This window comes from Bacillus sp. ABP14 (assembly GCF_001831375.1).
GTDB lineage: Bacteria > Bacillota > Bacilli > Bacillales > Bacillaceae_G > Bacillus_A > Bacillus_A paranthracis.
On the sequence record NZ_CP017016.1, the window covers coordinates 851,471 to 909,141 of the forward strand.

43 protein-coding genes and 1 riboswitch (2 of these 44 running past the window's edge) are annotated in these 57,671 nt (G+C 36.0%); of the genes, 25 read left to right on the forward strand and 18 right to left on the reverse strand.

Annotation, left to right across the window (positions count from 1 at the left end):
• From BGI23_RS04450 to BGI23_RS04465, 4 genes are all read right to left on the reverse strand, one after another.
• Positions 1-261 carry the 5' portion of a type 1 glutamine amidotransferase domain-containing protein gene (locus BGI23_RS04450; RefSeq protein WP_000037518.1) on the reverse strand. It extends 255 nt beyond the left edge of the window, so 261 of the gene's 516 nt are visible here — the first part of the coding sequence; it begins with the start codon at positions 259-261; its stop codon lies beyond the left edge, outside the window.
• Positions 262-284: 23 nt separating this feature from the next.
• A complete protein-coding gene (locus BGI23_RS04455; RefSeq protein WP_070805317.1) occupies positions 285-2,282 on the reverse strand; it encodes a catalase in 1,998 nt (665 codons plus the stop codon).
• Between the two features lie 191 nt (positions 2,283-2,473).
• Positions 2,474-3,673 carry an ABC transporter permease gene (locus BGI23_RS04460; RefSeq protein WP_070805318.1) on the reverse strand — a complete coding sequence of 400 codons (1,200 nt, stop codon included), beginning with the start codon at positions 3,671-3,673 and terminating at the stop codon, positions 2,474-2,476.
• A gap of 60 nt (positions 3,674-3,733) precedes the next feature.
• Positions 3,734-5,158 (reverse strand): amino acid permease, encoded by a 1,425-nt coding sequence (locus BGI23_RS04465; protein ID WP_070805319.1) that lies wholly within the window; start codon positions 5,156-5,158, stop codon positions 3,734-3,736.
• Between the two features lie 147 nt (positions 5,159-5,305).
• A riboswitch (Lysine riboswitch) is annotated at positions 5,306-5,489 on the reverse strand.
• Between the two features lie 200 nt (positions 5,490-5,689).
• Between BGI23_RS04465 and racE the strand changes: the two genes are divergently transcribed.
• Both racE and BGI23_RS04475 read left to right on the forward strand, forming a co-directional pair.
• A complete protein-coding gene (racE, locus tag BGI23_RS04470; protein WP_070805320.1) occupies positions 5,690-6,520 on the forward strand; it encodes a glutamate racemase in 831 nt (276 codons plus the stop codon).
• Positions 6,521-6,632: 112 nt separating this feature from the next.
• A complete protein-coding gene (locus tag BGI23_RS04475) occupies positions 6,633-7,718 on the forward strand; it encodes a DUF3626 domain-containing protein (RefSeq protein ID WP_070805321.1) in 1,086 nt (361 codons plus the stop codon).
• Between the two features lie 79 nt (positions 7,719-7,797).
• Here BGI23_RS04475 and gapN read toward each other — a convergent pair whose 3' ends face one another.
• A complete protein-coding gene (gene gapN / locus BGI23_RS04480) occupies positions 7,798-9,237 on the reverse strand; it encodes an NADP-dependent glyceraldehyde-3-phosphate dehydrogenase (protein WP_000213631.1) in 1,440 nt (479 codons plus the stop codon).
• Between the two features lie 589 nt (positions 9,238-9,826).
• On the opposite strand from gapN, the gene BGI23_RS04490 reads away from it, so the two are divergent.
• The 5 genes from BGI23_RS04490 (at position 9,827) to BGI23_RS04510 (ending at position 16,102) form a co-directional block, all read left to right on the forward strand.
• On the forward strand, positions 9,827-11,587 hold the full coding sequence (locus BGI23_RS04490; RefSeq protein WP_070805322.1) for an ABC transporter ATP-binding protein: 1,761 nt from the start codon (positions 9,827-9,829) through the stop codon (positions 11,585-11,587).
• On the forward strand, positions 11,584-13,584 hold the full coding sequence (locus tag BGI23_RS04495; RefSeq protein ID WP_070805323.1) for an ABC transporter ATP-binding protein: 2,001 nt from the start codon (positions 11,584-11,586) through the stop codon (positions 13,582-13,584). The genes BGI23_RS04490 and BGI23_RS04495 overlap by 4 nt, the downstream gene beginning before the upstream one ends.
• Before the next feature lie 272 nt (positions 13,585-13,856).
• Entirely contained in the window at positions 13,857-14,654 is a 798-nt protein-coding gene (locus BGI23_RS04500) for an amino acid ABC transporter substrate-binding protein (protein WP_000732860.1), read from the forward strand.
• Complete coding sequence (locus tag BGI23_RS04505) at positions 14,641-15,339, forward strand: amino acid ABC transporter permease (RefSeq protein WP_000281503.1); 699 nt, start codon at positions 14,641-14,643, stop codon at positions 15,337-15,339. Before BGI23_RS04500 ends, BGI23_RS04505 begins: the two co-directional genes overlap by 14 nt.
• A gap of 28 nt (positions 15,340-15,367) precedes the next feature.
• On the forward strand, positions 15,368-16,102 hold the full coding sequence (locus BGI23_RS04510; protein ID WP_000623609.1) for an amino acid ABC transporter ATP-binding protein: 735 nt from the start codon (positions 15,368-15,370) through the stop codon (positions 16,100-16,102).
• A 203-nt stretch (positions 16,103-16,305) separates the two neighbouring features.
• Here the strand turns inward: BGI23_RS04510 and sasP are convergent, their stop codons facing one another.
• Positions 16,306-16,509: a small acid-soluble spore protein, SasP family gene (gene sasP / locus BGI23_RS04515; RefSeq protein ID WP_000013338.1), complete on the reverse strand. Its 204-nt coding sequence runs from the start codon at positions 16,507-16,509 to the stop codon at positions 16,306-16,308.
• 356 nt (positions 16,510-16,865) lie between these two features.
• On the opposite strand from sasP, the gene BGI23_RS04520 reads away from it, so the two are divergent.
• Positions 16,866-17,111 carry a hypothetical protein gene (locus tag BGI23_RS04520; RefSeq protein WP_000510468.1) on the forward strand — a complete coding sequence of 82 codons (246 nt, stop codon included), beginning with the start codon at positions 16,866-16,868 and terminating at the stop codon, positions 17,109-17,111.
• A 16-nt stretch (positions 17,112-17,127) separates the two neighbouring features.
• Here BGI23_RS04520 and BGI23_RS04525 read toward each other — a convergent pair whose 3' ends face one another.
• Positions 17,128-18,588: a YheC/YheD family endospore coat-associated protein gene (locus BGI23_RS04525; protein WP_070805324.1), complete on the reverse strand. Its 1,461-nt coding sequence runs from the start codon at positions 18,586-18,588 to the stop codon at positions 17,128-17,130.
• A 20-nt stretch (positions 18,589-18,608) separates the two neighbouring features.
• A complete protein-coding gene (locus BGI23_RS04530) occupies positions 18,609-19,661 on the reverse strand; it encodes a YheC/YheD family protein (RefSeq protein ID WP_070805325.1) in 1,053 nt (350 codons plus the stop codon).
• Between the two features lie 134 nt (positions 19,662-19,795).
• Here BGI23_RS04530 and BGI23_RS04535 point away from each other — a divergent pair, with 134 nt between their 5' ends.
• Complete coding sequence (locus tag BGI23_RS04535; protein WP_157441021.1) at positions 19,796-20,932, forward strand: DUF445 domain-containing protein; 1,137 nt, start codon at positions 19,796-19,798, stop codon at positions 20,930-20,932.
• Positions 20,933-21,074: 142 nt separating this feature from the next.
• Complete coding sequence (locus BGI23_RS04540; RefSeq protein ID WP_000164606.1) at positions 21,075-21,431, forward strand: YlbF/YmcA family competence regulator; 357 nt, start codon at positions 21,075-21,077, stop codon at positions 21,429-21,431.
• 41 nt (positions 21,432-21,472) lie between these two features.
• Here BGI23_RS04540 and BGI23_RS04545 read toward each other — a convergent pair whose 3' ends face one another.
• Both BGI23_RS04545 and BGI23_RS04550 read right to left on the reverse strand, forming a co-directional pair.
• Positions 21,473-22,069: an NDxxF motif lipoprotein gene (locus tag BGI23_RS04545; protein ID WP_070805327.1), complete on the reverse strand. Its 597-nt coding sequence runs from the start codon at positions 22,067-22,069 to the stop codon at positions 21,473-21,475.
• Between the two features lie 21 nt (positions 22,070-22,090).
• Positions 22,091-22,651 (reverse strand): DUF1700 domain-containing protein, encoded by a 561-nt coding sequence (locus BGI23_RS04550; protein ID WP_070805328.1) that lies wholly within the window; start codon positions 22,649-22,651, stop codon positions 22,091-22,093.
• A gap of 401 nt (positions 22,652-23,052) precedes the next feature.
• Between BGI23_RS04550 and alsS the strand changes: the two genes are divergently transcribed.
• Complete coding sequence (gene alsS, locus BGI23_RS04555; protein ID WP_070805329.1) at positions 23,053-24,741, forward strand: acetolactate synthase AlsS; 1,689 nt, start codon at positions 23,053-23,055, stop codon at positions 24,739-24,741.
• Positions 24,742-24,757: 16 nt separating this feature from the next.
• The gene (gene alsD / locus BGI23_RS04560) at positions 24,758-25,516 is read left to right on the forward strand and encodes an alpha-acetolactate decarboxylase (RefSeq protein WP_070805330.1); all 759 of its coding nucleotides are present in this window, start codon (positions 24,758-24,760) and stop codon (positions 25,514-25,516) included.
• Positions 25,517-25,730: 214 nt separating this feature from the next.
• Here the strand turns inward: alsD and BGI23_RS04565 are convergent, their stop codons facing one another.
• The gene (locus BGI23_RS04565) at positions 25,731-26,348 is read right to left on the reverse strand and encodes a DNA-3-methyladenine glycosylase (protein WP_070805331.1); all 618 of its coding nucleotides are present in this window, start codon (positions 26,346-26,348) and stop codon (positions 25,731-25,733) included.
• 134 nt (positions 26,349-26,482) lie between these two features.
• On the opposite strand from BGI23_RS04565, the gene BGI23_RS04570 reads away from it, so the two are divergent.
• The 3 genes from BGI23_RS04570 (at position 26,483) to BGI23_RS29035 (ending at position 30,654) form a co-directional block, all read left to right on the forward strand.
• A complete protein-coding gene (locus tag BGI23_RS04570) occupies positions 26,483-27,355 on the forward strand; it encodes a Cof-type HAD-IIB family hydrolase (protein ID WP_070805332.1) in 873 nt (290 codons plus the stop codon).
• Positions 27,356-27,739: 384 nt separating this feature from the next.
• Positions 27,740-30,472, forward strand: coding sequence for an MSCRAMM family protein (locus BGI23_RS04575; RefSeq protein ID WP_472926138.1), 2,733 nt, complete (start codon positions 27,740-27,742; stop codon positions 30,470-30,472).
• Positions 30,473-30,489: 17 nt separating this feature from the next.
• Positions 30,490-30,654: an LPXTG cell wall anchor domain-containing protein gene (locus BGI23_RS29035; protein ID WP_472926139.1), complete on the forward strand. Its 165-nt coding sequence runs from the start codon at positions 30,490-30,492 to the stop codon at positions 30,652-30,654.
• Positions 30,655-30,711: 57 nt separating this feature from the next.
• Here BGI23_RS29035 and BGI23_RS28090 read toward each other — a convergent pair whose 3' ends face one another.
• Positions 30,712-32,451, reverse strand: coding sequence for an S-layer homology domain-containing protein (locus BGI23_RS28090; RefSeq protein WP_070805333.1), 1,740 nt, complete (start codon positions 32,449-32,451; stop codon positions 30,712-30,714).
• Between the two features lie 257 nt (positions 32,452-32,708).
• Between BGI23_RS28090 and BGI23_RS04585 the strand changes: the two genes are divergently transcribed.
• Complete coding sequence (locus BGI23_RS04585) at positions 32,709-34,199, forward strand: coproporphyrinogen III oxidase (RefSeq protein WP_070805334.1); 1,491 nt, start codon at positions 32,709-32,711, stop codon at positions 34,197-34,199.
• Between the two features lie 314 nt (positions 34,200-34,513).
• Entirely contained in the window at positions 34,514-36,070 is a 1,557-nt protein-coding gene (locus BGI23_RS04590) for a fatty acid--CoA ligase (protein WP_070805335.1), read from the forward strand.
• Between the two features lie 27 nt (positions 36,071-36,097).
• Here BGI23_RS04590 and BGI23_RS04595 read toward each other — a convergent pair whose 3' ends face one another.
• On the reverse strand, positions 36,098-36,562 hold the full coding sequence (locus BGI23_RS04595; RefSeq protein WP_000955016.1) for a hypothetical protein: 465 nt from the start codon (positions 36,560-36,562) through the stop codon (positions 36,098-36,100).
• Between the two features lie 187 nt (positions 36,563-36,749).
• Between BGI23_RS04595 and BGI23_RS04600 the strand changes: the two genes are divergently transcribed.
• Entirely contained in the window at positions 36,750-38,228 is a 1,479-nt protein-coding gene (locus BGI23_RS04600) for a SulP family inorganic anion transporter (RefSeq protein WP_070805336.1), read from the forward strand.
• Positions 38,229-38,423: 195 nt separating this feature from the next.
• Positions 38,424-38,795 carry a hypothetical protein gene (locus BGI23_RS04605; protein ID WP_000278023.1) on the forward strand — a complete coding sequence of 124 codons (372 nt, stop codon included), beginning with the start codon at positions 38,424-38,426 and terminating at the stop codon, positions 38,793-38,795.
• A 102-nt stretch (positions 38,796-38,897) separates the two neighbouring features.
• Here the strand turns inward: BGI23_RS04605 and BGI23_RS04610 are convergent, their stop codons facing one another.
• Together BGI23_RS04610 and secA2 are read right to left on the reverse strand one after the other, a co-directional pair.
• Positions 38,898-39,779, reverse strand: coding sequence for an accessory Sec system S-layer assembly protein (locus tag BGI23_RS04610; RefSeq protein ID WP_070805337.1), 882 nt, complete (start codon positions 39,777-39,779; stop codon positions 38,898-38,900).
• 14 nt (positions 39,780-39,793) lie between these two features.
• On the reverse strand, positions 39,794-42,160 hold the full coding sequence (gene secA2, locus BGI23_RS04615) for an accessory Sec system translocase SecA2 (protein WP_070805338.1): 2,367 nt from the start codon (positions 42,158-42,160) through the stop codon (positions 39,794-39,796).
• 282 nt (positions 42,161-42,442) lie between these two features.
• Between secA2 and BGI23_RS04620 the strand changes: the two genes are divergently transcribed.
• The 4 genes from BGI23_RS04620 (at position 42,443) to BGI23_RS04635 (ending at position 51,617) form a co-directional block, all read left to right on the forward strand.
• A complete protein-coding gene (locus BGI23_RS04620) occupies positions 42,443-43,963 on the forward strand; it encodes a putative polysaccharide biosynthesis protein (RefSeq protein WP_070805339.1) in 1,521 nt (506 codons plus the stop codon).
• A gap of 129 nt (positions 43,964-44,092) precedes the next feature.
• The gene (gene csaB, locus BGI23_RS04625; protein ID WP_001241608.1) at positions 44,093-45,196 is read left to right on the forward strand and encodes a polysaccharide pyruvyl transferase CsaB; all 1,104 of its coding nucleotides are present in this window, start codon (positions 44,093-44,095) and stop codon (positions 45,194-45,196) included.
• A gap of 676 nt (positions 45,197-45,872) precedes the next feature.
• A complete protein-coding gene (gene sap / locus BGI23_RS04630; protein ID WP_070805340.1) occupies positions 45,873-48,317 on the forward strand; it encodes an S-layer protein Sap in 2,445 nt (814 codons plus the stop codon).
• Between the two features lie 720 nt (positions 48,318-49,037).
• Entirely contained in the window at positions 49,038-51,617 is a 2,580-nt protein-coding gene (locus BGI23_RS04635; protein WP_001140724.1) for an S-layer homology domain-containing protein, read from the forward strand.
• 96 nt (positions 51,618-51,713) lie between these two features.
• On the opposite strand, the gene patB1 is transcribed toward BGI23_RS04635, so the two are convergent.
• Both patB1 and BGI23_RS04645 read right to left on the reverse strand, forming a co-directional pair.
• Entirely contained in the window at positions 51,714-52,904 is a 1,191-nt protein-coding gene (gene patB1 / locus BGI23_RS04640) for a secondary cell wall polysaccharide O-acetyltransferase PatB1 (RefSeq protein WP_070805341.1), read from the reverse strand.
• A 24-nt stretch (positions 52,905-52,928) separates the two neighbouring features.
• Positions 52,929-54,344 carry an MBOAT family O-acyltransferase gene (locus tag BGI23_RS04645; protein WP_000232141.1) on the reverse strand — a complete coding sequence of 472 codons (1,416 nt, stop codon included), beginning with the start codon at positions 54,342-54,344 and terminating at the stop codon, positions 52,929-52,931.
• Positions 54,345-54,568: 224 nt separating this feature from the next.
• Between BGI23_RS04645 and BGI23_RS04650 the strand changes: the two genes are divergently transcribed.
• Complete coding sequence (locus BGI23_RS04650; protein ID WP_000898519.1) at positions 54,569-56,026, forward strand: MBOAT family O-acyltransferase; 1,458 nt, start codon at positions 54,569-54,571, stop codon at positions 56,024-56,026.
• A 9-nt stretch (positions 56,027-56,035) separates the two neighbouring features.
• Positions 56,036-57,067, forward strand: coding sequence for a hypothetical protein (locus tag BGI23_RS04655; protein WP_070805342.1), 1,032 nt, complete (start codon positions 56,036-56,038; stop codon positions 57,065-57,067).
• A gap of 141 nt (positions 57,068-57,208) precedes the next feature.
• On the opposite strand, the gene BGI23_RS04660 is transcribed toward BGI23_RS04655, so the two are convergent.
• Positions 57,209-57,671, reverse strand: partial view of an O-antigen ligase family protein gene (locus BGI23_RS04660; RefSeq protein WP_000256711.1) — the end only. It continues 932 nt past the right edge of the window; 463 of the gene's 1,395 nt are visible here — the last part of the coding sequence; its start codon lies beyond the right edge, outside the window — the gene reads right to left on this strand; it ends in the stop codon at positions 57,209-57,211.

Consider the following 57,671-nt stretch of genomic DNA (forward strand, 5'->3'; position numbering starts at 1 on the left):
AACGAAACGCTCATCTGCACGAAGTATATCTGGGGAAAATCCACCCGGTATGAAGAGCGCATCAAAGTTTTCTGGAGAAACATCATCGATACCTTTATCAATTACAACTTCACTTTTTCCTTGCTTACCGTGTACCGTTTTCCCTTTTTCTGCTTCAATAGTTGTTAATTCATATCCCTTTTGTTTAAAAGCTTCTGCTGGCTCTGTGTATTCTGTGTCCTCGAAATAATCCGTTATTAAAATAGCAATTTTTTTACTCATTCTAATCCGCTCCTTATATTATATTATCGGTTCCAGAATCGTCCTTGGGCAATGCCTTCTATAAATGACTCAATTGAAGTGTTTGTTAAGTTGTAAATTCCTGCTCCATCTAATTTGATTTTACTATTGTCTAAAGCATGAGGATCGCTAAGGACATAGGCTATCGGTTTAAAGTGTTTAAAAGTAGTTTCTGCAAATTCTAAAACAGGGGGTTGAATGACAGACTCACTACTAAACACTAATACTGCATCAAAAAGTGAAGAGTCTGTTGTTGTATAAGTATCCGTTACTTTAATGGAATCATTGAACTGATGAATTTTATTATCTATGATGCTATAGTTCATTCGGTGTTGTACAAAAGCTTGAATCCATTCGGACAGAAGGGAGACGCTTGGGTCACCATTCAATAGAATTGCCACATTTTTGGAATTAGCTTTAAAAATAGTGTTGGACATACTTAGTGCAGGTGATTTTGCATCCGAATTTATTTCGTGATTTTCTTTAAGCAAAGGGGCTCCAATCATGTTAGCGACTTCCTTTGCTAATTGACGATCGACGTGGTTTAAAAGAGCAATTACATTTGCCTTCACCATGTCTGATTTGCACTTCCCAACTTCAAAGCAAAATGCATCTTTTATGTGCTGCTTTTCAATAGGGTTCATACTATTGTAGAAAAGTTTAGCTTGCGAATAAAAGTTAAGAAAGCTTTTACTGCGCCCCCTAATTTTATGTCCATCAATCTTTTCTTGATAATGCTCATATCCGCCCTGTTCAGCTTGCACGGTTGCTGGTTGATTGTTATTTAAGCCATTAGGGTGATAGCTTGTTTGACCGCGATGAATCTGCATTTGATGCATGCCATCACGTTGATTATTATGAAAAGGACATACGGGCTGGTTAATAGGAATTTGGTGAAAATTAGGGCCTCCTAAACGAGATAATTGTGTATCTGTATAGGAGAACAATCTTCCTTGCAGAAGAGGATCATTTGAAAAATCAATACCTGGTACGACATGGCCAGGGTGGAAAGCTACCTGCTCCGTTTCTGCAAAGAAGTTATCAACATTTTTATTGAGTGTCATTTTACCAACTAGTTTTACAGGAACTTCTTCTTCCGGCCATAATTTCGTTGGATCTAAAATATCAAAATCAAATGCATGCTCATCTTCTTCTGGAATTAGCTGCAATCCAAGCTCCCATTCTGGATAATCCCCTTTTTCAATTGCTTCATATAAATCTTGACGATGGAAATCAGGGTTTTTCCCAGCAATTCTTTGAGCTTCATCCCATACTAATGAATGAACTCCGAGGGTAGGTTTCCAGTGAAATTTTACGAAGTGGGCTTTTCCTTCTTTATTAATAAGTCGAAATGTATGAACCCCAAAACCTTCCATCATTCGTAAACTACGCGGAATAGCCCGGTCGCTCATCTGCCACATAACCATATGAGTAGACTCGGGATTGTGCGCAACAAAATCCCAAAATGTATCATGAGCGCTAGCTCCCTGAGGAATATCATTATGTGGTTCTGGTTTAACTGCATGGACAAAATCAGGGAATTTTATAGCATCTTGGATAAAGAATACTGGCATATTATTACCTACTAAATCATAGTTACCTTCATCTGTATAAAATTTTGTGGCAAATCCGCGCACATCTCTTACTGTGTCATTGGATCCTTTAGAGCCTTGAACGGTCGAGAACCGTACAAATACAGGTGTCTTTTTTGAAGGGTTAGTAAGAAAATCTGCTTTTGTATATGCCTCTAAAGATTCATAAAGCTGAAAATAACCATGAGCGCCAACTCCGCGTGCATGAACAATTCTTTCAGGAATTCGCTCGTGATCAAAATGGGTCATTTTCTCTCGAAAGTGGAAATCCTCCATTAAGGTTGGGCCTCTTAAGCCCATCTTTAAAGAGAATTCATCCTCGGCTATTTTTACTCCTTGGTTTGTTGTTAAAGCATGTTTGCGTTGATTATCCGTAACGTGGTGTTCCAATTGCTCCATTTTTTTATTCACAATATAGGCCCCTCCTTTACGCTGTTAATTAATAGATACCCTTTTTGTTAGGATGTAAACATGTATTATCGTTTTTGTATGTAAAAATCATAAAACGTTGGTTGTACCAGTGATTCTTGTTTGAGAAGGGAAAATAAAAAAGCCAAGGAGATACTTTATTTTCTCCTTGGCATTTAAGATAATTCTTTTCGTTAAAACGAAAAAACGCGTTGTTTCGTTTTTGGTACAATAATAAATTTGATCCAGAGTAACCCGACAATCATAATGATAAGGCTATGTAAAAATTGACCTGTAGCAATGAGTATAACAATTGAAAATATAATGAGCTGAATGCTTAGCAATATAAAGATTAAGTGAAGAAATTGATTCATTCGTTTTTCAGTATCAATTGGATATAATGCTACAATAATATTTCCCGAAAAATATTTCCATAGGGAACGGAGCTGCATAGAGATCATATATAGAACGATATATGCGATAGCGCCTTTTGCGTATATGTTTGGTATAAAATATAAGGCGAAGGCACCAATCAGCCCTAAGCGAATATATATACCGAAATAATCATTCCCGCGTAAAAATGCGAGTGTATGTAAATAGAAGAAAGTTGCTCGTTTTTTATGTAATAAAGGTTCAATCCAAGTTGTAAGCCATTTTCTTTTATTTACTTGCTTATTTAGTTGCGGAACATCGGTGAAGATGCTAGCAAATTGATAAAAACGAATGTTCATTTTTTCTTCTTGTTCAATTATGTAATCCCACGGTATTCGTTTTGTAGGCTGCTTTTTCGTATATAGAAGCAGGAAAGCAAGCAGTAAAAGTAATCCCCCTAATATGAGAATATTTGCTGAGTAAAACAGCATGTAAATAATGAGTGCGTTACAAGTAATACGAATGATAAGCCAGATGCTTTTTTCATGACTATCACGCCACATCCAATGTATGTATATGTTCCAAGCTTTCGTAACCATTAAAATGATAAAGATTGTACATAAGAAAGGTATCGTTAATTGTAATGATTGCAGTGCAAGCGGAACGAGAATAAGAAACGTAAATAATAATGGGAAAAGCTGAATGATGTAATTGTATAGAAGAGATTTTTTGAAATAAGATGTTAATTTCTCTTCTAGTGCTAGTAAATAGACAGCATCAGGTTTTTGAATAAATGTACGGATCGGGCATCTCGTTATAATGAATGTAAGTACAATCGTGATGAGTAGTAAAGATATTCCTTTAGAAGGAGATGCTTTTAGAAACTGAGCATAGTAGTATGCACCAACGCATGAAATAAAGATAAAGCTATATAGTAAACCGTTAATCATACGTGCAAAGTATGTAATGATATTTTGCATATGTTGTTGGAAGCGACTGCTCCATAGTGATTCAATTGACATGTTTTTCACCTCTTTGTTCTATTATATATGTTTTGCAAAAGAAAAAACGAGCAAATTGCGTTATGCAACTTGCTCGTTTTTCTTTTCGTTATTTTTTTTCTGATCACGATTCATTAATGGGTAGAAGGCAAAGCCGATTACGAATAAACCGATTCCGAGAAGGAATGTTTTTATATCGGCTGCACCTGTTTTAATAACCCATAGTGCATAACAAAGTGCGATTACTGCGACTATACCATCTGTAATTCTTGCTCGCATTTCATTTTTATATGTTTCACCAGTTGCGACTAGTTTTAACTGGAAGATTGGTGAAACGAGATATGGAATGAGGTAGGCCAGTGTTGATACGGTAATAACGAATGTATAAGCTTCCGCAATTGTTCCTGATAATGTTGAGAATAAGAACACTTGCGACATAATGTTTGTTAATCGTAATGAATAAATTGGACTTCCTTTTTTGTTTGTTTTTGTGAAGAAGGAAGGGAAGAAACCTTCTTTTGCTGCTTGATACGGTACTTCTGAGCTTAATAAAATCCAGCCTAAGATGGAACCGAATAGGGAAGTAAGAGCAAGTAATGCCATCAGTTTCCCTCCGCCATGACCCATTGCAGCGTTTAGTGCGTCTGCTAAAGGACGTTCAGAAGTTTGTAATTTATCAATGTGAAGTACACCCATTGTTAAAATTGTAATTCCTAAGTAAATCGCAACTGTAATAAGTAATCCCGCAACTGTTGCGCGTTTTACCGTTTTTGGAGAAACGGCACGGTTTGATAAAAGAACCGCTGATTCAATTCCGATAAATGCCCAAAGCGTCGTAAGAGCAGCTAAGTTTACTTGTGAAAGAAGGCCATGTGATACACCTGATTTATCGATCATCGGTGTGTACCATTGTCCAAACTTAGAAGCTTCGAATGCAAATAACGTAACGACGATGAATAATAGGAATCCAGTTACTTTCGTTGTTGTTGCTAAGAAGTTTAGCTTTCCAGCTCCGCTTACACCGTTTGTTAATATAATATGAGTTCCCCAAAGTAAGATGGAACAAATCGTAAATGTAATTAGTTTTCCGACTTCTACATTAAAAGAACCGATTGAAAATAGTAGTCGTGTATCTTTCATAATCGGGAAGAAGAGTGATAAATATCCCGCAAATGATGTAATGATGGCAACGTTACTTGCCCAGTTTGCAACCCAATAGCCCCATACCATACTGAAACCAGCCATTTTTTTCTTTTTTGGTGTTGAGAATAAAGCATATGCATGACTTTGTGGTCCTGTCGTTAAATCAGGACGACGAATTGCTAAATTACCGAAAACAAGAGCTAGCATTAAAACACCAAACCCTGTTGTTAACCAAGCTAAAGTGACACCGAGAGGGCTTGCTGTTTGTGCCAACGTACTTGGCACCATGAAAATACCAGCGCCAACCATGTTACCGACAACGAAAGCTGTGAGTACCCAAAAGCCCCATTTTTTTTGTTGCATAGAAAATACCTCCAAAGTTAGTATAACCAAGTCAAGCGAGGAGATATGTATGTCTTCCTGAGTCAGGAAGAGAAGTTCCAAACAAAACAAAAAAAGCACGTAATTTGCCGCTACATGCTTTCTATCTTATAAGAAACCCACGACATACCTCTCGATAGCTCTCCACAAACGAAACGTTTGTGACAGTTCTGCACTTATTAAGTAGCAGACCCAGCAAGCGTGCATGGTGGACACGGGCTTACTTCGGCAATCATTCCTTTCTCATTCGTTCATCAATGCCACTACATCTCCTGAAATGATACTCTTAATGACTGCAACCTCTACCTCACCGAGATACGAATGAGGATTTAAATATTAATTTAACGTATTTAAGAGTAACAAATGAATTTTTATACGTCAATGGATATAGTAATAATCAGATTATAGAGAAGAGTTTGTGATTAAAAGCAAGAGGGATTATTATGTAATATTGAATTTTCATAATATAATAAATGTTATTGGTGCTAGATGATTGAAAAGGGGATGAAGTATATGTCTGTATGTCATAAACATTCAGTAATAGGTGTGTTAGATTCGGGAGTTGGGGGATTAACAGTTGCGAGCGAAATTATAAGACAATTGCCTAAAGAGAGCATTTATTATATTGGTGATAATGAGCGTTGTCCGTATGGGCCAAGAAGTGTAGAAGAGGTACAATCTTTCGTATTTGAAATGGTTGAGTTCCTCAAACAGTTTCCGTTAAAAGCTCTAGTTGTAGCATGTAATACTGCTGCAGCTGCTGCATTGACTGCGCTGCAAGAAGCACTTTCTATTCCGGTTATTGGCGTTATACATCCAGGAGCAAGAGCGGCAATTAAAGTGACAAAGAAAGGGGAAATCGGAGTAATTGGAACTGTAGGTACGATAAAATCTAATATGTACGAAAAAGCATTGCATGAGCTTGATACATATTTGAAAGTGCATAGTCATGCGTGCCCGACTTTAGCTACAGTTGTAGAAAATCAATTAGAAGATACAGCATATGTAACCGAGCAAGTGAAACAAGCTTTACTGCCATTAATGAAAGAAAATATAGATACGCTAATTCTCGGATGTACGCATTATCCACTTTTAGAGTCCTATATAAAAAAGGAACTAGGAGAGGATGTAACGATTATTAGTTCTGCGGAAGAAACAGCGATAGAGTTAAGCACAATTTTACAGCATAAAGGAATTTTGTCTGACAATCTGAATCCTGAGCATCGATTTTTTACAACAGGCTCTGCCTTATCATTTGAACATATTGCTGAGCGTTGGCTAGGATATCACATTTCTGTAGAATGTGTGGATTTACCCGTAAAGAATGCTCGCATCTGTAATTAGACTGTATTAAAGTACTTTTTGTTTAATAAATTAGGTTAGTTGCATAAGAAGGAAAAAATGCACTTTTAATTGAAAGGATTAAGGTCATTTCAATTAAAGGAGAGGTTTGATTATGGAATTATCAAGGTCTCAACTATTTGCTTTAGAGTATATTTCAAAATATGCAGAGAATGAAAAACGTGAGGCGAAAGCAACAATTAATCATATACTTAACATGTGTAATATTACAGATGAAATATTTGAAGAAGCTGTCGCTAACTTGAAATCTCATGCAAGGATCGCTTTACACTTTCATCCAGACAGACTCGATTCGAGTATGAAAAGTGTTGCTGAAGCATTGTTTGAGCAAGGAATATATAAAAGTCAGTTTGAAACATTGCTATCTAACGGAAGCGTATCTGCTTATCCTGGCGGTGAACGTGACCTTTGGGAACAGAGAATATTTGGAGGAGCATATCAATTGGAAGGTGTAACGAATGATCAACGGCCAAAGTATGGGGCGCTAAATTTGATGTTACATCCAGATGGGCCGGCTCCGCGTTTTGGATCATGTTATTTTCTCTTATCTCCAAAAGTTTCTTCTCGCTCTACATATACGTATTTAGATTCGCATCAAGATCCAAAAGAAAAGGGGACTTATGAGGAGTTTGATATGATTTTAGCTGCTCTTTTGGAAGAGACATTCGTAAGAGAGTGTGCAATTGGTGAAGGGAATTTGACTCCAACAAGATTAGTTAATCATTTACTGGCTAACCTGGAAAGGCCGTTTGTAGATTTAATAAACAAAGAGTCAGCCCGTAACCTTAATCATTATATTGAAGCACAGGTCCATGGAGATATTTCTCTTAAAGAAGACGTGGAAGCTCTTGTTGTAGATCCTTCATTTAAGGGTACGGATGTAGGAAGAACTTTAGAAGAAATTTGTATGAAGTATGCTATTGATTTGTATTGGCACACAGGTTTTGTACTTATGGTAGACGACGTTCCAATGAATTTTAGAGGTGCAAAAATGCCATCTTTAGCAAGACGCATTGCACGGAATCATTGTATCGATGCAAATATAATCGGTTCTGCTGTAGCGGATTTGAAACGCAATCCATTATCTTGGAGTGATCGTGGAACTTATGAAGAAGTGCTTCAGGAATTAAAATTATTATGGCATGTTTTAGTTCGATTTGGAAAACCAAATCGGAAGTAGAACGAAATACTCCGTTTTTGGGAAGTATCTATATAGAAAAGAAGCTGATCTAAAATTAGATCAGCTTCTTTGTATAAGATTAAACTAAGTTTAATACAGTTACTTTTTCACGTGTCATAGACTCAAGGCTCTTACGAATACCTTGTGCGCCCATACCTGAACCTTTTACACCGATGAATGGGAAGTGGTCAGGACCGCGCTCTGTGCGTCCGTTAATTTGAACAGAACCAGTTTCGATTTTGTTAGCAATTGCAAATGCTTTGTTAATGTCTTTAGTGAAGACACTTGCTTGCAGACCGAACTCTGATTTGTTAGCAATTTCAATTGCTTGCTCATCTGAAGAAACACGGATGATTGGAAGGATTGGGCCAAATGGCTCTTCCCAAGCAACTTTCATTTCTTCAGTTACGTGGTCGATTAATGTTGGGTAAATTAAGTTACGCTCACGTTTGTTACCGATAACGATTGTAGCACCTTTTTCTACAGCGTCGTCAACTAAGCCTTGAACGAAGTCAGCAGACTTATCGTCGATTAATGGAACGATTGTGCTGTCTTGTTCTGGAGATCCAACTGATAGTTTAGCTACTTGCTCTTTTAATAAGCCAACAAGCTCGTCTGCTACGTTTTCGTGTACAAGTACACGTTTAATAGCTGTACAACGTTGACCAGAGTAAGAGAATGCACCGCTTACGATATGGTTTGCAGCATCTTGTAAGTCAGCATCTTCACGAACGATACCAGGGTCTTTACCACCAAGTTCTAATACAAGTGGAATCATTGAAGCTTTTTTCGCTAAATGTTTACCTGTGTTTGTACCACCTGTGAACGATACCATATTGATGCCTTCGTGTTCTACTAAGTAGTCACCAATTACAGAACCACGTCCTGTCGCTACGTTTACAAGACCTTTTGGAAGGCCAGCTTTATGAAGTGCTTCCACCATTTTAATACCGCTAATTGCACCTTGAGTTGCTGGTTTGAAAATAACAGCGTTACCCATAATTAATGCTGGTGCAAGTTTTGCAGCAGATAAGTTTACTGGGTAGTTAAATGGTGCGATTGCTAATACAACACCAAGTGGTGCGCGTTGGATAATCGCAAGTTTTGATTTTGTACCGCCCGGGAAGCTATCGCCCATCATGCTTTCTCCGTGCATATGTAAAGCTTCTTCGATCGTATAACGAATGAAATCAGCTGTACGAACAACTTCTTTCTTCGCATCTTTATATCCTTTACCGACTTCTTTCATAATGATATCGGCAATTTCATCCTGCATATTTACAAGCTCATCAGCCCATTTATATAAATACTTTGCGCGATCTTGTAGAGAAGCTTCCGCCCATGATTTTTGAGCTTCTTTTGCAGATGCAATTGCTTCATCTACTTCTCCGCGAGTAATTGCTTGTACTTGTCCAATTACTTCGTGTAAGTATGGAGATGGAATTTCGATTGTTTCTCCTGAAGAGCTTTCTCTCCATTCTCCATTTAAATAAAATTTGTACGTATTGCTAGTTGTCATGATTAGTCCTCCTAAAATAGCAACTTGTAAGAGTGAGTATAAGGTGATTGTATGGGGTTTGATAACATTTTTCAAATGAAATATTTGTGAAAACGATTTCTTATGAAGTTTTTATTTTGTATGCCCTTTCTTACAGAACATTCCCTTATTTCGAAATGATGGATCATATATTTTTATTCAATTTGTAAAAAACAATTGACAGAATACTCAATAAAGTTATAAGATTATAAATGGAAAATAAATGAAGGGGGTGTGCGTAATGATTGTAATCGTAAATGTAATGGGTTTAGCTCTGTTAAATGGCAGAAAACATTTATATCATTACGCAACCCGTGCGGATATATAGGGCATTTTTGTCTTATAAAAAGCGTACGTTGCGTATATCGTAACGTACGCTTTTATGCATTTTTTGTGCATATCGTCAAGCGGCGGTATGCTTTTTTTTGTTTATTTTCCATGTTACTAAATAAAACTTTGGAAGGCGGAAAAATGTGATGAGATTGTATGGGTTACGAAATGTAAATGTAATGGGTCTGGATAGCGGATAAAGAAATGAGAGATAAATGAGAACGAGAAGGGAGAGATTACATTGTTTTCAGTATTACTAAAGTTAAAGTGGTTTTTTAAGGAGCACTGGAAGAGATATAGTATCGCCATTGGAGCTCTTTTAATTGTGAATATAGTGGAAGTTATCCCCCCGAAAGTGTTAGGGGTTACGATAGATAATATAAAAACAGGAACGTTATCGAACGAAGCTATTATACAGTCTATTCTTATTTTAATTGGGGTTACGATAGTTGGATATGGCCTCACTTTCGTATGGCAACATCAATTGTTTGGCGGTGCATTCGTGCTTGAGAAAACGATGCGCTCTAAATTTATGGGGCATTTACTTAAGATGACGCCGACGTTTTATCAAAAAAATCGTACTGGTGATTTAATGGCGAGAGCAACGAATGATTTAAAAGCAATCGCTATGACCGCTGGTTTCGGTATATTAACGCTCGTAGATTCGAGTTTATATATGCTTACGATCGTCTTTATGATGGGATTTACAATTAGTTGGGAGCTTACATTTGCGGCACTTATACCACTTCCAATTATGGCATATGCGATGAATATATATGGAAAGAAATTGCATGAAAGATTTACAGTTGCGCAAGATGCGTTCGGTGATATGAACGATAAAGTATTAGAATCGATCGCTGGTGTGCGCGTGATTCGTGCGTACGTACAAGAAAATGCAGACCAAGAAAGATTTCATCAGTTAGGGGATGACGTCTACGAAAAGAATATGAAAGTAGCTAGAATTGATGCATTATTTCAGCCAACTGTAAAAATGCTTGTCGGTCTTAGTTATTTAATTGGTTTAGTGTATGGTGCATATCTTGTATTCCAATCAAAGGTGACACTTGGTGAACTCGTTTCCTTTAACGTGTATTTAGGGATGATGATTTGGCCGATGTTTGCAATTGGTGAATTAATTAATGTTATGCAAAGAGGAAATGCGTCACTCGACCGTGTAAATGAAACGTTAGCGTATGAACCAGATGTAAAGGATCCGAAACATCCAAAGCTTGTACAAGAGCCGGATTATATTCAGTTTGATGATGTTACCTTTTCATATCCTTCATCAACTGAAACAAATTTAAAAAAGGTTTCGTTTACATTAAAACAAGGGGAAACGCTTGGGGTTGTTGGAAAAACAGGAAGCGGAAAAACGACGCTCGTACGTCAGCTTCTTCGCCAATATCCGCTTGGAGATGGAGATATTGCAGTCTCTGATGTGACGTTAGATCAAATGACGAATGAAAATGTGCTTGGATGGATTGGTTATGTACCGCAGGAACATATTTTATTCTCAAAAACAGCGAGAGAAAATATTTTATTCGGAAATAGGGAAGCGACGGAAGAGGAACTCGAGAAAGCGATTGAAATTGCGGCGTTTAAAAAGGATTTAGAGTTTTTACCAGAAGGGTTAGAAACGCTTGTCGGAGAGAAAGGTGTTTCTTTATCAGGAGGGCAAAAACAAAGGATTTCAATTGCACGAGCTGTTATTCAAAATCCAGAAATTTTAATTTTGGACGATTCTTTATCAGCTGTTGATGCTCGTACGGAAGCGGCGATTATTGAAAATATAAGAACAGAGAGAAGCGGAAAGACGACGATTATTACGACGCACCGTTTATCTGCCGTACAACATGCGGATTGGATTCTCGTTATGGATGAGGGAGAAGTAATGGAAGAAGGTACGCATGATCAGCTTATCCGAAAGGGAGGCTGGTATGCGGAGCAGTTTGAAAGACAACAAGGTGAAAGTGAAAGTGCGGATAGTGGGGTGAAAATATGAGCGTTTCAAAACGATTGTTTCAATATGCGATGAAAGTGAAAGGAACGATTTTTGCAGCGATGCTAATGTTATTTATTTTCGTCATCGCAGAGCTTGCTGGTCCTTTCGTCGCGAAAACGATGATTGACGATCATATCGTTGGAATAGAGAAACCTTGGTATGAAACAGAAAAGAGTGAAGAGGCTGTTTCGTATAATGGCGCCTTTTATAAGCGAAGCGATCGCTTCCAGGAAGGTGAGAAAAAAGGAAAAGAAGTACGCGTGATGCAAGTCGGTTTTCAATATTACTTTGTGCCGAATAAAGTGAATGCTGAAGGATCACGTACTGTAAAAGGTGATATGATTACCGTTCAAAATGGTAAGGCGGTGCAAGTGTATAAAGCGAAAGCATTAACGAAAGAAGAAGTGTTTGCGTTTTATAAACCAGAAATAAACCGACTATTATTACTGGGCGGTGGCTATTTTGCTTTATTAGTAGTCGTTTCATTATTTGCATACGGAAAGCAATTTTTCTTACAGAAGGCAGCGAACAAAATTATTCAAATTATGAGGGAAGATGTCTTTTCTCATATCCAAACGTTGCCGATTCGGTATTTCGATCATTTACCAGCAGGGAAAATTGTATCGCGTGTAACGAATGATACAGAGGCTATTCGTGATTTATATGTAACGGTGCTTGCAACATTCGTTTCAAGTATCATCTATATTATTGGGATATTCGCTGCGCTATTTTTACTTGATGTAAAATTGGCGACGTTATGTTTACTCATCATCCCAATTTTAATTGTTTGGGCTATTTTATATAGAAAGTACGCGTCTGTATACAATCATAAAATGCGTTCGCGTTTATCTGATATTAACGGAACAGTGAATGAATCCATTCAAGGGATGCCAATTATTCAAGCGTTCCGTCAAGAGCGTGAAACGAAAAAAGAGTTTGAAGAATTAAATGGCGATTATTTTAAGTATCAAAATAAAATTTTGAATTTAAATGCAGCAACTTCTCATAACTTAGTAGGTGTATTAAGAAATATCGCTTTCACAGGTGTGATTTGGTATTTCGGTGGTGCTTCATTAAGTGCTACAGGCGTCATTTCTCTAGGGATACTATATGCGTTCGTTGATTATTTAACACGATTATTCTCACCGATTACAAATATGGTGAATCAGCTTGCTAACTTAGAACAATCGCGCGTTGCATCAGAACGTGTTTTTGAATTGTTAGAGGAAAAAGGGGAAGCAGTAGAAGAAGAACGTATACCTCGCTTACAAGGAAATGTGAAGTTTGATAATGTGTCGTTTTCTTATAATGGAAAAGATGAAGTGTTAAAAAATATTTCATTTGAAGCGAAACAAGGCGAGACAGTCGCACTTGTCGGTCATACTGGCTCAGGAAAAAGTTCCATTATGAATGTACTTTTTCAGTTTTACGAGTTTGAAAAAGGAAAGCTTACGATTGACGGTCATGATGTAAAAGAGATGCCGAAACAAGCAACTCGTGAACATATGGGAATTGTACTGCAAGATCCGTTTTTATTTAGCGGAACAGTAGCATCTAATGTTAGTTTAGAAAATGAAAATATTTCAAAAGAGCGCATCGTAAAAGCATTGCGTGATGTAGGTGCTGAAAGATTTGCGAACAATATAAATGAAGAAATTACGGAGAAAGGAAGTACACTTTCAACCGGAGAACGTCAGCTTATATCGTTTGCTAGGGCGCTCGCTTTTGACCCAGCCATTTTAATTTTAGATGAAGCGACATCTAGTATCGATACAGAAACAGAGGCGATGATTCAACAAGCGCTAGAAGTTGTGAAAAAAGGAAGAACGACATTTATTATTGCCCACCGTCTTTCAACAATTAAAAGTGCAGATCAAATTATCGTGCTTGATAGAGGGACGATTTTAGAAAAAGGGTCTCATGATGAATTAATGAAAAAGCGCGGGCGTTATTACGATATGTACAAAACGCAAATGGAAGGGAATCAGAGCGCTTAATAGGTATGGGGAGGAACTTGTGATTTTCACAAGTTCTTTTTTTAGTGAATCAGGACTGTTAAATAAGAAGTATTATTTTACCTTTCGTACAATAAATGCTATATTAAAAAATGTTACTTATTTTTTGTATGTAGCATTATTTTTCCTTTTTGTTTGATTATGAAGAAAAAGGATAAACTAAATAAGAACATTTTCATTGAAAAATTGTTCAAGATTGCATACAATCAATATAGTTTTTAAATTCCTATCAGAATACTTGGAGGATTACCATCATGAAGAAATTATTTTCAGTGCTTGCAGTAACTACATTAGCGATCGGGATTGTAGCCGGCTGCGGTAAAGAAGAGAAAAAAGATACAGCTAGTCAAGACGCGTTACAAAAGATTAAACAAAGCGGTGAACTTGTAATTGGTACAGAAGGTACATACCCACCATTTACGTTCCACGATTCAAGCAATAAATTAACTGGATTTGACGTTGAACTATCAGAAGAAGTTGCAAAACGTTTAGGCGTAAAACCTGTATTTAAAGAAACGCAATGGGATAGCTTACTTGCTGGTTTAGATGCAAAACGTTTCGATATGGTTGCAAACGAAGTTGGTATTCGTGAAGACCGTCAAAAGAAATATGACTTCTCTAAACCGTATGTTTCATCTTCAGCGGCATTAGTTATCGCAAAAGATAAAGATAAACCTGCTACATTTGCTGATGTAAAAGGATTAAAAGGAGCACAATCTTTAACAAGTAACTATGCGGATATCGCTAAGAAAAATGGTGCGGAAATCGTTGGTGTAGAAGGATTTAGCCAAGCAGCAGAACTATTAGCTTCAGGACGCGTTGATTTCACAATCAATGATAAATTATCAGTGTTAAATTATTTAGAAACGAAAAAAGATGCGAAAATTAAAATTGTAGATACAGAAAAAGAAGCTTCAGAAAGTGGATTCTTATTCCGTAAAGGTAGCACTAAGCTTGTACAAGAAGTAGATAAAGCGTTAGAAGATATGAAAAAAGACGGTACGTATGACAAAATAACGAAAAAATGGTTCGGTGAAAATGTATCTAAGTAGTGCATTGGTTTCAGATCGATTGTCTACTTGGGTAGATATTATGCAGTCTTCCTTCATGCCGATGCTGAAGGAAGCTGTTTTTACGACAATTCCATTAACGCTCATTACATTTATTATCGGTCTTATACTTGCGACGTTAACGGCGCTTGCACGTATTTCAGGTAGTCGTATTTTACAATGGATTGCTCGTATCTATGTATCTATCATTCGCGGAACGCCACTTCTTGTACAGTTATTTATCATTTTCTATGGTCTCCCAACTCTTAATATTGAAGTTGAGCCATATACAGCAGCAGTTGTTGGATTTTCATTAAATGTCGGTGCGTATGCATCTGAAATTATTCGTGCTTCTATCCTTTCCATTCCGAAAGGGCAGTGGGAAGCAGCTTACACAATTGGGATGACATATCCGCAAGCGTTAAAACGAGTTATTTTACCACAAGCAACGCGCGTATCAATTCCGCCGCTTTCGAATACATTTATTAGCTTAGTGAAAGATACTTCATTAGCATCGTTAATTTTAGTAACAGAAATGTTCCGAAAAGCGCAGGAAATTGCGGCAATGAACTATGAGTTTTTAATTGTTTATTTTGAAGCAGGTCTTATTTATTGGGTTATTTGTTTCTTATTATCAATCGTACAACAGATGTTAGAAAAGCGTTCAGAACGCTATACATTAAAATAATCCTTTTACAAAAGGAGTTTTTGTTTTTATGATTTCAATTCAGCACTTACAAAAAAGTTTCGGAGATAATACCGTACTAAAGCATATAGATTTAACAGTTGAGAAGGGCGAGGTTGTTGTTATTATCGGGCCGTCTGGATCTGGTAAAACGACATTCCTGCGTTGCCTTAACGTATTAGAAACGCCAAACGCTGGTAATATTCGTATCGGTAATAAAGAGCTTAACTTCTCTCAAAAAGTAACGAAGAAAGATATTGTCAATCTTCGTACGCAAACAGGTATGGTATTCCAGCACCATAATTTATTCCCGCATTTAACAGCACTTCAAAATGTAATGGAAGGGCTCGTTACAGTGAAAAAGATGGGGAAAGAAGAAGCGAAGAAAAAAGCAAACTATTTCCTTGAAAAAGTGGGCCTAGCAGATAAAGTAGACTTATATCCGTTCCAATTATCAGGCGGACAACAACAGCGCGTTGGAATTGCACGCGCGCTTGCGATGGAGCCGGAAGTGTTACTATTTGATGAGCCGACGTCAGCGCTTGATCCTGAACTCGTTCAAGAAGTTCTGAAGGTCATGAAAGAGCTTGCTAAAGAAGGCATGACAATGGTCATTGTAACGCATGAAATGCGTTTTGCACATCAAATTGCGAACCGTGTTATTTTCATGGATGGCGGTGTCGTTGTCGAACAAGGTACACCAGAAGATGTATTTACAAATCCAAAAGAAGAACGTACGAAGAAGTTTTTACAAATGTTGCAATAAAGTGAAACTTTAATCAGTGGGGGTTTTCTTCATCCCCCACTGATTATTAGTTGAACCAATCGGACTTTTATGGGCAGTTGATCCCCCACCTAACTTCTTCGCTTTCGCTGAATTTTGAGGTGGGGGTCTTACTGCCCATTAAAGCGGGATAAATGAAGGAAGGTCTCAAGGCATATGCCTTGAGACCTTTTTGCCATATATATTTATTTGTGGAATCCGCCAAGGCTTTGCTCAGCCATTGCAACTAGACGTTTTGTGATTTCGCCACCAACAGAACCGTTAGCACGAGCTGTAGAATCTGCTCCTAATTGTACACCAAATTCTTGAGCGATTTCGTACTTCATTTGGTCGATTGCAGCTGTTGCTCCTGGTACTACTAATTGATTTGAAGAATTTTGGTTTGCCATAGGAATATATCCTCCTTAGAGTTATAAAAATTTTTTTGGTTGGACTAGCTGGAGTTGAACCAGATTATCGCCCCGTTTGGCGCTAATCCATCGGTAATTAAGTTTGTACTCATAGTATGGATGTTACCTAGAAAGATATACGAAATAATAATTTGTAAATTTTGTAAAAAAAACTTAGTGATTTCGTAAATTATGAAATAAGAGTAATCGTTTTATTTTTTAGAAAGAAGGTAAAACTAAGAGCGATATGAAATATATTTTTCTTTTTGTATCCTGCTAATTTGAGGAGAATGTAAGTAAGAATGGGGCAAGCTGCTCCTATACGTAGCTAGATACAATTATATGGAGGAATCGTGATGGGAATTTGCCCGCTTTGCAACGCATTAGAATCACAAACATATTCTTGTCAAAATTGCCAAAGTATACTCCAAGATTATGGGAAGGCTGTAGATTACATAGACGATTATAGTGCGTATATGGACCAAGAATTATTAAGTGCAGTAGATGGATTGACACATAATAATTCAAATGAATATTGCAATCATATTTTTTATTGCGGAGTATGTAACGTGGAAACAGAAGTTGTCGTAAAACTTGTGTAAATAGAAAACTTCCACCTTATGAATGAGGTGGAAGTTTTTGTTTTTGTATTTGTGAGTGAATCATAGGGGACGGGATATGCTCGTTGTTTGAGGAAGTCTCTGATTTTATTTGAGACATTTTTTCTTTTGTATCGCGCAAAGAATGTTCAGTTAAGTAGATGGCATATTCGTAAAATAATTGGCGCGTTAGTTCACTTTGTTCTTTTAACTTGGCATCTTGGAATACAGTTCGCCCTGGTTTAGAGTTTGCTTCAAAGAGCCATGGGTTTTCCTGTGTGTCTAAACCGATATCAAAACCGATTTCTCCGATATTTCCGGTTACTTGTTCATCGAGCGCGTAACTAATTTGTAAGGCGGTATGTTTTAACTTATTTTCAATTTGAACTTGTTTCGTTGAATCTGGAAAAAGTTCTTGCAGCAATTTTGTATCGCCACCGCTATTTACATGCGTTGTTAAGCTACCTTTGCCAGCAATTTTTGCCACGATTGCACTGACCATCCATTGGCCGAAATGATTTTTATTTGTATGAATGCGGAAATCAACAGGTTGCCCATCGAAGCGTAGCAAGGAGATACCTTGTTGTACGATAAACTTTTTTAAATCATGTCCTTTTAACACATGGTTCAGAAGTGTTTCTAATGATTGGTACTTTCTTAGTTTATTTTCTTCATTTTCGCGATAACGACAGTAGTAGCAATTCTCTGTTTGGGAATAAAATATTTGATGAATGTTTCTACCGAAGCTACCATGAATCGGTTTCATATAAATGGATTTATACGTTCCGAGAAATCGTTCCACTTGTTCGAAGTGCTGAAATGTTTCTGTGTTTGGTAATAATGGCATAATGGATTCATCTTTCATAAGAAGTTGATGCACTTCCCATTTATTAAAAAAACCTGGGTTAAACCATGGAATCGCATAGTCATGCTCTAGCTTTCTTTTTGCTCTTACGATCGGTTTATAATTTTCGGCTTTCCGATTTGGTAATCGATCGTAAATGACATTCGGTAAAGGGACTTTTTTCTTTATCCATTTTTCCTCTTGAAAGAAATACCCTTCAATTGTTTCGTCTTCCCAGTCTATATGTTGCACACCAAAAACGAATACAAATGGTCGTAAGGTGAATGGTGGCGTTAGTAACTCGCCAAGAGAAGTTGAACGGTTCCCTAAAGGATTAGAAGCGTCATCGTTAAAACCAGTCGTGAAAATCCCGATTAATGGTCCGAAAATAATCGTTTGGTTTTGTGTGAATGCATGGATAGTAGTGGAATGAGGCAGTAAAAGTTTCTCTGCAATTTGTTTTCCAATAATGATTTCGCGAGTAAAGGAATAATGAATTTTTACCTCTTCACTTGCAACATGGCGTAGGCCGAAGGAAAGGGATGTAATTGGTGGTGTGATGGAAAAAATATAAGGTAAAGTAATACTATTTGGATGTTCATCTGAAATATTTAACGTATATATGTGCTCTTTCAAAATAGACTTACCCCCTTTCTTTATGGTGTAAAGCGACTAAATTGTAATGGTCCGTGATATATTTTTTTGGCTAATGAATCACTATGGCGAATGTAATGTTCGTACGGGGGAATCGTGTTGACATACATAAGCCAAATTGCCCCTTTTTGATCCATAATAGTGGAAAGCTCTAGCTCGAATAATGAAGAATAAGATGCATCTAGCGTTTGAAACACTTCATTTATAATGTCTTGTAAAGCGTCTTGTAACAATTGTACACCGGTACTAGATAGTACGTATTTAATTTTTGAAAATGCATGCAGCGAGGAATCATCGGTTGCCGATAGTAAAAGTTGCTTCGGAAATGAACTTTTTTGTATAAACTGACCGATAACGTTCCACTTCTGTTCTTTATTTTTTTGTAAAATGGTTCGAATATGGAGTGGGTATGTTAATTGATTTGGAGGTTGCAGCATTGTATGCGTGATGTAACGTGCTGATCGTATATGAGATTTGTACCAAGATATAAATTCATCAGTCCGTTTAATTGGAGTAGAAGTATGGTAGGCATCATTTATCGTATCAACATGAAACGTTTTATTTTTATAAACGACCCGGTACAAACTTTCATTGGAATGTGCGTTAGTAGGACGTATAATAATATCTTTTGTTTTTAATAACAGTTTGAAAACGTTGTGTATCGTTGCTATTTCAAATTTTGGTATATAAGGAGATAATTTTTTATTCGTGAGAAATACATCATGTAGTTTGCTTAAGTCAATGAGTGTGTTATTTAAAAAGGTAGTGGAAGGACGATTGTGTAATGAGCGAATAATTGACTTTGCTTTTTCGACGTCTGTTTCCTCGTTAAAAGAAGAACGATCATATATATAAGAAGGAATAGGGAATATTTGCTCTTTCCATTTTCCTGTATCCGTATCATAAATCAGACCAGAAATAAGATCTGTTTTAGGATCAATACCAAATGGCGTAAACTGGGCAACGACATTATGATAAAGCCGAGCGCGTTTAGCGATTTCGGTGTAATACGTTTGCTCATAATGAGGGTGAGAAGTTAAAATACCGAGAACCAACGAAATCACTCCTTTACTAACAAAATGTTGGCATAATAGGCGAAGCTATATATTGCAAATACGTTTTTATACCATTATACTTTTGTCCGTATGATGATATGCTATAGTTTTGGAGAAGCGAAAGGTTGATTGTAATGAATATATGGTTAAGTATGTTAACGACGACAGGGCTCGGAGCAATTATTGGAGGATTTACAAATCATTTAGCGATAAAAATGTTATTTCGTCCTCATCGTCCTATGTATATTGGGAAGTTCCAAGTGCCATTTACACCAGGATTAATTCCGAAGCGCCGCGATGAGCTTGCTGTTCAATTAGGGAGAATGGTTGTAGAACATTTGTTAACGCCAGAAGGAATCGGCAAGAAGTTAACAAATGAAGAGTTTCAAAAAGGTTTAATCCACTGGGCGCAAGTAGAAGTGGATAAAGTAATTACGAATGAACAGTCACTGCGACACATGTTAGAAAAATGGGACGTAGCGCATGTAGAAAAAGAAGCAACTGAGAAAATCGAACAGGTGATTACAGAAAAGATTCAGGCATTTTTAGAAGAGTACTATACATATACATGGGAACAAGCTTTACCTCATTCTGTTCATGAGAAAATAGAGAATGCGATTCCAAATGTTTCGGCATTTATTTTAGGGCGAGCAACTCAGTTTTTTGAGAGTGAAGAAGGTAAAGCACGTCTTTCAAAAATGATTGATGATTTCTTTGCTTCTAGGGGAACGCTACTTAACTTAGTCGGAATGTTTTTAGGGAATGTAAGTGTAGTGGATCGTGTGCAGCCTGAGGTTATTAAGTTTTTAGGGCAAGATGGCACAAAGCAGCTTTTAACGGATGTACTGCAAAAAGAGTGGGAGAAGTTAAAAGGAAGAGATGTAAAAGAATTAGAAACGTTTGTAGAAAAAGAAATGATTGTAAGCTCTATATTGTCAGCAGTTAAAGTTGAGGAAACTGTGAGTAAATTTTTAAACCAATCTGTGCAGCAAGTATGTGAGCCAGTTCGGGAAACAATTATTGAAAAGATAGTCCCAGGTGTAGTAACGAAAGGTTTGGAGTGGGGGGCAGAAAACGTAGAAAGTATACTACATAATCTCCACTTAGCGGAAATTGTCCAACAAGAAGTGTCTACATTTTCAACGGAGAGACTAGAAGATTTAGTTCTGTCCATTACAAAAAATGAACTAAAAATGATCACGTATTTAGGTGCCTTATTAGGCGGAGTGATTGGAATCGTGCAAGGGGTATTACTGTTGTTTCTGAAATAATAAAATACGTACATACAAATAAAAGTGAAATTTCTTCACATCTCTTGCATAGTTTGATATGGTAAGAAGAGGTGCGTATGTAAATGCACGTAAAAGGCAGTGCGTATGAAAAGCGCTAGCCTTCTAAAGGAGGAAAAATAAAATGACAAAAAACATTCATGATGTAGCATATGAATTACAAAAAGCAATCGCTGAAAACGATGACTTCAAAACTTTAAAAGAGAGCTACGCAGCAGTTCAAGCTGATGCAGCTTCAAAGAACTTATTCGATGAGTTCCGCACAATGCAACTTAGCCTACAACAAAAAATGATGCAAGGCCAAGAAATTACTGAAGAAGACAACCAACAAGCACAAGAAGTTGTAGTTCGCATTCAACAAGATGCTAAAATTACAAAGTTAATGGAAACTGAGCAACGCCTAAACGTTGTAATCGGTGATGTTAACAAAATTATCATGAAGCCACTTGAAGAATTATATAGCGCGCAACAACAAGCGTAATGAGAGAAGACGCCCTAGTATAGGGGCGTCTTTTTTGTTTGTTATTTTTTGAAATACTCCGTTTCAATATTCTTCTCCTTCAAAAACTTTTCAATCTCTTTTTGCTTTCTTCCATTCACTTTCTCAAAGCGCTTTGTAAAAGAAAAATCGGTTTTGAACAAGTTACCATCTTGGGCGAGTTTGTCTAGTTCTTGCTCTAATTCTACTGAAAGTGCCGTAGACGCTGAAATGTAATCATGAATTTCCTTCGAAGGCTGTTTATAATCATGAGGGATCGTATTGTTATTAATAAAATTAAGGAAATTCGCATCGTTTTGTTGTGCTAAATCTACTAGTTGTTTTAATTTCTCCCGGTCAGATTCCGTTGCATTCTCGTCAGACATGGCTGACGAGAATGCAACGATGTTTTCGTATAACTCTCCGCTATAATCTAAATACGTTTTTATATTTTGTTTCATTTCATCTTCGTTAATCGTTTCATTCTTTTTGGAGGAAGTGAATATAGTTTCAGGAATTTTAATCGTAACATCTTTAATAGATTGTACATCGTTTTCTTCCTTAGGTTCTGCACTGTTTGAACAAGCTGATAGAAATAACATTGTAAGTAGCATGAGTGAATATAAAGTATATTTCTTCATTTTAGTCTCCTTTTACATTCATTAGTGTCTTTGTAAAATAGCTATATTCCATTTCAAATACTTTACTAAAAGTGCATATAGATGTTTTATCATTTGATAACATATGACGGATATGAGTAAACCGACGCAAAAAGCGATAAACACATTATAAACATCGGAGTAACTAATTTGATGAAACCCCTTAAAAAATCCTAACCCTATTAATAAAATAGGGGAAATGATTAATACTGGAGTGGCAATGATAAGTGCTAGAATAATCGGTAATAAAAAGAGTAGTACGAAAAAGGCGACAAAGATAAAGGCAAAGTTTAAAACACTTAAGCTCATAACAGAAAATAGTGCAGTTATCATATTTTTGAAGCTGCGTTTCTTGTCAGCATTGCTTATTGCATAGGAAACATTCAGTTCTTTCGCGATCATTTTAGGGTTTCCTAGTTTTCTAGCAATTTCTTCTTCACATTTTCCGTCTTGTTTACCACTACTAAAATGAGTTTCATATTCTGAAATAATATCCTCCTTTTCTGAATTAGGTATATTCCGTAGGTAGGAACTAAGTTGGCTTAAAAACTCACTTTTGTTCATTGCGATCACTTCCCTTTATAAAATAATGAATTATAGCTGAGAATCCGCTCTTTGTTGAGAGGGGGATATACTAACTACGAATGTTATTCCAATTAATGGGTGTTCCAATATTTACAAATATATCATTTAGTAGTGTTCTTTGCAAGGTACTATTATTTTTAAAATACTGTGATGAGATGGAAGTTTTTTAGATTTTTTCGAGAAAATATAAAAATATTATTTTAGGATAAATAAAGGGTTGTAAGCGCATTCCTTAATGAGCGTCATAAAACTGTCAAATTCATATCATTGGAAAAATAATGCATTTGTAATATAATGATAAATAATACTTCACCACGTTAATTAACAAGGTGAAATTAAAATCTTTATTACACAAATTATGAAACAAAGGAATGATTAGTTTGAGTACAGGTGTAAAAGCAAACGACGTGAAGACAAAAACAAAAGGAGCAGATCTTGTTGTTGATTGTTTAATTAAACAAGGTGTTACACATGTTTTCGGTATTCCAGGAGCGAAGATTGACTCTGTATTTGATGTACTGCAAGAAAGAGGACCAGAGTTAATTGTTTGTCGTCATGAACAAAATGCAGCATTTATGGCAGCTGCGATTGGTAGATTAACAGGAAAACCGGGCGTATGTCTTGTAACTTCAGGACCAGGGACATCAAATTTAGCGACAGGTCTTGTTACTGCGAATGCGGAGAGTGATCCCGTTGTTGCTTTAGCTGGTGCAGTTCCGCGTACAGATCGATTAAAACGTACGCACCAATCTATGGATAATGCTGCACTATTCGAACCAATCACAAAATATAGCGTAGAAGTAGAGCATCCTGATAATGTGCCAGAAGCATTATCAAATGCATTTCGAAGTGCGACTTCCACAAATCCAGGCGCTACTTTAGTAAGTCTTCCGCAAGACGTTATGACTGCGGAAACGAATGTAGAGTCTATCGGTGCGCTTTCTAAGCCACAGCTTGGAATCGCTCCCACACATGATATTACATACGTAGTAGAAAAAATAAAAGGAGCGAAATTGCCGGTTATTTTACTCGGTATGAGAGCAAGCACAAATGAAGTGACGAAAGCTGTTCGTGAATTAATTGCGGATACAGAACTTCCTGTCGTTGAAACATATCAAGCAGCTGGTGCGATTTCACGTGAATTAGAAGATCATTTCTTCGGCCGCGTTGGATTATTCCGTAACCAACCAGGTGATATTTTACTAGAAGAAGCGGACCTTGTTATTTCTATCGGTTATGACCCAATTGAGTATGATCCGAAATTCTGGAATAAACTTGGGGACAGAACAATTATTCATCTTGATGACCATCAAGCAGATATCGACCACGATTACCAACCAGAGCGTGAATTAATTGGTGATATCGCTTTAACTGTAAATAGCATCGCGGAGAAATTACCGAAACTTGTATTAAGTACGAAATCAGAAGCAGTGTTAGAACGATTACGCGCGAAATTATCAGAACAAGCAGAAGTTCCAAATCGTGCTTCAGAAGGTGTTACACATCCGCTTCAAGTCATTCGTACACTTCGTTCTTTAATTAGTGATGATACAACTGTTACGTGTGACATCGGCTCCCATTACATTTGGATGGCAAGATGTTTCCGTTCTTATGAACCACGTAGATTATTATTTAGTAACGGTATGCAAACGTTAGGTGTTGCACTTCCTTGGGCAATTGCTGCTACTTTAGTAGAACCAGGTAAGAAAGTAGTTTCCGTATCAGGTGACGGTGGTTTCTTATTCTCAGCGATGGAATTAGAAACAGCGGTACGTTTAAATTCTCCAATTGTACATCTTGTATGGAGAGACGGTACGTATGATATGGTTGCGTTCCAACAAATGATGAAATACGGTAGAACATCAGCTACAGAGTTCGGTGATGTTGATATTGTAAAATATGCAGAAAGTTTCGGTGCGACAGGTCTTCGCGTTAACAAGCCTGATGAATTAGAAGGTGTATTAAAAGAAGCACTAGCAGCAGACGGCCCTGTCATTATTGATATTCCAATCGATTACCGTGACAACATTAAATTAAGCGAAAAATTATTACCAAATCAATTAAACTAATGGAGGCAGATTTGAGATGACGGTTGCGCAATTAATTGATATTGATGCAAAAAGAACGAAAACGAGTAATGAAGTATATCAAACATCTACAATGCTTGCGCTATTAGATGGTATATATGATGGTGTGATTAGCTTTGAAGATTTGAAAAAACATGGTGATTTCGGTATCGGCACATTTGATCAATTAGATGGTGAAATGATTGCGTTTGATAACGAATTTTATCATTTACGTTCAGACGGTTCAGCAGAAAAAGTAGAGCCAGAAGAAACAACACCATTTGCGACTGTAACGTTTTTTGAAAAAGAAATGAGTTATACGATAGAGCGTCCGATGAATCGTGAAGAAGTGGAAGCATTATTACATGAATTAATGCCGAGTAAAAACTTATTTTACGGTATTCGAATGGATGGTACATTCCGCGAAGTAAGAACGAGAACTGTTCCAAAACAAGAAAAACCGTATACACCGCTCGTTGAAGTGACGAAATCACAACCAATCTTTTCCTTTAAAAATACAGAAGGAACGCTTGCTGGATTTTGGACACCAGATTATGCGCAAGGTATTGGTGTAGCTGGTTTCCACTTACATTATATTGATGATGAAAGAAGCGGAGGCGGACATGTTTTCGATTATGTTGTTGAAAACTGTACGATCCAAATTTGTCAAAAAGCTCATATGCATTTAGCACTTCCAGAAACAGCTGACTTCATGGCAGCTGAATTATCTAGAGAAAACTTAGAGGATAATATTGCGACTGCGGAAGGTGCAGAGTAAAAGGAGAAGACTGTTCCGCTTTGGAACAGTCTTCTTTTATTTGTCGGTAAGTCGATATCGTTTATCCCGCTTTAATGGGCAGTAAGATCCCCACCTCCAAATTCAGCGAAAGCAAAGAAGTTAGGCGGGGGATCAACTGCCCATAAAAGTCCGATTGGTGAGGGCTGATAATCAGTGGGGGATGAAGACCCTCCCCACTGATTAAAGTTTCACTTTATTTCTTTGAAACAAACGGATGCCCCTCATAATAAAAACGCCACGGATAATGTACAGCTTCTTCTGCATAGTCAATGTTAATACGAGATCCGGCTGTTATTTTGTATTGTGAGGACATGTGTTCTTCTTCTCGGACGAGTTCAATATGTAATGTGTCACTTTGTAATGAGACGCCTCGTTCTTCTAAAGTAATGCCGAGTGCACGGCATAGTTTGCCAGGTCCGTTCGTTAAATTTTTATACTGCGTTTTTGTAATGTCTGTTTTGTTGTAGCGTGCTAGTTTTATTTCTTCTATTCCATCTACCGGTTCAAGAGCTCGAATGAGAACACCTTGCGGGGTGCCCACTGGTGCTGTAATGACGTTGAAACAATGGTACATACCGTAAATTAAATATACGTAAGCATGTCCTGGTGCGCCAAACATGACTTCCGTGCGATCAGTCCGTCTGCCGCCGTAACTATGTGCGGCCTTATCATCGGGACCTTTGTATGCTTCTACTTCAACAATGATTCCACTTCGTTTTATTCCATCTACAATATGAACAAGTTTCTGTCCGAGTAATTTTTTTGCGACTTCTAACGTATCGCCTTCATAAAAGGAAGGAGGTGCCTGCATTGTACTATCTCCTTTACTGAGTGTATATGTATATAGTAAACCAAATTTTCAGTAGAAATTCTAACTCGTTCTATTTGCTACATTTATTTCATAAATTATGGATAGAGTACAACAGCGAAGAGGGGGAGTGCGACATGATTTATCGCTTACTAGCACTTAACATAGATGGGACACTACTATACAACAACGGAAAAATTGCAAAAGGACTAAGAGAAACAATTGAATTTGTAAAAAGAAAAGACGTATACGTTACATTATTTACGAGCCGTAATTTTCAGTCCGCTCATAAAGTAGCAAAGGCGTTAAAATTAGATTCTATATTAGTGACACACGGTGGTGCTTTCGTTTCAGCAACGTTAGATAAGCCGTACGTTCAAAGAAGATTATCGGAAGAGAAGACATTTAACATTGTGCAAGTATTAGAGCATTTTGACTGTAACGTCCGCATTTCTCATGAACGGTTTTCAATCGGAAATCGCGAGAGAAATACACCAAACTTAATTGCGCGTACTGTGTTATCGAGTGCTGATCCGTTATTTTATCCAGTTCAATTTGTAGATTCGTTAGGTGATGCGCTTCGTGATCATCCAGTCGCGGCGCCAAAAATTGATGTTCTTTTCCAAACGAAAGGTGAAAAAGAAAGAGGACTGAATACATTAAGAAAAGCGTTTCAAGATATAGAGTATATTAAATGTGATTCAAAACGAATAGAAATTTTGCCACAAAATGTATCAAAATTACGTGGATTACAATTGCTTGGAGAGCATTTAAATATTTCGCTAAACGAAATGGTTGCCATTGGAGATAGCATGGAAGATTTAGAGGTTATTGAAAATGTGGGTCTCGGGGTAGCGATGGGGAACGCGCCTGTAGAGGTAAAACAAGCGGCCGACTGGATTACACGTTCAAATAGTGAGAACGGCGTAGAGTATATGATTAAAGAACATTTCCGCAAGCAATTCCCGCTTCCGTTTTTGAAGAATCATAAAAATACACCGAAACGATAAAGGAAAAACGTAGCTTTTTGGCTACGTTTTTTTATTGGCTTTATTTTAGAAATGAAAGCGTTCTACAAAGGTGAATTGTGTCTGAAATCTATACAATTCACTTGAATCCTTTAGAAAACTGTTGTAAAGTGGATGATGTTGCCAAAATAGTTACACCATATGAAATATTCTCCAGATTAATTTTATTGAGCTCCATATGCAAAAATACTTCCGCATGATAGTTTGGTTCACGTATTATCTCAAAAATGAATTGTAGTAATTTTATTGATCAGTTGTAGAGTTTCTTGTTTTTATTTAAATGGATGATTTTAAGTTATTGTGAGTAAGCCTTGGTACATATGAAAGGTGCTTTTTTGTTTGGTTTTAGGAAGTTTAAAAGGGGGAATGAATTTCTTGAGGAAATCATTTAATCAAAAAATAAAAAAATTAAGTAGTAGTTTTATAGTTGTGTTACTAGTATGTATGAATTTTTTAATCCATTTACCATATAAAGCAGAGGCAGCTACAACAGAATTAAAAGGTTTAGGTGATGTATCTTATTACAATGCAATCATTTTTGGAGATCATAGTGCAACGAGTGCGGATATTGAGGGCGCGATGGCTGTTCAAAAAAATATGAATGCATCAAGTTATACAGTCTTAGCGGCTGCAACAGGAGCAAACAACTTAGCTGGAGCAACGTGGGTAGAGGAAGGGTATCCATCATTATTACTAGGTGGTCAATTTACGAAGGCGGGAACAGGACAAGTAATTATCCAAGATGGAACAGTGGCTATGACAAAAGATGGTGACCCAGAAGGTGCAATGAAATCATCATATGACCGTATCTCTTATAAAGAGCAAGCGGAGATTGATGCTAAATTTAAAGAGTTTAGAAAAGACATTAATAGTGTAATTGAGGATGCGGGTCAATTACATACTGATAAACCAAAACCGGGTATGACCTTTGGAATCGGTGAAGATGTAAAGAATTCTAATATTTACGTTTCTTCAGGACAAAATGGAAAGAAAACATTTGATGTAACAGACGTTTTTCTTCCGAATGTAAGTAATAAAGACTTTATTGTTATTCATTCAGATGCAGAAGAAGTTAATTTTGGTGGCGGTGCAATCCTGTATGATACAACAGATAAGGGCGGGTTCACATTAGTTAATACATCTCAAGCATATGACCCTAATTCCTTTTTTACTGAGTTAGCTAGTAAAGTCATCTGGGTGTTCCCTAATGCTAAAAAGATAACAACTAAAGGATATGGTGTAGTAGGAAGTGTATTTGCGCCTAATGCAGTTGTAGAGACAAAGGGTGGCTCTATTAACGGACAAGCCTTTGTTGGTGGATTACACCAAAGAGATGGATTTGAGGTTCATAATTTTAAATTTAACTGGCCAAAGTGGAAAAAGCCGGCAGCTGAAAAAGGAAATTTACAGATTAAAAAAGTTGATGAAAACGATGAAAACATTGTTTTAAAAGACGCAAAATTTGATGTTATAGACAAAGATAATAATGTTGTGGCTACTGTTACAACAAACGAAAAGGGTATTGCGGAAGTTAAAGATTTACCATTTGGTGATTATTTTGTAAAAGAAATTAGTGCACCAGAAGGATATATAAAAGTTGATACACCAGAAAAAGTAACAATTGATAATACAAACATAATTGAATTTGTTATGAAGAATACGAAAAAAGTAGAAAATGGTCAATTTAAATTATTGAAAAAAGATAGTGAATCTGGTCAACTTTTACCAGGTGCAAAATTTGATGTTATAGATAAAGATGGGAACGTTGTCGAAACAATTATTACAGATGGTAAAGGTGAAGCTTTATCAAAACAACTTCCAGTTGGAACATATACATTAAAAGAAGTTGAAGCACCAAAAGGTTACGAACTATCATCTAGTTTAGTTCATGTTGATGTAGCTGCTAATAAAACAGTGACTGTAGATGTGTTGAATAAAAAGGTTGTTGAAAAGGCTACAGGTCAATTTGAAATCGTAAAAGTAGATGCAGAAGATAAAGCGAAAGTATTGTCAGACGCAGAATTTGAAGTGTACAAAGATGGTAAAAAAGTAGAGACGTTACGAACAGATAAAACTGGTAAAGTAATCTCTCAGAAATTAGAACCAGGAACATACACATTAAAAGAAACGAAAGCACCGCAAGGATATAAGTTGTTAAAAGAAGAAATTGAAGTCGTTGTGGAAGCAAACAAAGTAGTAGAAGTACAAGTAGAAAACGCAAAAGAACTAGGAAGCTTACAAGTAATCAAAAAGGATGCAGAGAGTGGAAAGGTTCTAGAAGGTGCAGAATTTAAGCTGAAGAATGAAACTGGTCAAGTAGTTGGAGAGGCGAAAACAACGAATAAAAATGGTGTAGTAACATTCGAAAACTTAGTGCCAGGAAAGCATACGTTAGAAGAAACGAAAGCGCCAGAAGGCTATAAAGCGTTAGAAGTGACGGTAGAAGTAAATGTTGTTGCAAATACAGTAATAAAGCAAGAAGTATTAAATGAAAAAGTGAAAGAAAAAATTAAAGGTCAAGTAGAAATTACAAAGGTAGATGCTACTGATACAAATAAAAAATTAGCAGGCGCAGTGTTTGAAATTTTGAAAGATGGAACAAAAATAGAAACATTAACAACAGATAAAAATGGTGAAGCAACTTCGAAAGAACTAGAGCCAGGAGATTATATTTTAAAAGAAGTTCAGGCACCAGAAGGTTATGAGTTATCTGATAAGGAAATTGAATTTACGATTTCTAATCAAAAAATTGAAGTAGTAAAACTTCAAATTACAAATGAAAAAGAAACAAGCAAAGGTCCAGAGAATCCAGGTGGAGAAACAGAAACACCAGGTGGAGAAACAGAAACACCAGGTGAAGAAACAGAGAAACCAGGTGAAGAAACAGAAAAGCCAGGTGAAGAAACAGAAACACCAGGCGAAGAAACAGAAACACCAGGTGAAGAAACAGAAACACCAGGTGGAGAAACAGAAACACCAGGTGGAGAAACAGAGAAACCAGGTGAAGAAATAGAGAAGCCAGGCGAAGAAACAGAAACACCAGGCGAAGAAACAGAGAAACACCAGGCGAAGAAACAGAGAAACCAGGTGAAGAAATAGAGAAGCCAGGTGAAGGAATGGAAAACGTAGATAAAGGAAAACCTACCTTACCAGAAAAAGGACAAGGTGCGTCTCATGCACAACTTCCAGCTACAGGACATGATATGAATTATCTATCATTCATTGGTTTTGCTCTTATTTTATTAGGAATACGTCTTAGATTTATGATTAAAAATAGTTAATAGTTTTATAAAAGGCATAAGAGAATTGTTATCTCTTATGCCTTTTAGTTTTTTTGTTTAAGCTTCAATAACTTTAAGCATTCGATTTAAAAATGCGGCTGCTTCAGCACGTGTTGCTGTGCCTTTTGGTACGAATTCATTTCGTTCGTTACCTTTTACAATTCCGTATGCATAAACGTTTTGTAATGCTTTTTTATCGTATGCTAAGTGTTGGTCAGTGAATGGTAATTTCACTTCTTTTCTATAAATCCAGTTATATTCTAATGCACGGTCAATCATAATAACAGCTTCATCACGTGTTATTGTAGCATTGGGATCAAATTTATTATTCCCACGACCATTAATGATACCTGCGCTAGCGGCGCGGTTAATTCCATCTATTAAAGATGGGTGTGCTTCGTTTAAGTCTGTAAATGTAGCGTTTCCAGCAGGTAATTTTAAAGCTCTCGACATTAAATTTGCAAACTCAGCTCGTGTTACGAGGCGGTTTGGCCAGTAAGAACCATTGCCGTCACCGAACATGATTTTTCTAGCAGCTAATTGACGAATATCTTGCTCATACCAACCACCTGTAATGTCGTCTTTTTCATGAGGGACTTCTGGCGGGGGAACAACCTCTTTATGATGTTCATTATAGTAAGCATTCGTGCCCTTTAAGAAAGCATCCCATTGTCCACGTTGAATCATAAATGCAGGGCAGTTTTTTCCGCTCCAAAATTGATGCTTTTGAACGTGATCTAGGGGGATATTTAATTCGTTCATTAAGTAAGCAGCTAATTTTCGGGCATTTTCTACCGCTTTCGTATAATTTCCATCACTATTCACAGCAATTTCAATTCCGATAGATTCATAGTTTCCAGTTTTATTTCCAGCATGCCATCCAACTTCATTTAGTGGAAGATGTTGATAAATTTCTTGGTCATCTACTGTAAAATGCCAAGACGCTGAACGATCAGTATTTCCACGAGCTTGATTATCTAAGTACTTCGCATGGTTTAAAGCGTTCGCACCTTTACTTGTATTAGCAGTTTCATGAATTGTAATGTATTTCGGTTCCATTGCGTAGCCAGGACGAATGTTTTCATTTCCTTTTGGAACAATCATTTCTTTAAATGTAACACCATAAACGTTATTTGTAGGCAAATTAGATGGTGTTTTGAAGAAAGTTGCGCTTCTCTTTTCGATAGCACTTGTTTTTTCAAATAATGATGCTTTCGTACCGTCGAATGTAGCTGAAGGAGCATAAATCCATTTCTCAGTTCCGTTCATTTGAATGTTAAACCAATTCCCAGCTTGTTCAGTAGGAGTTACTGTTTGTGGCTGTAATTTCGTTTCTTCTTTAAACGATTGGAAAGGGAAGGAATATACTGATGCTTCTTCTGTTACAATTAGTTTTTGATTCGAGAGTTTATGAATCTCTTGTACTTCTAAACTATTATTTCCCTTATTAACCCAGCCAGCACCAGATGTAGTTTGAACGTAATAGGCATTATTTTTTTTCTTTGTTGCCTTTACTACTGGTTCAGTAATTTCAATATTTGTTTTCGTTTTTAAGTCATTTGAATCGTATAGTGGAAGTTTTGTTGATAAGTGGAGAAGATATTCACCCGAGATTTCAAGGTTGTTTTCTTCGTCATGTCTATGCTGTTTTGCATGTTCTTCAATGCTTTTTAAAGCTTGCTCATCCGTAGACAATTCCGCAGTTTTCTCTATGCTTTCCGCGAATGAATGGGTAGGTGCTACAAATGTTTGTAATGCCAAAGATATTGTTAAAATGTTGTAAAGCTTTTTTTTCATAGTTGTTTTAACACGTGATAGTCTTTATGTCGTGTTAAGAGTCCTCCTTTATATGTATTTAAATTAGTAGCAAGTACTAATACGTTCTAGATTGTAACAAGAGTATATTCTAATGTCTATACAACTAGAGAAAGTTCGTTAAAAATCAATATTCAGTTTGTTTTAAATAGGATATGAAAATAAGGTAAAACCTTCTGTATTGACCTGCAAACGCCCTTCAAGTAAACTAAAGAGAGTTTGCAAATGAAAAGGTGATAATGTTGTTAATTTCAATTAAAACGTTACAAGATGATCGTTTTTTACGTCCGCTGCAAAATATTAGCGGCTTATTTTTTGAAGATAGTACGATTGGATTTGAACAAGAGGAAGCAAATCTTATCGTTGATATACACATTGAAGAGAACGTGAAAGCATCAGCTCGTTTAACAGATGTTGCGACTGGAAATGTGTATGAAGAAACATTCGCAAAAGATTTATCTGCTTTTACAGATGAAAAAGAGCGTATGAAGCAAGTGAAGCACGTTGTTTCTTATGTATATCTTTCTGTTCTTCAGCAGTTAACTGGCATTGAACAAAGCTGGGGTATTTTAACTGGAGTTCGTCCAACGAAACTTCTTCATAAAATGCTTCAAAATGGTATGTCAAAAGAAGAAGCACACCAAGAACTTCGTGAAAGTTATTTAATTCATGAAGAGAAAATTGAACTTCTTCAACGTATTGTTGACTGCCAATTAGCGGTAGTTCCGGATTTATATCGTTTGAAAGAGGAAGTAAGTATTTATATCGGTATTCCATTCTGCCCAACAAAATGTGCATATTGTACATTCCCAGCGTATGCAATTAACGGACGTCAAGGTTCTGTTGATTCATTCTTAGGTGGTTTACATTATGAAGTTCGTGAAATTGGTAAGTTTTTAAAAGAAAAAGGTGTAAAAGTTACGACGATTTATTACGGCGGCGGTACACCGACAAGTATTACAGCAGAAGAGATGGATATGCTGTATGAAGAAATGTATGAAGCGTTCCCAGATGTGAAAAATGTGCGTGAAGTAACAGTTGAGGCAGGTCGCCCAGATACAATTACGCCAGCGAAGCTAGAAGTGTTAAATAAATGGAATATTGACCGTATTAGTATTAATCCGCAGTCATACCATCAAGAAACATTAAAAGCAATTGGACGTCATCATACTGTAGAAGAAACGATTGAGAAGTATCATTTAGCTCGTGAAATGGGAATGAATAATATTAATATGGATTTAATTATTGGTCTTCCTGGTGAAGGGTTAGATATTTTCAAGCATACGCTAGATGAAACAGAAAAGTTAATGCCAGAATCATTAACAGTTCATACGTTATCATTTAAACGTGCTTCTGAAATGACGCAAAACAAACGTAAATATAAAGTAGCAGGTCGCGAAGAAATTACAGCGATGATGCACGAAGCAGAAGAGTGGACGCAAAAGCATAATTACGTACCATATTACCTATATCGTCAAAAAAATATTTTAGGTAATTTAGAGAACGTTGGTTATGCAATGCCGACGCAAGAAAGTATTTACAACATTGTCATTATGGAAGAAGTACAATCAATTATCGGACTTGGTTGTGGTGCATCAAGTAAATTTGTTCATCCGAAAACGGGAGCAATTACGCACTTTGCGAATCCGAAAGATCCAAAATCATATAACGATGGCTTCGTAAAATATACAGAAGATAAACTGAAAATTTTAGAAGAGCTATTTGCATAAAAAGAAAGAGGTTATTCCGAGTCGGAATAACCTCTTACTTATATTGTCAGTTTTTGTCGGTAAGTCGATATATTCGAACAATCGCCGATATAACTCAAGTTGCGCCGATATATTTTGAAAATCGCTGATATAATTCAAGTTGCGCCGATATATCCGGAAAATCGCCGATATAATTTCACTTACCGCCAAAAGCGGAACTGTTTGTAAAACTATGTCGATAATAATCAGAAAAATTAGTCAAATCATTAAAGGACAATGTCTACTTATGGACGAAATGATAGATTTATGAAAGAGAAAAGGGGGAAATTGTTGGCATGTACATGACGATAGGGAGAATTTTCGATTTATCTGTTGGTAAGTATCCGAATAAAGAGGCGTTAGTGGAACCAGAAAAAAATATTCGCTGGACGTATAAACAGTGGGATGAGCAAATAAATAAAACGGCGCATGCTCTATTAGAAGAAGGGGTAAGAAAGGGCGATACTGTATCTGTTTACTTATATAATTGCCGTGAATTTGTAAACGTTTACTTAGCCTGTGCAAAAATTGGAGCGATCTTTAACCCGATCAATTTCCGCTTAAAAGCAAAAGAAGTATCTTATATTCTTCAGGATGCATCCTCGAAAGTCGTTGTTTTTGAAAAAGCAGTTGAATCAACTGTCGCTATCATTGAACGAGATTTTCCAAATTCGTCTTTTTGGTATGTAGAAGACGATACACCTTCTTATGCAAGTTCCTACCATGAAAAAGTGAATGCAGCATCTTCTAAGAAAATAGATATCGAAATTAATGAAATGGATTATTGTTCTATGCTGTATACGAGCGGTACGACAGGTCATCCGAAAGGTGTATTACATCGTCATCGCGAAATGGCTGAGCATAGTATGATTTGTACGTATTTCCTAAAATATAATCGAGATAGTATTGGGCTTGTTGTAGCACCGCTATATCATTGCGGTGAGTTGAATGCTGGAATTATACCGCGCATTCAAGTTGGTGGAAAGAATGTTATTTTACATCATTTTGACACAGAAACAGTATTACATACAATTCAAGAAGAGAAGATTACGACGTTTTTTGCAGCGCCGACGATGTGGAATATGTTGTTGCAAAAAGATTTAACGAAGTACGATTTAACTTCGATGAAGATTGGTATATACGGCGGAGCAGCGATGGCTCCAGCGTTAGTGAAGGAATGTAAAGAACGTCTTTATATTGATCTTGTACAAATTTATGGAATGACAGAAATGGGACCAGTTGTAGCGTTTCTTGTAGAAGAAGATCAAATTACGAAAGCAGGCTCAGCAGGAACACCGTGCTTTAGTCATGAAATTCGAATTGTGAAACCGAATGAAGATGCACCAGCAGAACCAGATGATGTATTGCCTCCTTATGAAGTAGGAGAGATTATTTTACGCGGTCCAACTATGATGGCTGGTTATCATAACCGAGAAGAGGCAAATGCAAAATCGATGTATAAAGGGTGGTATCACTCTGGTGATTTAGGTTACTTCGATAAAGACGGCTATTTATTCGTCGCAGATCGCGTGGATGATATGGTGATTAGTGGCGGCGTTAATATTTATCCACGTGAAATTGAAGATTTCCTTCATAGTCATCCTGGTATATTAGATGTTGCGGTGCTTGGTGAGCCGGATGAATTATGGGGAGAACGTGTTGTGGCAGTTGTTGTGAAGAAAGATGAAACAATTACAGAGGCTGATTTAGAAACGTATTGTAAAGAAAGTGATGAATTAGCGGATTATAAACGTCCACGTCATTATTTATTTGTGGATGAACTTCCTCGTAATGCAAGTGGGAAATTACAGAAGTTTGTGCTTAGAGAGTCTTTAAAAGGGGCAAAAAAATAGAAAGTGGGGGATGCCCACTTTCTATTTTTATTTACGTGAAAATCCTTCTTCATCAAGGTATTCCGCAGCTTCTGGATAAGAGTTGAATGTACCGTCTAAATTTACACCAGCGTACACGTTCCACATATCGTCCTCTGAGATAAGAGTAAGGATATGACCGTCTTCGTTCTGCCATTCTTCTTCTTTCGCAGGTTCTGCAGGAATTACTACTTCTTCTTGTGAAAGTAATTCAATTGATTGCTCAATTACTGAACGTAACTCATCTGCTGAAAATTCGCGGATGTTAACCATACCTTTATCATCTGTTTTGTAACCTTTAATCCCACTTGCATATACAAATCCGTTTCCATTTGGATGTAAATGATATACAACGTTCTTTTTATCTAAACGACTTTCTTCAAAGTGAAAGTTCACACGTTTTAATGATACGTTTTTTCTTTCTAATTCTGGGAAAGATTCAATGATCGATAATTTTTCTTCAAAAGTTAGCATAGTGCCTCCAAATATATAATAAAAGATTTAATTTATCCATTATATCATAGTTATAATAGTTTCCAAAGATGCGGTAGGGGCTTACAATTGAATGCGTTTACGTCACGATACTGTAAAAAGTGGACTAACGAATGTATCTATTTAGGTGTACAATGGAAAATGGACTTTATACAAAGGTGGTTATTATATGTTTCAAAAAATAGCAAAGGAATGTTTAGCAGGTTTTACTGTTGCGATTGTTGCGTTGCCACTTGCCATTGCATTTGGTATTGCTGCAACGGGAACGTCTGAGGGAGCACTAGTCGGATTGTATGGTGCAATTTTTGCAGGCTTATTTGCGGCGTTATTTGGTGGTACACCTGGGCAGGTTACAGGCCCAACTGGACCGATTACGGTTATCGCAACAGGGGTTATTGCGACGCACGGATTAGAGGCGAGTTTTATAGCATTTATGATGGCGGGACTGTTTCAAATTTTATTCGGTGTATGTAAGCTTGGATCTTACGTGCGGTACATTCCGTATCCTGTCGTTTCAGGATTTATGAACGGAATCGCATTAATTATTATTTTAGGTGAAATGAAGCATGTGCAAAATAGTTTTCTACTCGTCGTATTAACGATTATTGTCATGATTGTTTCCGGAAAGTGGATTAAGGCAATCCCATCTAGTTTAGTCGCATTAGTAGGTGTGACAGCTATGCTTCCTTTATTTTCTTCTGCGTTAGAAGGGCTTACAGTGAGGTTACCGGTTATCGGAAATTTGTCATTAAATAAGGTGATTGAAAAGATTGGGACGATTCCAGAAGCGATGCCAACGCTTCATATTCCATCTTTAAGTGGAACAGGCGTAGCAGAACTTATTTTACCAGCGCTTAGTATTGCTTTATTAGGATCGATTGACTCGTTGTTAACATCGGTCGTAATGGATAACGTGACGGGGACACGTCATAAAAGTAATAAAGAACTGGTCGGACAAGGTATCGGTAATGTGATGAGCGGATTGTTTGGCGGATTAGCAGGGGCAGGTGCGACTGTACGATCTATCGTTAATATAAGAAGTGGCGGTAAAACGGCGCTTTCAGCAAGTATGCATAGTGTTATATTATTTATTTTCATTATGGGACTTGGATCAGTCGTACAATACATTCCACTTGCTGTATTATCAGGTATTTTAATTTTAACTGGTATTGGCATGTTTGATTGGGAGAGCATGAAGAAAATGCATGTAGCGCCAAAAGGTGATGTCGTTGTTATGCTCGTAACGATGATTGTCACAGTGAAGTTTGATTTAATGATCGCGGTTGCGTTCGGTATTATTCTTTCATTCATTATATACATGGTGAAATGTAAAGAACGTAAAGTTTCTATTGTAAAAGAAAAGGAAGCAACATATAAAATTAAGGGACCACTTTCGTTTTTAACAGTGGATCGTGTTTTTTATGCTTTACAAGATGTAAAATCTCCGGTTGTTTTACGTATGAAAGATGCACGCTATATGGATGTATCAGGAGCTATGGCGTTATTGAATTTCATTGAGCAGTCGGATAAGTCAGGATTGAGTGTAACGCTAGAGCAAGTACCTGCTCATATTAAAAAGACGTTAGTAGTGATGGCGAGTAATGAGCAGAAAGATAAATTACTATTTGTAAAAACGGAAACTATATGAAGAAACACCCTTATATAAGGGTGTTTTTTTGTTTATAACATCTGTATATCAAGATGTTATGCGTCTGTTGACATTTATTCCTCTTAGCAGTATAGTAACATTCTAGATTAGGTATGTGATATTATAGTAATGTATATGAATTTTGAGATTCCTTTTTTGTCAGAAGGAAGAGCTTTAAGCTGGAGGGAATAATTGATGTACAAACAGTTACCACACGGAGTGAAGATTGGGATTACACGCTCAATTGTCGTTTCTTTTGAGAAGTATATGAAAGAAATTGAATGGAACGAAGAAAAGTTTGATATGCAACAATTTGTTGAACAGTGGAAACAGTATTTATACACAAAATCAACTTGGATCAATAAAGTAGATGACGAGTTGAAAGGACATCCAGATTTCCATCAAGCGTTAGCAATGAAAGTAAATGAAAAAATTAACGAGCTTATTAATGAAAAACCGAGCGAAGAACAAGTGGAGCAATTAAAAAGAAATAAAGTAAAGCATGCAGATGAAATGTGCAAATTAGAAGCTGAATATCATATTGAACGTTTATTCGTAACGAAATAAATTTTACATAAAGAAAAAGCCTGTCCAAAAGAGGTGTGATGACCATCTTTTTGAGCAGGCTTTTTGTATGAAAAAAAGTAAGAGAGGCGAGCCTCTCTATGATTAGTCTTGTGGTACAAGTGCCTTCCAAGAAGATAGGTCCATATCTTCTTTTAATATAGATGAAGCAGGGAAGACAAATGACCACGGTTTTGTAGTGTTCGCTTTAATTTCAAGGTTCGGTAATGTGAAAGCGCCTTTAACAACAACTGCACCTGTGGCATCTTCAATATGAAGAGGAAGTTGCTCTAGTTGAATGTTGTCTTTACAACCGTTACGAATAAGAAGCGTTGTATGTAAATCGCCGTTTTCTTTTCGTGCAGCTTGCAAACCTAGGAAGTTCATTTCACCATCATGTGGAGGTGTTAAATTGTCCACGAAATTACGTAAAGCTTCTTTGCTTGCTTCAGGTAACTGAGCTTCCCAAGATGGATCTAAATCTAATACATGCTTACTTTCAAGTTCGAACGCTAATTCCCAATCCGTTTGCGATAATGCAGCATCTGTAATTGTTTCTTGCTCAAATGTAAAGATAAACGGCATATTTACATTTGCAGGAATATCTCCTAATGCAGAAAGGTTGAATGTTTTTCGCGCGCATAATTTTTTCTCTTTATTTAGAAGAATTAATGTAACTTCTTCGAAAGAAATTGGTTTCGGAACAGTGCTGCGAATAAATACAGCTACGTCATAACCGTTATCACGCTTTTCAATCTCAATTCCAGATAAAGAAATTTGATATTCTTCTAAACGCGGTAGTTCTTTATGTAAAAATTGATAAATGTATTTTTGTTCTTGTCCTACTGCACCCCAGCTAGGGTGGAAGTAAAGCGTTGGTTTTACAGTTTTATTTTCAGTATTTGTGCTTTCTTGTCCGAATAGTTGATTACTAGAGACAGTCGTATCTTTTCCGTTTTTCTTAGCTTTTTTTAGGAATGATAACATAATCTTTCACCTCGTTATTGTACGTTTTCAGGAACACCTAAATGTCTTGCAACATAGCGGCACATTTCTTTTTCGAAATTACCATATGTGTATAAAAAGATATCTAAAGCTTCTTTTTGATAAAGACGAGTAGGGTCTTCTTGTTGATATTGTCTTAGTCCGATGCCTTCTTTTAAGTGGGTCATTGCATCTAAGTGATTGACCCAGTTCTGATCTAGGAAATGAAGGGCAACATATCGTAGCGACTGTTGTAAATCAGTATGGCTATCTAGCTCATTTACGCGCTCTTTATAAAGAGATAATGTTTCTTTCAAAACGGATTGTAAATCTTCCGGTGAATGTACATTATTTGCTGATAATGATGGCATATTTTCTACTGATAAAATTTCGTTTAGACTTGCTGTTAAACTAGCAAAATCCCATTCTTCTGGAAGCATACCTTCTACAAGATATTGCTTAGAAATGGCTTCTACAGCATGATCAATCATTGGAATAATAATTTCAATCATATTTGTATCTTCTTGTAATAAGTTATTACGTAATTTATAAATAACGTTACGTTGGTCATTTATTACATCGTCTAACTTTAAATTGTACTCACGCATTGAGAAATGGCTACCTTCACAAATTAATTGTGTACGGTTTACAAAATCATGGACTTTAGAAGTTAGAATAAGTCCTGTTTCATCTGTTTTCAGTGATTTCATTAATTTCTCGACTTCTTCTTGTGCGAAACGTTTTAGCATTTCATCTTCTAAAGAAAGGAAGAATTGAGAGCTACCTGGGTCACCTTGGCGACCAGCACGACCTTTTAGCTGATTGTCAACGCGTCGCGATTCATGGCGTTCTGTCCCGATTACATGTAATCCACCAAGTTCGTGAACACCCTCACCTAGTAAAATATCAGTACCTCGTCCGGCCATATTCGTCGCAATTGTAATTTGACCTTTTTGTCCAGCAGTTGCGATTAAATCAGCTTCTTGTTCTGCGCTTTTTGCATTTAATAATTGATATGTAATATTTGCTTCATCTAAGTAACGAGCAACGGTTTCTGATTGTAAAATAGACATTGTCCCAATTAAAATCGGGCGTCCTTGTTTATTGTGTTTTAGAACATCTTCACGTACAGCTTTATATTTAGCATCGGCTGTTGCGTATACGACGTCCTTTTTGTCTTCACGAATAATCGGACGATTTGTCGGAATCGGCATAACTTCCATGTTATATACACGGTTAAATTCTTTTTCTTCCGTTTTTGCTGTACCTGTCATACCAGATAGTGCTGGATACATACGGAAGAAGTTTTGAATTGTAATGGATGCTTGTGTTTGATTTTCTTCAGTGATTTCTAAGCCTTCTTTTGCTTCGAGAGCTTGGTGTAAACCGTCACTTAAAGAGCGACCATCCATAACACGACCCGTGAAAATATCTACAAGTAGAATTTTTTCATCGTGTACAATATAGTCAACATCACATTGGAAAGCGACATGAGCTCGTAATGCTTGAATCATATAATGATATAAAGTTTGATGTTCTAAATCATATAGGTTATCGATATCAAATAAATCTTCTATTTTTGTAATACCGTCTTCTGTAAAACTAGCAGATTTCGATTCTGCATCGTATGTGTAATGAAGAGTATCCTGAAATGATTTAATAACTTTTGCACATAAATAGTGTAAATCAGAGCTGCTTGATTTCTTACCAGCGATAATAAGAGGTGTCTTTGCTTCGTCAATTAAAACGCTATCAATCTCATCGATAATAGCAAAATGATAAGGACGTTGTACCTGTTCATTTTTTGAAGAGGCCATATTATCACGTAGATAGTCAAAGCCAAATTCTGTTCCAATACCGTATGTAATATCAGCTTCGTAAGCAAGTTTCTTTTCGGCAGGATCGATTTGAGGAATATTTAATCCAACCTTTAAACCTAGAAATTCATGAACTTGGCCAATTAATTCTTTATCTCGTTTTGCTAAATAGTCGTTTACAGTAATAACGTGAACGCCTTTTCCTTCAAGAGCACGTACGTATGTTGGAAGAGAAGAAACTAATGTTTTTCCTTCACCAGTTGGCATCTCTGCAATATTACCTTCTAATAGTACAAGGCCACCAATTAACTGCACATCGTAGTGACGTAATCCAAGTACACGTTTTGCTGCTTCACGTACAACAGCGAACGCTTCAACTTTTATATCATCCACTGTTTTTCCGTTACGAAGCATGTTTTTAAATGTGATCGTTTTATGACGCAATTCTTCATCAGATAAATCAGATAGTTTTTCTTCCAGATTATTAATTTCTTGAACAAGTTGTTCATACTTTTTTAGTTTTCTCTTCTGAGAATCTCCTAACAGCTTTTTTACCGAATTCAGCATGTTGTAAACACTCCTCTTACTGACAATAGCTACATTATAGCACATGTTTATCCCGAATAAGTAGAAGTAGTAAATTGAAGAAATAACTGGATATAAATAAGGCGTTATTGTACATACTATATTTAAAACATAGAAAGAAAGAGAGTATTCAATGTATAAGAAATTTGGTATGATAGCTAAATGAGATAAAGTGAAATTTTTCAAAAAAGAGAAGAATATAGCTATCTCGTTTTATGTTGTAATATGTATGAAAATTATATATTGAAAGAAAAGAGCTAGAAGATGAATAATAAGTTTGTGAAAGGCGCTGCGATTTTAACGATTACAACGTTTCTATCGAAAGTGTTGGGAAGTTTTTTTCAAATCCCATTACAAAATATAGCAGGAGATGAAGTACTGGGGATTTTTCGCCTTGTTTTTCCTGTGTATATGATAGCTTTAACTTTATCAGTAGCGGGAGTACCGCTAGCTATATCAAAATTAATCGCTGAACTTCATGAGAAGAATGACGAGAATGGAATTGCCAAACTATTTACTTCAGCATCTATTATTGGAGTAATATTTGGAGTGCTTGGATTTTCAGTTATTATGATTGGATCAAGTATGTTTGCAAATATGCTTGGTGGACAAGAAACAAGACTTCCATTAATCGTAACTTCGTTTGCGTTATTAATCGCACCATATATGGCGGTATATCGAGGATATTTCCAAGGTTTTGGAGATATGATTCCTACCGGGGTGTCACAAGTAATTGAGCAGTTCATTCGTGTTTTCTTTATGTTAGCAATTGCATTTTTATTTGTATATTGGAATAAAGAGAGTGATGTTGTAACAGGCGGCGCAATGATTGGTTCTTGCCTTGGAGTAATTACGTCACTTATCTATTTGAGAATGAAGTATGTAAAAAGTATATATCGTTATAAAAGTAATACATATTCACTACAAGATTTTAAAGATAATGCAAAAAAGATACTTCAGGTCTCGATTCCAATTGCAGTTGGAGCATTATCGATGCCGGTGTTAAATTTAGTTGATTCTGTAACGATTCCACATATGTTGCATGAATCCACTACAACGATTCAAGAACAATTTGGTATATATAGTCGTGGATTTGCGTTTACACAATTAATTGTCGTGTTTGCAAGTGCGATGGTATTTCCGTTAATCCCATTGTTAACTGCTGCATTAACAAAGAAAGATAGAGTGTTAGCAAAACAAACAATTGAACGGACAAATGAGCTTGCTCATGTTTTAACAACGCCGATAACAATCTGGCTCATGGCACTTACAATCCCGTTAAATGTTGGATTGTTTACAGATGCGAAAGGGAGCGGAATGTTAGCTATTTTAATTGGTAGTTCGTATTTTACGTCACTTATGGTATTATCAATAGGAATTTTGCAAGGAATTAACCGTTCTAAGCAAGCGGCGTGGATAGTTGTTGGAGCGAGTTTTGTAAAAGTCATATTAAATATAGTACTTGTAAGTCAATTTGGCATAACTGGTGCGGCTTATAGTACACTTATCATATATATCATGATTTGTATCGTAAACTATATATACATTCGAAAAGAATTGGCTTATTCGATTCACATGGGGAGATTTTTTGCTGTAATTGGGGTATCTAGTATAGTAGGTATAGGATTATATTTCACATCTACTTTCATAAATGTGGTAGATTCTAGACTTATTGCAATAATATATAGTGGTTTAGCGTTTTGTGTGGCCTTGTTCATATATGGCATATGCGCATTAAAGTTGAACTGGATATCCAAAAAGCAAATCCCATTTTTACGTAAGTAAATGAGTATGGCTATTTGTATGTTTGTGAAAGAAATCAATTTAAAGTTATCCAACTTTTCTTATTAAAGAGTTGATAGCGATTTGTTGAATGACAAAAAGTTGATTGCGAAATGTTGGAGGAGATTAAGAGTGCGGTTAGTTTTATCAGGATATTATGGTTTTTATAATGTTGGGGACGAAGCAATTTTGCAATCAATTATTAAAGCGCTACATGAAGAGGATCCTACTCTTGAGCTTGTTGTACTTTCGAATGACCCCGACTATACAAGAAAAATGTACGGTGTAGAGGCAGTAAATCGCTGGGATATAAGAGCAATTTATAAGGAAATAAAGAGAAGTAATGGCTTAATTAGCGGAGGAGGAAGCCTCCTTCAAGATAAAACGAGTATTAAAAGTATTTTGTACTATACGGGTATTATGCGAATTGCTCGTTTTTTGAAGAAGCCGTATTATATTTATGCGCAAGGAATTGGTCCAATTACGAAAAGACAAAATCGTTTATTAGTGAAATGGCAAGTATCAAAAGCGGAATATATATCAGTTCGTGATGAAGATTCATTTTTGTATTTAAAAGAAATTGGTATTAAGAAGGATATCGAACTAGTTCCAGATCCAGTATTGGCATGTCAACCAGAAGGAATGAAGTCGGAGTGGTTGCAAAAACATGCGATTCAAGGGAAAGTAATTGCAGTTAGTGTGAGGTATTGGGACGCGAAAGAAGATTATATGAAGAAGCTAGCAGATACGCTGAAAAAATTTAAGCGTGATGGATACCATATTTTATTCGTACCAATGCATGGACCATTTGATCAAAATGCATCACGCGATATTATTAATTTAATGGGAGAAGAAGCTCATATGCTTCCGTATAAGCTCGATATTCATGAGAAAATTTCAATTTTGTCGGAATGTTCGCTTCTAATCGGTATGAGACTTCATGCGCTCATACTATCTGCGGTTGCTAATATTCCTATGGTCGGTATTTCATATGATCCAAAGATCGATTCATTTTTACAACAAGTAAATCAGCCGATTATCGGAAACGTAGATGGTGATTGGACGTCTGAAACTTTGTATAATGTCGCAACGAAGCAATTAGAACAAAAAGAATATGTACAAGAAACATTGGAACAAAGAGTAGAAGAATTACGAGAGCAAATTTCAACAGCGTCTCGATACATCATAAGTGACTTGAATTCAAAAGAGTTCAAAAAAAGAGGAATGGGATCTTAATTTAAGAGGACATCCTCTTTTTTATTTTTTTTAAAAAGAAAATGTCGAAAGAAAAAATAAATTTGTAGAAAAATGTCGAATTACGTAAGTGATTGTAAACGTATGCTCATAAAGAAAGAAGTTTGAGAGATAAGATGTATGTTTAAAAATCCTAACATTAATATATACTGAATGTTGGTATTTAGCGTTTTATTTAGTAAATGATAAAAAATAGGTATGGTAATTTTGGAAAATCTGATGGTAATAAAAATGTCGAATCATAGAAAAATAAGTTGTCAATTAATGTCGTAATATCTCTATAGTTAGATGTTGTAATTGGAAAGCTTTTTCTGTTATAGTTGTAAATGGTTATAAGAAGTTTGTTATAAATGTAATTCTGACGCGTTTTTCTATTCATTTAAAATATTCTGATTTTTAGATCTGGATCCTTTAAAATGAAAGTCGAAAAAACGATCGTTTCGAATTGTGAAAATTCACTTTTTTGTCGAATTTAAGGTTTTAAATTGGATGAAAAGGGTGTATGATTTCTTTATGATTCTTTAATACGGGATATTCTATTATTCTGTATAAAGAATACTTTAACCACATTTATATCTACTAGTTTCAAAAATAAGTAGAATATCTATTTAAAACAGTATGGAACTAGTATTACATTCCTAAGGAGGAAATATATAAAATGGCAAAGACTAACTCTTACAAAAAAGTAATCGCTGGTACAATGACAGCAGCAATGGTAGCAGGTGTTGTATCTCCAGTAGCAGCAGCAGGAAAAACATTCCCAGACGTTCCAGCTGATCACTGGGGAATTGATTCTATTAACTACTTAGCAGAAAAAGGTGCAGTTACAGGTAACGACAAAGGAATGTTCGAGCCTGGAAAAGAATTAACTCGTGCAGAAGCAGCTACAATGATGGCTCAAATCTTAAACTTACCAATCGATAAAGATGCTAAACCATCATTCGGTGATTCTCAAGGCCAATGGTATACTCCATTCATCGCAGCTGTAGAAAAAGCTGGCGTTGTTAAAGGTAAAGGCGAAGGCGTATTCGATCCAAACGGAAAAATCGACCGCGTTTCTATGGCATCTCTTCTTGTAGAAGCTTACAAATTAGATACTAAAGTAAACGGTCCTCTAGAAACTAAATTCGATGATTTAAAAGATAGCTGGGGTAAAGACAAAGCTAACATCCTAGTTAAATTAGGAATCTCTGTAGGTACTGGCGACAAATGGGAGCCAAATAAATCTGTAACTAAAGCAGAAGCAGCTCAATTTATTGCTATGACTGACAAGCAGTTCGGTACAGAAGCAGCAAAAGTTGAATCTGCAAAAGCTGTTACAACTCAAAAAGTAGAAGTTAAATTCAGCAAAGCTGTTGAAAAATTAACTAAAGAAGATATCAAAGTAACTAACAAAGCTAACAACGATAAAGTACTAGTTAAAGAGGTAACTTTATCAGAAGATAAAAAATCTGCTACAGTTGAATTATATAGTAACTTAGCAGCTAAACAAACTTACACTGTAGATGTAAACAAAGTTGGTAAAACAGAAGTAGCTGTAGGTTCTTTAGAAGCAAAAACAATCGAAATGGCTGACCAAACAGTTGTAGCTGATGAGCCAACAGCATTACAATTCACAGTTAAAGATGAAAACGGTACTGAAGTTGTTTCACCGGAGGGTATTGAATTTGTAACTCCAGCTGCAGAAAAAATTAATGCAAAAGGTGAAATCACTTTAGCAAAAGGTACTTCAACTACTGTAAAAGCTGTTTATAAAAAAGACGGTAAAGTAGTAGCTGAAAGTAAAGAAGTAAAAGTTTCTGCTGAAGGTGCTGCAGTAGCTTCAATCTCTAACTGGACAGTTGCAGAACAAAATAAAGCTGACTTTACTTCTAAAGATTTCAAACAAAACAATAAAGTTTACGAAGGCGACAACGCTTACGTTCAAGTAGAATTGAAAGATCAATTTAACGCAGTAACAACTGGAAAAGTTGAATATGAGTCGTTAAACACAGAAGTTGCTGTAGTAGATAAAGCTACTGGTAAAGTAACTGTATTATCTGCAGGAAAAGCACCAGTAAAAGTAACTGTAAAAGATTCAAAAGGTAAAGAACTTGTTTCAAAAACAGTTGAAATTGAAGCTTTCGCTCAAAAAGCAATGAAAGAAATTAAATTAGAAAAAACTAACGTAGCGCTTTCTACAAAAGATGTAACAGACTTAAAAGTAAAAGCTCCAGTACTAGATCAATACGGTAAAGAGTTTACAGCTCCTGTAACAGTGAAAGTACTTGATAAAGATGGTAAAGAATTAAAAGAACAAAAATTAGAAGCTAAATATGTGAACAAAGAATTAGTTCTGAATGCAGCAGGTCAAGAAGCTGGTAATTATAAAGTTGTATTAACTGCAAAATCTGGTGAAAAAGAAGCAAAAGCTACATTAGCTCTAGAATTAAAAGCTCCAGGTGCATTCTCTAAATTTGAAGTTCGTGGTTTAGAAAAAGAATTAGATAAATATGTTACTGAGGAAAACCAAAAGAATGCAATGACTGTTTCAGTTCTTCCTGTAGATGCAAATGGATTAGTATTAAAAGGTGCAGAAGCAGCTGAACTAAAAGTAACAACAACAAACAAAGAAGGTAAAGAAGTAGACGCAACTGATGCACAAGTTACTGTACAAAATAACAGTGTAATTACTGTTGGTCAAGGTGCAAAAGCTGGTGAAACTTATAAAGTAACAGTTGTACTAGATGGCAAATTAATCACAACTCATTCATTCAAAGTTGTTGATACAGCACCAACTGCTAAAGAATTAGCAGTAGAATTTACAAGCACATCTCTTAAAGAAGTAGCTCCAAATGCTGATTTAAAAGCTGCACTTTTAAATATCTTATCTGTTGATGGTGTACCTGCGACTACAGCAAAAGCAACAGTTTCTAATGTAGAATTTGTTTCTGCTGACACAAATGTTGTAGCTGAAAATGGTACAGTTGGTGCAAAAGGTGCAACATCTATCTATGTGAAAAACCTGACAGTTGTAAAAGATGGAAAAGAGCAAAAAGTAGAATTTGATAAAGCTGTACAAGTTGCAGTTTCTATTAAAGAAGCAAAACCTGCAACAAAATAATTAAAAATCATTTAATAAATGATTAATATAAGCCTATGAGAAAATAGACAAAAGTCTATGAGTATCATAGGCTTTTTATTTTGCTCTTATTTCATATACATTTGAAGTTGAAAGGAGTAGCTCTATTGAGAAACAAATCAAAAGCGCTTTCAAAAATAGAAGAATACCTCATTGATATGTAAATTTTTTGTAAATCAACACCTTTTTCTGTTAAAAAAACATTCGAAAAGAAGAAAATAATGTCGAAATGAAATAGTTTCAGTCGAATGTAGTCTGAAAATTGTATTTATTGTAAAAAATATTTAGGTGATGAAGTGGAAATATGTGCTATAATTCCAATTGTGTATTCGATATGAAAAATATACGAAGCGCATTGAGAGTGGTTTATAGGAAAACAGTTTATTCATTTCTATATTTAAGTATTATCAATATCCTAATAGTACGATTAAAAGACTGAATTATCAGAATGTGTCGAATCTTCTTTTGAGAAAGTTCTTGATAACGAATGGTTTTGTATAGTATGATGAACTTGTTTCAGAAAATGGTATTTAAACCTTATATTTACATTAAACGGTTTGTATCATTTTTTATGTGAACTACTTTTCATTATAGTGTTTTTGTTTATGTTTTTATTGTTTTATGGCTTTTCTAACTAGCTAGTTTTCAAATTTAATATGATGTGAAACTAGTAGCATATTCCTGAAGGAGGAAATTTATAAAATGGCAAAGACTAACTCTTACAAAAAAGTAATCGCAGGTACAATGACAGCAGCAATGGTAGCAGGTGTTGTATCTCCAGTAGCAGCAGCAGGTAAATCATTCCCAGACGTTCCAGCTGGACATTGGGCAGAAGAATCTATTAACTACTTAGTAGATAAAGGTGCAATTGTAGGTAAGCCAGACGGTACATATGGTCCAACCGAATCAATCGATCGTGCTTCTGCAGCTGTAATCTTCACTAAAATTTTAAATTTACCAGTTGATGAAAATGCTCAACCTTCTTTCAAAGATGCTAAAAATACATGGGCTGCTAAATATATCGCAGCAGTTGAAAAAGCTGGTATCGTTAAAGGTGACGGCAAAGAAAACTTCTATCCAGAAGGAAAGATTGACCGTGCTTCATTTGCTTCTATGTTAGTAAGTGCTTATAACTTAAAAGATAAAGTTAATGGCGAGTTAGTTACAACATTTGATGATTTAAGAAAACATTGGGGTGAAGAAAAAGCAAACATCCTAATTAACCTTGGAATCTCTGTAGGTACTGGTACGAAATGGGAGCCAAATAAAACTGTAACTCGTGCAGAAGCAGCTCAATTTATCGCATTAACAGATAAAAAATATGGTAAAAAAGATAATGCACAAGCATATGTAACAGATGTGAAAATTTCTGAACCAGCGAAATTAACATTAACAGGTACTGGTTTAGATAAACTTTCTGCTGATGATGTAACTCTTGAAGGAGATAAAGCTGTTGCGATTGAAGCAAGCGCTGATGGTACTTCTGCTGTAGTAACACTTGGTGGCAAAGTAGCTCCTAATAAAGACTTAAGCATTAAAGTTAAAAATCAATCATTCGTAGCGAAATTCGTATACGAAGTGAAAAAATTAGCTGTAGAAAAACTTACATTTGATGATGATCGTGCTGGTCAAGCAATTGTCTTCAAATTAAACGACGAAAAAGGTAACGCTGATGTTGAGTACTTAAACTTAGCAAACCATGACGTCAAATTTGTAGCAAATAACTTAGACGGTTCACCAGCAAACATTTTTGAGGGTGGAAAGTCAACTTCTTCTACAGGTAAACTTGGTGTTGGCCTTTCTCACGGTGATTACAAAGTAGAGGTTCAAGTTACAAAACGCGGTGGTTTAACTGTTTCTAACACTGGTATTATTTCAGTGAAAAACCTTGATACACCAGCTTCTGCAATTAAGAGCACTGTATTTGCGGTAGATGCAGATAAAAACGGTGTAGTATACGGTAATACATTGACTGGAAAAGACTTCAAACTAAACAGCCAAACGTTAGTGGTTGGTGAAAAAGCACAAATCCATAACGTAGTTGCTACAATCGCTGGAGAAGATAAAGTAGTTGATCCAAACTCAATTAGCATTAAATCTTCAAACAGCGGTATTATCTCTGTAGTAAACAACTACATTACAGCTGAAGCTGCTGGTGAAGCTACACTTACTATTAAAGTAGGCGACGTTACAAAAGACGTTAAATTCAAAGTAACGACTGGTTCTCGTACGTTAAAATCAGTAAAAGCTAATCCAGATAAATTACAAGTTGTTCAAAACAAAGAGTTACCTGTTACATTTGTAACAACTGACCAATATGGCGATCCATTTGGTGCTAACACAGCTGCAATTAAAGAGGTTCTTCCAAAAACTGGCGTAGTGAAAAAATTAGATGTAACAACAACTGATGCTGGCTCAATCGGTACAAAAACAATTGGTGTTACAGGTAATGAAGTAGGAGAAGGTACAGTTCATTTCCAAAATGCTAACGGTGAAACTTTAGGTTCATTATATGTGAACGTAACAGAAGGTAACGTTGCATTCAAAAACTTCGAACTTGTATCTAAAGTAGGTAAATACGGTGAATCACCTGATTCAAAACTTGACTTAAATGTGGCTAACACAGTTGAGTATCAATTATCTAAGTACACTTCAGATCGCGTATATTCTGATCCTGAAAACTTAGAAGGTTATGAAGTTGAGTCTAAAAATCCAGCAGTAGCTACAGCTGAAATTGTTGGAAATAAAGTTGTTGTTAAAGGTTTAAAACCAGGTAAAGTTGATATCCACTTAACGAAAAATGGTGCAACTGCTGGTAAAGCGACATTAGAAATCGTTCAAGAGAAAATCGCTATTAAATCTGTAGACTTCAAACCAGTTCAAACAGAAAACTTCGTTGAGAAGAAAATTAACATCGGTACTGTATTAGAACTTGAGAAGAGTAACCTTGATGATATCGTAAAAGGTATTAACTTAACAAAAGAAACACAACATAAAGTACGTGTTGTGAAGTCTGGCAAAGATAAAGGAACTCTTTACCTTGATACAAATGGTAATGCTCATTATGACATCTTTGACCAAAAACTTGGCGATGTAACAGTAACAGCATCAAGTGATTCAGTATTCAACAACTTTAAAGCAGACATTTATGATGCTTTAACTACGAAGTACACTGACAAAGGTACATTAGTATTCAAAGTATTAGGCGATAAGAATGTTGTAACAAGTGAAATTGGTTCACAAGCAGTACAAGTGAACGTTCTTAACAATCCAAATCTATAAGTCGATTATAGATAAAGTAAAAAATCAGTGGGGATTCATCCCCGCTGATTTTTTTAATAGAAAGAAGGCTCTTGTAAAAATACAAGAGCCTTCTTTCTATTTCTTAAACTTAAACATATCCCCGCTCAAATTCGAATCACTATACACGAACAATACCATGTTAATGTTGTTGTCTTGAATGTATTGATATACATCTTTTTCGTGATAGTGACGCAGGTCGAGGATAGATGTGTGTTTGAAACTTTGTGCTAAGTGTGGCACGATTGCGTTTGCGAATGAGTCTTTTAGGACTAGGGCGCGTACTTCATTTTGTGCATTGTTATTTTCGATGACGATTTCTGGATAGTCATCTGTGTAATAACCTGCGTATGATGTTGTATCTTTTTGTTTTTCTACGCCGTATATTTCATCTAAGTTTTGGTGATTAGTACCTTGCACATCTTTTGCGGTTACGCTTGTGAAGTTGAAACCGTCTTTCGGTGTGTAGTAGCATAATTTTTCACCATTGGCATCGATGAGTTGGTATAGTTGGTTGTTAAAACTTCCAACTAAATGTTTATTTTGCGCACATGTCCGAGTGTAGTCTTCTTTTTTTATTTCTTTTCCTTTATATATAGAAGATTGTTGCCCGATTGTGTTCATTATATATTGGTAACCTAAGAAGGCACCGTCCATATTCCAATGATGATCTGTTTTGAAATACATGTCCTGTATTTCTTCGTTTGTATAGTTCTGTTTAAAGTGTTCCATCAGTTTTATTGGCTTTACGTCTGCTGGAAGCTTCTTTAGAAAGTAATTTAAATTTTCCTCTGCATATGTGTGAATATGAGAAGGTAATTTAAATGATAATGCATTCGTTTTTGACGGTGGTAAAGCAAAGTAAAACTCAACGTTTTGTTCTTTTAAAAACTGCGACAAATCGTTTATAGCAGGCATGGATTGGTCAATTTCATTATATTTTTTTGTCCACGCCGGGTTTTTCAGGAGCCATTTATCATCAGTTAAAATAATGTCGTTAATGAGAGATTTGCCCATATTAATTTGAGCAATTGTATAGTTTTTAATAAGCTCATCTCGTCCGATTAGTTGATCATTTGTGTATGTTTCGACATCTTTAAAGAAGCTACCAGTTAGGAGAGCTTCTTTCGTAAGTGCTGGTTTTTGAGCGAGCGGCCGATTTTCAACTGGTGAAATGTCTCGGTCTGTTTTGAGTAACGATAATATGCCAAATGAAAAGATAATGGTGAGAAAACCGATAAACAGGATGAGGTTCCCCAATTTTTTCATAATAACGTTTCCTTCCTACATCAGTTAAAACCTGAAATAAATAAATGGATTATATGTTGAGTTAATCAAGTACATAACCGAAATCATAAATAATGTTAGTAATAATATAGGACGTACAAATTGCATTGTGAACATATACGTTTTTGGCGCAAGTTCTAGTATGTTTTTCATTCTTTTTAAAATTGGTGTCGCTGCGATAAAGGCAATGAGAAATACGATAATGTATTCATGTACGTATAACATCGTATTGTCATCGATGAAAGATTGGCCGCTTATGCCGAACATCGCTTTTAAATATTGGAACGAGTAAGCGAAATTGTCAGCTCGGAAGAAGACCCAACCAATCATAACGATTAGTAATACGTATGCATGTTGCAGCGGCTTCCATAGTTTGTTTAATATTTTTTCGAATCCAGCTTTTTCAATTGAAATAATAAAGCCGTAATATAAGCCCCAGGCGATAAATGTCCAGCTCGCCCCGTGCCATAAACCAGTTAACCCCCATACGATGAAGAGGTTACGATAATTCGCTAGTTTTGAAACGCGGTTTCCGCCGAGTGGGATATATATGTAATCGCGGAACCAAGAGCCGAGTGTAATATGCCATCTTCTCCAAAACTCTGAAATAGATTTAGAGATGTACGGATAGTTGAAGTTTTTCGGGAAATCAAAGCCGAACATTTTTCCAAGTCCGATTGCCATATCAGAGTACCCTGAGAAATCGAAATAAATTTGCAGGGTATAGGCGATAATACCAATCCATGCCGTTCCAACACTCATTTCAGATGGTGGTAAGGCAAAGATTTTATCAGCGACGAATCCAACTTGGTTAGCGATTAATATCTTTTTTGCTAGTCCGAGAACGAAAATTTGAATACCTTCTGTGAATCGTTCAAAAGAATGGATGCGCGTTTTAATTTGCTCAGCGACGATATTGTAACGAACAATTGGTCCGGCAATAAGCTGAGGGAAAATAGAGATATATAGCGCTAAGTTAAGTGGATTTTTTTGAACATCCCCATCTTTACGGTATATATCGATGACATAGGACATCGCTTGGAATGTATAAAATGAAATTCCAATTGGTAGTGGAATAGGTTCCACATGAATAGATAAGTGCAATACGTTGTTTAAAATGTCTGTAAAAAATGAAATATACTTAAAATAAGAAAGTAATAGTATATTTCCGACTACAGCCATAATTAAAAATGTGACTTTCATATTTTTTCGTTTATCATAATGATGCACGAGTAGGCCGAAGCAGTAGTTTAATACGATGGAAAAGAGCATTAAAAGAACGAAACGTGGTTCGCCCCATGCATAGAAAATTAAACTAAATGCAAGTAATACGAAATTACGTAGCTCGGCACGCACTATAAAATAGAGAAATAATACGAGAGGTAAAAAGATAAATAAGAAAATCGAACTACTAAATACCAAAGGACTCTCCTCACTTTTTCGAAATACATTTCGTAAAAAAAACGACATATCTATTATATATTCTTTTTTATAATAGTGCCTTTAATATTTTAGCATGTTCATAATTCGATTAAAATAATTATTCTATATAATAGAAGAAAAGCGGTATGGAATCCTTTTGACACCCACTATCTGGATAAGATAAGATGAATAAGGTGTGATTTGTTTAGAAGGGAAGAGATGGTGTGTTATTTAACTCGTTTGAGTTTATTTTTTTATTTTTACCGATAGCATTTCTTTTATATTTTTTATTGAATAAATTTGGACAAACTACTTTAGCGAAAGCTTGGCTTGTGGCAGCATCTTTATTTTTCTATAGTTATTGGAACATAAAGTATTTGCCGCTTATGTTAGTATCGCTCATTGTGAACTACTTTATCGGAATGAGGCTCGTGAAGCATAAGAGTAAACTTCTTTTAACAGTAGGCTTACTATTTAATATTGGAATGCTTAGTTATTTCAAGTACTATGATTTCTTTTTGCAAAATGTAAATTCGTTATTTGGAACTCATTTTACATTATTATCATTAACGTTACCGCTTGCGATTAGTTTCTATACATTCCAAAAGATTGCGTTTTTAGTAGATACATATCGCGGGGAAACGGAGGCATGTCATTTTCTTGATTACGCTCTGTTTGTAACATTTTTCCCGCAACTTATTGCAGGACCAATTGTACACCATGCGCAAATTATGCCGCAATTTGCGGATCGTAGTAAAAAGCGTTGGCAATCAAATTATATCGTTCTCGGTATTTTTGTATTTGCCATCGGTATTTTCAAGAAAGTAGGGATTGCAGACGTTTTATCTCCTGTCGTACGGGAAGGGTTTGATGTACAGCAGTCGCTAACCTTTGTTGAAGCTTGGCTTTCATCATTAGCGTTTACATTTCAGTTATACTTTGATTTCAGTGGATATAGCGATATGGCAATTGGAATTGCGTTAATGTTCAACATTAAATTGCCTCAAAACTTTAACTCACCTTATAAAGCGGTGAGTATACAAGACTTTTGGCATCGTTGGCATATGACTTTAAGCCAGTTTTTAACGAAATATGTGTATATTTCTCTTGGAGGAAATCGAAAAGGTATTACGCGTACATACGTCAATATTATGATTGTCTTCTTAATAAGTGGACTTTGGCATGGGGCTGGTTGGACATTTATTTTCTGGGGATTTCTGCACGGATTAGCTTCTGTCGTTCATCGTTTGTGGAACAAAGCAGGAGGGTGCATGCCGGCCTGGGCGGGATGGCTCGTGACGTTTTTCTTCATTAATATAACGTGGGTATTCTTTAGAGCAACATCGATGCATGATGCGGTGAAAGTGTTAAAAGGAATGTTTGGATTTAATGGATTCGAACTAGCCAATAGCGTATTCCCGGTATTTGTTATTGAGAAGCTACAATTTTTAAAAGGGTACGGTGTTTCATTTACTGAAGCATACCATGTTTCATTATTAAATACGGAAATAGTAGCGTATATTTTCGGAGCATTATGTATTAGTTTCTTCTTAAAAAATTCAATTCAGTTAAAAGACTCATTCCGTCCGACAGTATGGACGGCGTTATTTACTGCAATATTACTTGTGTATAGTGTATTGCATTTAACGAGTATTAGTGAGTTTTTATACTTTAATTTCTAGGTGGAGAATATGAAAAACAAACAGTGGCTTATTTTCGTTTTTGTATGTGTTTTTGTTCCACTTGCAGGTGTTGGAATATTTAATGGCTATGCAGATTCACTTTGGTTATTCTCGCATAAAAATAAGTGGAATAATGTTCAGTTTGGGTTTAATGAGAGACAACAAAAAACGAATTATATAACATATCGTCCGTTTACTTATGATGGCGTTATACTTGGAAGTAGTAGAACAACGTTTATCAATGAGAATGATTTTACTGGATTAAACGCATTTAATTATGCGGTAAGTAGTACAGATCCGCGTGAGTACGATGCGTACATTGAATATGCAAAAGAGAGAAAAGGTAGTGAATTATCTTCTATTGTGATTGGTTTAGATTTCCTTGGAACGAACAAAAATAGAGAAATCGGTTTTGAAAAGCCAGAAGTATATATTAATGAGGCACAAAGCTTACTATATCCAATTAAATCGTATGTGAGTATGGATGGGATTACATATTCCCGAAATACAATTCAAAACTCCATTCATCACAATAAGACTATTGATGTATATAATCGCGATAACATAAAATCGATGCGTGAGTATACGAAAGAAGAGCGTGACACACAAATTGCCGCGCAAGTAGATAAATTTAGTAGAGAGATTTATGGCGGGAATTATGAGTATCAAAATATGAAGGAAATATTAGGAACTGTAAAATCTCATAATCCGAATACAAAGTTTTATATTTTTACAACTCCTGTTTCAGAGCCATTGTTCCGTGCGATGATTCAATCAGGGCGTTGGGAAGATTATAAAAGGTGGCTCCATGATACTGTCGATATATTTGGAGAAGTGCATCATTTCATGTATTTAAATTCAGTAACAAAGAACTTAGATAATTATATGGATGGACATCATTTCAGGCCAGAAGTCGGAAAGATAATTGCACATAAAGTTGTAAATGAAGAAGATCGTAATGTGCCGAAAGATTTCGGTATTGTTATTACGAAGGATAATATTGATGAGGTGCTGGAGCAGATTCATGCATCGTTTCAATAGAAAGAAATAGTTTTGTTTCAAAGATCGAATCGTCATGTGATTCGATCTTTTTTAGTAGTCCACAAAAAATTTAATTAAGCGAGAAAAAGCAATTATGACCGGAGTAGAAAGAAGCAGCATCCAAATAGATGCTGCTTCTTTCTATTCTATTTCTAAATCAACAATTAAGTAGGCAAGTATAACGATGAAAAAAATGCTAACAGATGGCGCTGTTAATACGTGACCAGACATAAAGCCGATGCCAAGTGATAGGATGAGTGTACTAGATAATAGCATATATTTTACAGTTATAATTTTCTTAAAGTTTGTGATCATACGGATGAATAGCTTAATACCGAAGTATAGAAGTGGTATTAAGTAAATAAGGAAACCGATAATTCCAAAGGCGAAAAATAGGTCATGGAAGTCCATTTCAATTAATTTAATTTTAACTGTGTAGTTACCAGCGTAACCCATTCCAAAAAGTTTTTGTGAGAGCGGTGCTTCTTTATAGTATTGTTTGTATACTTTTAAGAATTTGTCCCGATCACTATAAATTAAACTCTTCACTTCAGAGTCTGTTAGTTCACCTTTTGCGTGTTTTTTTGCATCCTCTGGATTTTCT

Coding starts and splice junctions, on each gene's coding strand:
- BGI23_RS04460 (WP_070805318.1), bottom strand. CDS start 3,673: ATGTCAATTGAATCACTATGGAGCAGTCGCTTCCAACAACATATGCAA.
- BGI23_RS04465 (WP_070805319.1), bottom strand. CDS start 5,158: ATGCAACAAAAAAAATGGGGCTTTTGGGTACTCACAGCTTTCGTTGTC.
- racE (WP_070805320.1), top strand. CDS start 5,690: ATGTCTGTATGTCATAAACATTCAGTAATAGGTGTGTTAGATTCGGGA.
- BGI23_RS04475 (WP_070805321.1), top strand. CDS start 6,633: ATGGAATTATCAAGGTCTCAACTATTTGCTTTAGAGTATATTTCAAAA.
- gapN (WP_000213631.1), bottom strand. CDS start 9,237: ATGACAACTAGCAATACGTACAAATTTTATTTAAATGGAGAATGGAGA.
- BGI23_RS04495 (WP_070805323.1), top strand. CDS start 11,584: ATGAGCGTTTCAAAACGATTGTTTCAATATGCGATGAAAGTGAAAGGA.
- BGI23_RS04500 (WP_000732860.1), top strand. CDS start 13,857: ATGAAGAAATTATTTTCAGTGCTTGCAGTAACTACATTAGCGATCGGG.
- BGI23_RS04505 (WP_000281503.1), top strand. CDS start 14,641: ATGTATCTAAGTAGTGCATTGGTTTCAGATCGATTGTCTACTTGGGTA.
- BGI23_RS04510 (WP_000623609.1), top strand. CDS start 15,368: ATGATTTCAATTCAGCACTTACAAAAAAGTTTCGGAGATAATACCGTA.
- sasP (WP_000013338.1), bottom strand. CDS start 16,509: ATGGCAAACCAAAATTCTTCAAATCAATTAGTAGTACCAGGAGCAACA.
- BGI23_RS04520 (WP_000510468.1), top strand. CDS start 16,866: ATGGGAATTTGCCCGCTTTGCAACGCATTAGAATCACAAACATATTCT.
- BGI23_RS04535 (WP_157441021.1), top strand. CDS start 19,796: ATGAATATATGGTTAAGTATGTTAACGACGACAGGGCTCGGAGCAATT.
- BGI23_RS04540 (WP_000164606.1), top strand. CDS start 21,075: ATGACAAAAAACATTCATGATGTAGCATATGAATTACAAAAAGCAATC.
- BGI23_RS04545 (WP_070805327.1), bottom strand. CDS start 22,069: ATGAAGAAATATACTTTATATTCACTCATGCTACTTACAATGTTATTT.
- BGI23_RS04550 (WP_070805328.1), bottom strand. CDS start 22,651: ATGAACAAAAGTGAGTTTTTAAGCCAACTTAGTTCCTACCTACGGAAT.
- alsD (WP_070805330.1), top strand. CDS start 24,758: ATGACGGTTGCGCAATTAATTGATATTGATGCAAAAAGAACGAAAACG.
- BGI23_RS04565 (WP_070805331.1), bottom strand. CDS start 26,348: ATGCAGGCACCTCCTTCCTTTTATGAAGGCGATACGTTAGAAGTCGCA.
- BGI23_RS04570 (WP_070805332.1), top strand. CDS start 26,483: ATGATTTATCGCTTACTAGCACTTAACATAGATGGGACACTACTATAC.
- BGI23_RS04575 (WP_472926138.1), top strand. CDS start 27,740: ATGAATTTCTTGAGGAAATCATTTAATCAAAAAATAAAAAAATTAAGT.
- BGI23_RS29035 (WP_472926139.1), top strand. CDS start 30,490: ATGGAAAACGTAGATAAAGGAAAACCTACCTTACCAGAAAAAGGACAA.
- BGI23_RS28090 (WP_070805333.1), bottom strand. CDS start 32,451: ATGAAAAAAAAGCTTTACAACATTTTAACAATATCTTTGGCATTACAA.
- BGI23_RS04585 (WP_070805334.1), top strand. CDS start 32,709: ATGTTGTTAATTTCAATTAAAACGTTACAAGATGATCGTTTTTTACGT.
- BGI23_RS04590 (WP_070805335.1), top strand. CDS start 34,514: ATGTACATGACGATAGGGAGAATTTTCGATTTATCTGTTGGTAAGTAT.
- BGI23_RS04595 (WP_000955016.1), bottom strand. CDS start 36,562: ATGCTAACTTTTGAAGAAAAATTATCGATCATTGAATCTTTCCCAGAA.
- BGI23_RS04600 (WP_070805336.1), top strand. CDS start 36,750: ATGTTTCAAAAAATAGCAAAGGAATGTTTAGCAGGTTTTACTGTTGCG.
- BGI23_RS04605 (WP_000278023.1), top strand. CDS start 38,424: ATGTACAAACAGTTACCACACGGAGTGAAGATTGGGATTACACGCTCA.
- BGI23_RS04610 (WP_070805337.1), bottom strand. CDS start 39,779: ATGTTATCATTCCTAAAAAAAGCTAAGAAAAACGGAAAAGATACGACT.
- secA2 (WP_070805338.1), bottom strand. CDS start 42,160: ATGCTGAATTCGGTAAAAAAGCTGTTAGGAGATTCTCAGAAGAGAAAA.
- BGI23_RS04620 (WP_070805339.1), top strand. CDS start 42,443: ATGAATAATAAGTTTGTGAAAGGCGCTGCGATTTTAACGATTACAACG.
- sap (WP_070805340.1), top strand. CDS start 45,873: ATGGCAAAGACTAACTCTTACAAAAAAGTAATCGCTGGTACAATGACA.
- BGI23_RS04635 (WP_001140724.1), top strand. CDS start 49,038: ATGGCAAAGACTAACTCTTACAAAAAAGTAATCGCAGGTACAATGACA.
- patB1 (WP_070805341.1), bottom strand. CDS start 52,904: ATGAAAAAATTGGGGAACCTCATCCTGTTTATCGGTTTTCTCACCATT.
- BGI23_RS04655 (WP_070805342.1), top strand. CDS start 56,036: ATGAAAAACAAACAGTGGCTTATTTTCGTTTTTGTATGTGTTTTTGTT.